This window comes from Actinocorallia sp. A-T 12471 (genome assembly GCF_033875155.1).
GTDB lineage: Bacteria > Actinomycetota > Actinomycetes > Streptosporangiales > Streptosporangiaceae > Actinocorallia.
Genome location: NZ_JAWZTE010000013.1, coordinates 57672 through 114264, shown reverse-complemented (window position 1 = coordinate 114264; position 56593 = coordinate 57672). Strand labels below are relative to the sequence as shown.

Below are 56593 nucleotides of genomic sequence, written 5' to 3'. Positions count from 1 at the left end.
GCTGCGGCTGCTGGCCGAACACGGCTTCGAGGGCACCACCATCGACCAGATCGCGCACGCCGCCGGCTGCTCGCGCCGCACGTTCTTCCGGTACTACAAGTCCAAGGAGGACGTGATCCTCGAGGTCCTCAACGACCTCGGCGACTTCGTCCTCGACGTCCTGCGCTCCCGCCCGGCCGACGAGCCGCCGCTCGACGCCCTGCGCGCCGCCCTCCAGGCGGCGGTACCGGTCATGACGGGCAACGCACGCAAGTCCGCGGCCCTGATCCGGCTGATCTTCGCCAGCCCCGCCCTGCGCGCCCGCTACCTGCACCGCCAGCTCGACCTCGAGGCGGCCCTGGCCGCCGAACTCGCCGCACGCCAGGGCGCGCCCGCCGACGACCTGGCCCTGCGGCTCACCGCGGCCGCCGCGCTCAAGGTCCAGGACCTCGTCCTGCCCCGCTGGGCCGAGGACGACGGCCGCGCCGACCTGTCGGCACTCCTCGACGACGCCTTCGCCCTCCTCAAGAACCAGCGCGCATAACCACTCTCCGTGATCAGACAGATACGATGCGTCTGTCGCCGGGGTTCTGCGGCGGCACACCTTCGTGAGGAGCACGGCCATGACCATCACCTCTGCGCATCCGATCACCGTCAAGTTGGACGCGCTGTTCAATATCACCGACGCCGACCAGAACGGCTACCTGGAGTGGTCGGACTACGAGCGCATCGTCGACCGTTACCTGAGCGCCTACAAGGTCCCGCGCGGCGACCGGCGGGCGCTGGCGCTGACCGCCTCCTACCAGATGTACTGGATGGAGCTGCTGCGTCACGCCGGCGGCGACACCCGGCTCGACCGTGCGACGTTCCACCACGCCACCCGCGCCGCCATCTACGACACGAGCCGCTTCCAGATGATCGAGGCGGTCCCGCACGCCGTCTTCGACATCATCGACGCCGACGGCGACGGCGTCATCACCCGCGAGGAGTTCGTCAGGCACTTCACCGTGTGGGACGGGCAGACCCCCGACGCCCACGAGGTGTTCGTCCGCCTCGACACCGACGGCGACGGCGTCATCAGCCGCCACGAGTTCATCCGCGCGGTCCGCGAGTTCTACTACTCCCCGGACCTCGACGCGCCCGGCAGCGTCGTCTTCGGCGTCCTGCCCCTGCCCTGACCCGGCCCGGCCCGCAGGCCCGGACGCCCGCACGGCGCGTCCGGGCCCGCCCGGCTAGTGGTGTTTGCCGACGATCTGCCAGGTGTCGATGGTGCCGCCGACCGCGTCCCACAGCTTGGCCTTGTCGGTGTCGTTGAGGCCCTCGTCCGGGCCCTTGTAGGCCGCGCAGATCCGCTGCTTGACCAGCGCCTTGTGCAGGGCGTGCGCGGCGCGGAGGCCGGACTTGACCCGCCAGGCGAAGTCGGCCCAGTCGGCGCCGAAGTGGTCGTCGCGCAGGCTCCCGACGCCGAGGTCGCGCTGCCACTGGGCGCACAGCGCGGTGAAGGCTTCCCCGACGGAGAACGGGTCGTACTTCAGGGTCGTGGAGGCGGTCCCGACGCCGTTGGCGGCCTTGAAGATCGCCTCGAACACGCCCTGCGCGGTGCCCCTGCCGAGCGCTTGGGCGGCGTAGGCGGCGGCGTCCTTCAGCTCGTAGTCGTTGTCGGTGACGTTCTTGGCGAGCGTCGCCGCGAGCGCCTTGCGTCCTTCGGCCGACGGGACGTGCCCGAGTTCGATCCTGCGGTAGCCGGGCACGACCCCCTGCCACTGGTCCATGCGCCCTTCCTGGAGGTTGTAGATCTCCTCCAGGTAGACGGTCCGGACGCCGAGCAGCGCCGGGCCCTCCAGCGCGCCGCTGCGCATCCCGATGTTCATCAGGTTGTACCCGGCCTTCACCAGGTAGGCGAACAGCGCCAGCTGCATGCGCCGGTCGCCGCTGATGAACGGGCTGCGCTTGTCGTTCCAGTACTCGGTGAGGTCGATGTCGACGCCGTCGGTGATGCCGTGGCCCGCGTCGCCGACCAGCACGATCGCCGCGTTCTCGATGAGGCCGTTCCGCTTGATCGTCTTGATGAGGTCGCGGGTCGCGGTGACGCACGTGTCGAGCTCGGGGTGCGCGCCGCCGAGCGCGCCGCTGCGCCGGAACCACAGGAACGCGTACGCCTTGGACTTGTCGAACCGCTTGCGCGCGACCCACTGCGCGATCGTCTCGCCGTGCGGGACGAGCGAGGCCGCACCGGTCTCCCAGCCCTGGGGCAGCCACGCCGCCTGCAACGCCGCGGTCGCCTTGGCCGGGGACATCGTCTTGTACGCCGCCGCCACCAGCCGCGTCGCGTTCCCGATCGCCAGGCACACCCGCGTCCGCGCGACGATCTTCGGCACACCCCAGGGGAACACGCTCTTGGGGAAGTACCCCTCCTGGCTGTACCGGTACGCTTTGCGGGCGTCGGTGACGGGGATCAGCGCGATCCGCCGCTTCCCGGCCAGGGGGCAGCTGTTGTAGAACCGCAGCAGCGTGTTCGCACGCCGCATGTGGTCCTCTGAGCCGTGCTCGTAGAAGAACGCGAGCCCCGTCGTGTCGTTGAGGGTGAGGGCGGCGTGGACGCCGAAGGTGTCGCCGCTCATGTAGTCGGCCTGGGCGATGACGGCGTCGAGCTCGTCGTTGACGAAGTCGTAGCCGTACGGTTCCTGCCGCACGAACACGTCACCGGTCCTTTGGACGGCGGCGTGGATGGCCTCCGACGACCCGTACACCGGGCCGTCCAGGATCGTGGCGGCCCTGGCGTCGGCGCGGATCGCGTGCAGCGCGTCGATGAGCTCGCCGAGCAGTTTCAGCCACGCGCCGCGCGCCTCGACGCCTTCGCCGGTCGGCGGGAGCGTCACCATGTCCAGGACCTGGGCGTTGATGTCCTTGGCGATCCGGTCGGCCTCGACGGCGACGGCGTCGGCCAGCGGCAGGGTGAGGCGGGGGATGAGGGCGTCGACGGTGAGCCTGGCGAGCGTGAAGCCGGGCAGGCGCTCGGTGTAGGGGGTGGTCATGGGTGTCCCTCGCGGATCGGGGGCCGGTGCGGTGGACGCTCAGTAGAGCGACGGCTCCGCTGCGCGTCAACGTGCCGGGTGACCGGTTTGCCACGGAACGTAGGGAAACAATGCTGGGTGGTGCCCGTATCCGGTGGTCGCGTCATGTGACGGCCAGGTGAGTGACCTGTCTCCTTGCCGCCATAGCCCGGTGCGTCCGGCGGCTGCTCCCCGTCCTCGGCGACGCCCTCGACCGCCGCTTCTTACCGCTGGTCAGGACGCTGTCCCTGTCCCTCGGGTGCGGTCGGGCGCGCGCCTGCCCGTCCCCGGTGACCGTGCGGAGCCTGTTCCGGACGCGGCGCGCAGGTCAGCCGGGGAACTGGCCGAGCCAGGTGAGGGGGGCGAGGGCGGGCGGCTCGGGGATGGTCTCCCGCTCGTTGAGGTCCGCGTCGAGCAGGTGGAAGGTTTTCGGTCGGGAGTCGTCGTCGGGGGTGCCGACGCGGGCGATGGCGGTTCCGTCGGATTGGTAGAGGATTCCGGCGCGGGTGAGGGTGTCGGGCAGGTCCACCGGTTTTCCGGTGCGGGTGTCGAAGACGACGCTTCGGTAGCGGAGGAACCGGTCGTCGCCGGTGCGGGGTTTGAACAGGACGCCGAGGCGGCGGCCGTCGGGGGAGAACGACCCAAGGACCACCGGCTGCCACCCTTGCGGTGTGGGCAGTGCGCGGACAGGCCGCCCGTGGTGTTCCAGCTCGCGAACGTCTTCCCGTCCAGGGACAGGGCGACGGGGTTGTCGCGGAACTCGGCGGGGACCGGGAGCTGCGCGGGTTCCGTCTCGCCGGGGGCCCACCGGTAGAAGCGCCCCGCGGGGAATTGCGGCGGAGACCCGTAGGAGCGGTAGAGCATCCCCGGTGCGACGGGCGCGGCGGCCTCCGTCGAAGGGGTGGGGGACGGCGGCGTGGCGTCCGTGCTGCAGGCGCCGATCGCGAGGAGGACGGCGGGAAGGAGCAGCTTCGTTCGCAAAGGTGACCCTTCAGCAGGGGCGGTTACCGGTGGGCGTTCAGGTGGGGGATGAGGAGGGCGGCGACGTCGTCGGCGGACTGTTGCGGGATCCAGTGGCCGACGCCGCGCAGCGTGTGGGCGGTGTAGGGGCCGCTCACGTGCCGGGCGGTGAGGGCGGCGGCCTCGGGGCCGAGCGCGGGGTCGGCGTCACTGTTGACGAACAGGGTGGGGACGGTGACGGGCGCGAGACGGCCCGGCGGGTTGAACGGCATCGCCCGGTACCAGTGCAGCGCGGGCGTGAGCCCGCCCGCCTCGAGGACGGCGACGTCGCGCGCGGCGTCATCCTCAAGGCCCGCGACGGAAAGGCCCGCCAGGAGGCGGGGCCGGGAGCGCCGTGCGATGCGCCGCAGCACCGCTTCGGGCAGCCAGGGCGGCTGGAACGCGAACATGTACCACGACCTGAGGAACTGCCGGCTGGTGAACATGGCGCGCAGGAACGCCGCCGGGTGCGCGACCGACAGTGCGGTCACCGTCGCGAGCGCGTCGGGGCGGGTGGCGGCGAGGGTCCAGGCGACGGCCGCGCCCCAGTCGTGCCCGACGACGTGCACCCGACCGGCGTTCGCGGTGTCGATGAGGGCGACGACGTCGCCGACCAGGGCCGACAGCCGGTAGGCGAGTCTGCCGCGCGGGCGGGCGCGGGGTGAGTAGCCGCGCTGGTCGGGGGCCAGGGTGCGGTATCCGGCGGCGTGCAGCAGCGGCGCGAGCCGCGCCCAGCAGCGGGACGTCTGCGGGAATCCGTGCAGCAGGATGACGACGTCGCCGTCGAGCGGTCCCTGGTCGGTGACGTCGAAGGTGAGGCCGTCGCGGCTGTAGGAGGTGATCCGCTGTCTCTCGCCGCTCATCCGCCCCATCTCCCCCGCCCGCCGCGCCACGATTACACGCGCCCGCGCGTCGGCCTGTCAAGGCGAACCGGGGGCGGGGCGCAGGCGTCACACCGGGTGAGCAACGAAAGGTGTGGCACGGTGGGGCATCGAGGGCAGCTGGCGGCGGCCGGGGTGATGGTGGCGGGGCTGATCGGTTTCGGATTCGTGGTGGAAAGCGGCGGATTCCAGCGGGACGGAGCCCCGTTCGGCACGAACCCCGAACCGGTGGACGTCCGGCTCAGCGGCGCGGTCCGCGCGGAGTTCGGCAAGGCGAAGGTGACGTGCCGGTCGTTCGGCCGCACGAAGCGGTTCACCGTCGACACCTACCGCGACGGCGAGGTCCACTTGAGCCTGCACGTGTCGGTCGACGAGGGCGCGCCGCCCAGCGCGCTGCTGTGGGCGCCCGCGGTGTTCCAGAACCGGCAGGGCGCGGGCGTCACCGTCGACGTCGACGCGCGGACCGTCACCCTCGCCGACGCCCCGTTCGCCGCCCCCTCCGGCGAGCAGGTCACGGTGACGGGCCAGTGGCGGTGCCACCGCTGGGCCCGCCGCTGACCCTCACGCCTTGAGGTTGTCCAGCGCGTGCCGCGCCGCCTGCAACGTCGTGTCACGCAGCGACGCGGCCTCCGACGGCTCACCGCTGCGCGCGACCTGCACGATGACGTGCCCGACCCGCGCGTACACGGTGCTGCCCGCGCTTTCGAACACGCCGGTGGTGGTGGAGTGCTGGCTGAACGCCTCGTCCCCGTACCCCGGCAGGTCCTGCGGGAGGGTGGTGACGGCGGTCGCCGCCGGGTCGGAGGAGGTGCCCGCCGATCCGGTCGCCTGCCGCTTGAGCAGGGCGAACGCGTCCTTGGCGACGTCGTCGGCGGACTTGCCGTCCTTCGCGGGCAAAATCCGCAGCGTCACCTTCAGATCGCCCCACGCGCAGGTCGCCGCGTCGTTCTTCGTGCCCTTGGCCTGCCCGGTGAGCGCGCCGGCCTGCGCGGCCGTCAGCAGGTCGCACGGCTCGCTCGGCGCGGCGGCCGGGTCGGCGGTGACGGGCCCGCCGCCCGACGGCGTCGGCTCACGCGGAGCTTCCCCGCCGCCGAGCGCGACCGCCACCCCGACCGCTATCGCGACGACGACGGCCGAGCCCGCCAGGAGGAACGCCGCCCCTTGACGGCCCGAGCGCGGCACCGCGCTCGGCACGGTCGCCGGGAACCCGGGCGGCGTCGCCGGGGCGGCCGGGTGGTGGGCGGCGGGCCGGGGCGCGAGCCCGGCGACGCCCTCCAGGACGCGGCGGATCTCGGCGGGCGCGGGCCTGCGCTGCGGGTCGCGGTGCAGCATCGCGATCAGCAGCGGCCCGAGCGGCCCGGCGAGGTGCGGCGGCGCGGCGTCGTCGGTGAGGACCGCGCCGATCATCGCCAGCGCGTTCGCCCGCTCGAACGGCCGCCGCCCCTCCACCGCCGCATACAGCGTCGCGCCCAGCGACCACAGGTCGGCCGCGAGGGGGTCGTGGGGGACGCCGTTCAGCCGCTCGGGCGGGATGTAGCCGGGTGAGCCGACGATGCCCTGTTCGGCGGCGGCGCGCGCGTCGCCTGCGACGGTCGCGATGCCGAAGTCGGTGAGGATCGCCCGGTCGCCGCTCAGCAGCACGTTCGCGGGTTTCACATCCCGGTGGGCGATCCCGCGCGCGTGCGCCAGGCACAGCGCGTCGAGCAGTTGCAGGCCGAGTTCGGCGACGCGGCGCGGCGGCAGCGGCCCCTGCCGGGTGCGGACGGCCTCCAGGGAGGGGCCGTCGATGTAGTCCATGACGATCCACGGCCGGTCGTCCTGCCGCAGCACGTCGTGCACGGTGATGATCGACGGGTGCGGCAGCGCCGCGGCGGCGCGCGCCTCGGTGAGGAGCCGTTCGCAGAACTCCGCACGCCGCGCCGCGTCAAGCCCCGACGGCGGGCGGACCTCCTTGACGGCGACGACACGGCCGAGGAAAGCGTCATGGGCCTTCCACACGTCGCCCATGCCGCCGCTGCCGAGTTTGCTGTCGAGCCGGTACCTGCCGGCAAGCGGTGGGCGGTCAGCCATGGCGGAGCTCCTCGGCGGTCCAGTGGGCGCCGCGCACGGCGGCGTCGGTGAACGCGGACACGGCCCCGCCGCTCCGGGTGAGCTCGAGGGTGACGACGGCGTTGGCCTGCCGGAAGCCGACCTCGACGCTGGTGCGCGCACCGGAGCCGGCGGAGTCGCGGGTGGTCTCCTGCACGAAGGCGTCGTCGCCGAGCCCGTCGAGGTCGCGGACGCGGCCGCCGCCGAAGCCCGCGCTCTGCCGGGCGCGGGCGAGCGCGCCGCGCGGGTCGTCGCTCAGCTCGACCTTCACCTCCAGGCTGAACGTGAGCGTGCCCGGCATGTCGCCCGCCCGGAAGCTCGTCCGCCACGTGCACGCGCCGTCCTGGTAGCCGACGGGCTCGTCCGCGCCGGGCACCAGCTGCTCGAGCCGCTCCCCGCTCAGCAGCGCGCACACGTCCGGCATCTGGGCCAGGACGGGCGCGGCGGACTGGCCGGGGTTCGGGGTCGCGTCGGGGGCGGTGAGCGCGTGGGCGGCCGGGACGGTCACCGCGACCAGCGCGACCGCCCCGATCGCCAGCAGCGCGGGATGGACGCGGCGTGGGCCGCTGCGCGGGGCCAGACGGCGCAGCGCGGCGGCCAGGGTGGGGGCGTCGGGGCGGGCCGAGGGGTCGGGGTGCAGGGCGGGGAGCAGCACGGCCGCCAAGCGGGGCGCGCGCACGGCCGCAAGGGGGTGGCCGTGCCGGAGCGCCTCGGGGGACGCGAACGGGGGACGGCCCTCGACGGCGGCGTACAGCGCGGCGGCCCACGCCCACAGGTCGGTGGCGGGGGTGCGGTCGGGGTCGGGCGGGGTGTGCGCGGGCGAGGTGTGCGGCGCGCCGAACCCGGTGAGCGCGAACCTGCCGTCGGCGCATCCGACGATCCTGGCGGGCTCGACCGCGCCGTGGACGATCCCGAGGGCGTGCGCGTGGGCGAGCGCGTCGAGCAGGTCGAGGCCGAGCGCGACGGCGTCGGCCTGGGTGAGCAGGCCCGCGGTCAGCAGGGTGCGGCCGTCGGCGGGCTCGGTGACCGCCCACGCCTGCCCGTCGTCGGTGAGCACGTCGTGGACGGTGACGACGCCCCGGTGCCGCAGCGCCGTCGCCGCGCGGACCGCGTCCAGCGCCTCGGCGGGGACCTTCCGGACGGTGACCGGCCGGTGCAGCAGCTCGTCGGCCGCCTGCCAGGCCGCGCCGGTGGGGTCGAGCGCCTGGTGGAGGCGGTAGCGCCCGGCCAGGGGCGGTGCGGGCTGCGTCATCCGGTCTTCTCCAGGGCTTCGGCGACCCACCCGGCCGCTTTCTCCGCACATCCCGACAACTCACCCGCAAGGCCCGCGATGCCGGTCTTGTCCTTCTGCTCGCACGACACCACAGCCGCGACATTCGACACGATCAGGACGGCACGGGTCGCCCGCGTCGACAGCGTCGGACGGAACAGGTCATAGGCCAGCGCCCCGTCACCCAGCCCCGGCAGGTCACGGACCGGCGAGACAGTGCCGTCGCTGGACACCGCGCGGGGCGCGTCGGCGCGCGCCCCGGCGAGGAACTCACGCGCCGTCGCCGGACCGTCGCCGACCGGACCCGGCTTGAGCACATACAGCTCCGTCACCACCGAGCGGCCGTCGATCGACCCGGAGCCGTACACCCGGCAGTACGTGTCGGGCTCGCGGCGGCTGCCGCCCCCGCTGTCACTGCGCACGAAATCCGCGACGAGCTCCTCAGCCCGCTCATCACTCAACAGGTCACACGCGCGCGGCGCGGCAGCGAACTTCCCCGGATCGGCCGCCCCCTGCACCGGCGGACCGGCGACGGCGGGCGGCGGCGAGCTGAGCAGCGTCGTCGCGATCGCCGTCACCGACGCCGCCGCGACCGCCGCACACCCCGCCAGCACCGCCAGCACCGACGCCCGCACCGGCACACCACGCTCGCGCGCCGCGAGCCCGGCGAACTCCGCGCCCGGATCGGCCGGACGCCGCGCCGCCTCCCTGGCCAGCAACCCGCCCAGCACCGGGGCGAGGTCGCCGGCCCGCGCGCACGGGCGCGGCTCGGCCGTCAACACCGCGCTCAGCACCGCCATCGCGTCATCCCCGCCGAACGCGGGGACCCCCTCGACCGCGAAATACACCGTCGCGCCCAGCGACCACACATCGGCCGCCGGGGCGGGCGAGGCGGGCAGCTCCGGCGCGGTGTAGCCCGGCGTCCCCACCGACGACGCCTCACGCAGCGCCGCGCCCGCGCCGAACCCCGTCAGCACCGCACGCCCCTCGGCCGTCACCCACACCCGGCCCGGCCGCACGTCACCGTGGGTCAGGCCGATCAGATGGGCGCGGGCGAGCGCGCCCGCGACGTCCGCGCCGATCCGCGCGGCGGCCTGCGGCGTCAGCGGCCCGGCCTCGGCGACGACGTCGTGCAGGGGACGGCCCGCGATCGGCGGGCCGATGATCCACGGCTCCCCCTCGTGCACCACCGCGTCAAGGACCGGGTGGGCGGCCGGGTGACGGACCCGCGCCGCCGCCGCGGCCTCCCGCACGACGTCTTGCGCGAGGGCTTCACGGGCGCGGTCGCCCAGCTCACGCGGCAGCGCCACCCGCCGCGCGAACACCTGCGCGCCGCGCGCGCCGTCCCACGCCAGATGCACATCGTGGCCGAGCGGCTGAGTGAGCGCGTATCTTCCGGCGATCTGCATCCCTCAGCTCCCGTCGAGCGCCGCGACGACCCACCGGGCCATCGTCTGCGCCTTCGCCCGGATCTTCGCCTTACCGGTCCTATCGGTCACATCGGCGTGCGTCACCTCGAACACGATGTTGCTGACCCGGAACACCACATCGGTCATCTGCGCGCCGAGCCGCCCATAGGTGTCCTTCGTGTACGCCTCGTCCCCGATCCCGTCGAGCTTCTCGGCCTTCGTCGCCGGACCCGACGTGATCGACTCGCCGCCGATCCCGTCGTAATGCCAGATCACCTTGTCCGAACCGTCCGCCGCGCGCAGGAACGTCAAATACGCGTCATGCGCGCGGGCCGGGGTCGTCGCCGACCACGGATCGGGCCCGCCGAACGGACGGCGGACCTCAAGGGAGATGCCCGCGCCCGGCGCGTCCCACGAACACGCCGGCGCATCGGCGTCACCCGAGGCGACGCCCTCCTTGCGCGTGTAATTCGGGATCAGCTCACGGACCTTCGCGACCGGCACCAGCGCGCACATGTCCAGCGGCACGGTGAACCGCGCGACCTCCTGCGACGGCGTCACCGCCGACGGCGTCGGCGCGGCCACCGTCGCGGTCTGCGTCGGCACGCCGGCCGGGGCGCGCCGGTCGGCGGCGACCACCACCGTCGCCGTCGCCGCAAGGACCGCGGTCGCCGCCACACATCCCGCCAGCAGCAGCGGCCCCGAGCGGGTTCTGTTGCGGCGGGCGAACGCGGCCGGAACCGTCGGCTCGGGGGGCGGCGCTGAGGGGAGCGGCGGCAGGAGGACGTCACCCGACGGCTGGCCCGCCGCGACCCGCTCCAGCACCGCGCGCGCCACCGCAGGAGCCGGACGCGCGTTCGGGTCGCGCGCCAGCAGATGCAGCAGCAGCGGACCCAGCTCCCCCGCCCGCGACGGCGGCAGCGGCGCGGCCGTCAACACCGCCGCCAGCACCGCCATCGGCCCGCCGGCACCGAACGGATGCCTGCCCTCCACCGCCCGATACAACGTCGCCGCCAACGACCACAGATCCGACGCAGGACCCGGCCGCTCACCCCGCAACCGCTCCGGCGCGATATGACCAGGCGAGCCCACCAGCATGCCCGACTGGGTGATCGTCGCCTGCCCCTCGACCGTCGCGATCCCGAAATCCGTCAGGACCGCACGGCCCTCACCGGTCAAGAACACGTTCCCCGGCTTGATGTCACGGTGCAGAATCCCGACCGCGTGCGCCGCCTCCACCGCCGCCAACACGTCCAACCCGATCCGCGCGACCTCCTCAGGCGGCAGCACACCGCGCTCGGCCAACACCCCGTCCAACGACGACCCGTCCAACAGCTGCATGATGATCCACGGCGCGCCCTCCACCAGGAACGCGTCATGCACCACCACCACACCCGGATGACGCAGCCGCGCCGCCGCCTGCGCCTCCCGCACCGCACGCTCCGCCGCCTGCTCCCGCGCCTCCCGCTCAAGATCGGGCGCGAGCCGCAGCTCCTTCACCGCCACCTCACGGCCCAGGGTCTCGTCCCTGGCCCGCCACACCGTCCCCATACCGCCACTGCCCAGGACCTCCAGCAGAAGATAGCGGTCCGCCAGCCTTCTCCCGATCTCCCCAGACATGCGACGCATCCTAGGACAAGATCACCAACCCGGGGGTGTGATCACACCCTGCGGGCCCCACCACACCCAACATGGGGGACGGACCCGATACCGGCACCGCCCCACCCGCGCGACCGTGGAAGAACCACCCGAAGGAGGCGTCCGTGGGCGAACCCGACTACCTGCTCGGCTCCCTCATCGGCGCGGCCCTGCTCGTCCTGCTCCTGGCGATCGGCTCGGTCCGCCGCGTCAGCCGCGACCGCCGCCTGCGCGTCACCCGACGCGGCCGCGTCCACGCCGTCAAACCCCCAGGAACCCACCTGATCATCCCCCTCCTCGACGACGCCCTCAGCGTCTCCGTCGCCCCCCGCCAAGTCGACCTGTGGGCCCGCGCCCACGGCCCCGACGGCGAACCCGTCCTCGTCCAGGCCCGCGCCACCCTCCACGTCACCGACCCCGACGCCTTCGCCGCCGACCCCGACGCCTCCCTCGACGCCGCCCGCACCGCCGTCGAGAACGCCCTCGAAGCCTGCCTCACCACCCACCCCCTCACCGACCTCCCCGACGAAACCACCCTCGCCCACTGCACCCCCCGCACCCCCGACATCGAAGCCACCGACCTCAAAATCACCGCCGTGGACCTCCACCACACCCCCTGAACACCCCACACCTTGCGACGATCACCCGCATGACCACCACCCGCCCCTACCGCACCCGCCCCTACCGCGACCACCGTGACCTGCGGGCCATGCAGACCCTCACCACGCGCCTCTGGTCACCCACCGCCCCCTACCACGTCGGCGACCTCGCCTGGGGACGCCTCCTCGACCCCACCGCCGACTGGCCCATCACCCTGTGGGAACACCACGGCCACGTCGTCGCCTGGGCCTGGGCCCACCTCCCCGACGACCTCCGCCTCCAAATCGACCCCGCCCACCCCGCACTCCTGCCCACCATCCTCGACTGGTTCGCCGCCCTCACCCACGGCGAACCCCACGAGATCAGCGTCCTGGACAGCGAACACCACATCGCCGACGCCCTCATCCGACGCGGCTACCGGCCCCTGCCCGACGACGCCCCCTTCTTCGCCCTCCACGAACGCGACCTCCACCACCTCCCCACCCCCACCCTGCCCGACGGATACACCGCCCGCGCCGTCCACGGACCCGCCGACCACCCACGCCGCGTCGCCGTCCACCAGGCCGCCTGGAACTCACGCCGCCTCACCACCGACGCCTACCGCACCCTCACCCGCACCTGGCCCTACCGGCCCGACCTCGACTGGATCATCGAAGCACCCGACGGCGACTTCGCCGCCTCATGCCTGCTGTGGCACGACCCCGCCCACCACGTCGGACTCATCGAACCCGTCGGCACCCACCCCGCCCACCGCAGACACGGCCTCGCCCGCGCCGTCTGCCTCGCCGCCCTGCACGCCCTCGCCGACGCCGGAGCCACCCGCGCCATCGTCAGCCCACGCGGCGACGCCGCCTACCCCGTCCCGCAAGCCCTCTACCGGCAGATCGGGTTCCGGCCTTACGACCGCACCCGCTCCTGGCGACACGACGGATAGCTCAACGCGGCGACGCATCATCACGGAAGACCGGAAGATCCACCCGCGTCTCCTGCGACCAGCGCGGATCAGCGGCCTGCGCGCGGCGCGCGTGCCTGCCGGGCCGCGGCGCGAAGAACGACAGCGGCGTCAACACGAACGTGAACACATGCCCGAGCGGGCCCGCGAACACCAGCAGCGTCGCCGCCACCCCCGCCGCGCCCCACACCGCGCCCGCCAGCACGTCATGCGGATAGTGCACGCCCACCAGCACCCGCAACACCACGCCGAGCACCCCAAGCGGCAGCCACAACCACGCAAGCCGCGGCCGCAGCATCGCAAGGCCCGTCGCGATCGCCATCGCGATCACCGAATGGTTGCTCGGGAAAGACCAGTCGCCGACCTCCGGACAGTGCGCCGCGACCTCCGCCACCACCGCACGGCACGGCCGCTCCTCGGCCACCGCGACCTTCAACACCTCACTCAACCCGTACGCGACGGTCGAACCCACCACCACCAGCGACAAACCCGCCAAACCCACCACATCACGCCGCACCAACGTCACGAACGACACCACCGTGTACGCCACCACCAACGTGATCAACGCCGCGTCCGTCGCGACCTCCATCACCGGTGCGGCCCACGACGGCCACCCCGCCACCATCTCCACCGCCGACCGGAACAACGAAGCCGACCAACCGTCCTCCACCCGCAACGGCGAACCCGAACCCCGCGGCGTCAACACCGCCACAAGGCCCGCGCCCGCGACCAGCGCGGCGACGGCGCCCCACATCCGGCGAGTGACGTCACGTCCATACCAGGTCCCCATGAACAGCGATTGTACGAAGGATCATGATCGCCCCAACACAAACCAAAAACTCACCCGCCCGAACGCACCCCGCACCACCCGCCAAACCCCACCAAAACACCCCATCGGTAGGCTGAAAGACGTGGTCAAAGCCATCCTCTGGGACATCGACGACACCCTCTTCGACTACGCCCAAGCAGACACCGACGCCGCCACCCGCCACCTCGCCGCCGAAGGACTCCCCCACGACACCGCCGCCCTCACCCACTGGCGCACCCTCACCCACACCCACTACACCCGCTTCACCAACGGCGAACTCACCTTCACCGAACAACGCCGCGAACGCGTCCGCGCCTACCTCGGCCCCACCACCCCCGACGCCCAAGCCGACGCCTGGTTCGACCGCTACCTCACCCACTTCGAACAAGCCTGGACCGCCTTCCCCGACGCCGACCCCACCCTCACCCTCCTCACCCACCCCCTACGCCACGCCATCCTGTCCAACTCCACAACCCCACTCCAAGAACGCAAACTCACCACCATCGGCCTCCGCCACCACTTCGAATTCCTCGCCTGCTCCCACGAAATAGGCCACGCCAAACCCGCCCCCGAAGCCTTCCACCACGCCTGCGCCACCCTCGACCTCCCACCCCACGACGTCGCCTACATCGGCGACCTCCTCCACACCGACGCCCACGCCGCCCACAACGCCGGCCTCCACGCCATCTGGATCGACCGCACCCCCACCCCACCACCCCCACTCCCACCCCACATCCACCGCATCACCACCCTCACCGCACTCCCCACCCTCCTGCCCACCCTCCACGCTTGACCTTCAAGCCGCTCCAACGCCCACAATCGCCTCCATGCAGCACACCGAACTCATGAGCATCGGCGCCTTCGCCCGCGCCGTCGGCCTCACCCCCAGCGCCCTGCGCTTCTACGACGACTGCGCCGTCCTCACCCCCGCCCACGTCGACCCCGACACCGGCTACCGCTACTACAGCACCCACCAGACCCAACGCGCCAACACCCTGCGCCGCCTCCGCGAAGCCGACATCCCCCTCACCGACGCCACAACCATCCTCGACGGCCCCCAAGACCACGCCCACACCCTCCTCCAAACCCACGCACGCCGCACCGAAGCCGCCGCACAAGCCACCCGCGACGCCCTCGACGACCTCCTGCGCACCTACAGCCCAGGCCACCGCGTCCGCCTCGACGGCGCAGCCCTCACCAGCGCCCTCCGCCAAGTCGCCCCCGCCGCCGACTCCGACCACCCCGTCCTGTCCGGCATCCTCCTCGACATCGACCGCGCCGAAATCCGCCTCGTCGCCACCGACCGCTACCGCATGTCCGTCCGCGCCCTCCCCGCCCAACCCCACGGCACCCCCCACCGCCTCCTCGCCGACCCCGACGCCCTCACCAACGCCGCCGCCTGGGCCCTGCACCACCCCCACGTCGACCTCGAAACCGACACCGAAGGCACCCGCCTCCGCCACGGCGACCACACCCACCCCCTGCCCACCCTCCCCGGCGACTACCCCGACTACCAGACCATCCTCGACCTCCCCGAACCCCGCCACCGCATCCTCACCGACCGCGCCACCCTCCGCGACGCCCTCACCCACACCCCCGGCCCCGTCACCCTCCACACCACACCCCACCAACTCACCGTCACCTACCCCGACGCCCCCGCCCACACCCAACCCGCCACCTGCACCGGCCCACCCATCACCGTCGCCTTCAACCCCCACGTCCTCCTCCCCGCCCTCGACACCGGCCTCGGCCCCGACACCCTCCTCGAACTCACCGCCCCCGACCAACCCGTCACCATCCGCTCCGCCGACCAAGGCACCTTCACCACCCTCGCCATGCCCACCCTCGAAACCCCCTGACCCGCCATGAACACCGACAACCCCGTCACCATCCTGTGCGCCCAAGGCATGCGCGCCGAAGCCGAAGGCCGCCCCGCCGCCGCCGCAGCCCTCTTCCGCCAAGCCTGGAACACCGCCACCGACGACTACGACGCCTGCGTCGCCGCCCACTACCTCGCCCGCCACCAGACCACCCCGCAAGACACCCTCCACTGGAACCAAACAGCACTCACCCACGCCGAACGCGCCACCGACCCCCGCATCCACCCCCTCTACCCCTCACTCCACCTGTGCATCGCCCAAGCACACACCGACCTCAACGCCCCCGACCACGCCCGCACCCACTACACCCACGCCGCACAACACGCCCACCACCTGCCCCCCGGCCCCTACACCGACATGATCCGCGCCGCCATCGCCCACGGCCTGCGCACCACCGGCGCCCTCCCACCCCGCCCCAGCGACCCCCACATCACCACACTCCTCAACCGCCTCACCGACCGCCGCGACCACCGCTCCCTCGCCCTCCTCCTCCCCGCCCACATCACCGACCTCCAAACCCCCGAAGACGACCTCCGCCTCACCACAACACTCCACCTCCTCCACGCATCCCGCACCCTCCCCGACGAAGACACCCACACCCTCACCCAAGCCCTCGCCACCCTCACCTAACCCACCACCTCGACCTCCACCTTCCGCCCATCCGGATCGACCACCACATGCCGCCCCACCGGCAACCCACACCCCGCCGCCCCCACCACGAACCCCAACCGCAACCCCGCCCCCGTCGCCACACCCCCCGCCGCCACCGGATACCACTCACACACCACCCCACCCCCCAACTCCACAGCAAAATGCTCAGGCCCCCTCCCATGCCTCTCCACCACCAACCCCAACCCCAACCCCCGATAAAACTCCACACACTCCCCCAACCGCTCCGTATACACCACAACCAACCCCAACCTCACCCCCCCCACCCTCCCACACCCCACCCCAACCCACCGAGTCCCCGAGGCGCCGAGGCACAATCAGCTTCTGCCGGCGCCGCCGCCCCCGGTCGCGGACCCGGGTCCGAGACCGCGGGCGGCGATGTTCTGCAAGCGGATCGCGGCGATCCGCCGTAAAGGCCGCGACCAGGTGCACACAAACTCTGAGCTGTACACGCTGGTCGAGGCGCCCTGAACGCTGCGGATCACCTGAAGGTCCGTGTCATCGATCATCAAGATCGACACGGCCGTCGTAAGCGTTCAGGAGATTGACAGCGTCCTCGGAAGTACGGCAACTCATCACTCCGCGATCGGCGATTCGGTCCCTGCCGCGCTGCTGCACCCACCGCAGCCGCCACTCCAGGACCGCCGTCGAGAACGCCGTCAGCACGGTGAGCAGCGTCAGCCAGGCAGGCGCGTCGGTAATCAGCGCCAGCAGAGCACCAACTCCGCTCACGACACTGTCGGCCAGCGGCCATGAGCCAGAACGCGACGTTCGGCACATGAGGACTTGTCTTGCTGATGCGATACGGCCCATGAGTGGCCTCCCTCTACCCGAGATGGAGCCACTGTGCGCTTCCGCCCGACTTACACCAATGTGTGTGAGACGTACATGTTCGCCCGCAGAAACCGTGTCTTCCAATTGTGTGCGCCGCGTACATCCCTCATGCGTTCTGGCGACCAGGGCAAGGAACTGCTTATCGTCGACTCGACAGCGTTGGCTGAGAGGGAAAGCCCATGGGGCGGTCGAACATCCGGCAAACAGCTCGCATGATCCGGGAAGCAGCACAGGTCACAGGAGACCCCCTGGATGTAACGATCGAGAAGATCTCCCGCCAGTGCGGAGTCAGCCTGCTGCGCGCTCATCGCCTGGCCAGAGGCTGGACCTTGCAGGAGGTCGCCGAGCGGATGCGCGCAACGACCCCTTCAGACGAAACACGAACCACACGCGTCAGCCACCCCAACGTCTCTCGATGGGAGACCGGCAGCGAGAAACCCTCATCACGGAACCTCAATGCCCTCTGTCAGATCTATCAGACCCGCCCGGACAAGCTGGGCTTCGGAGCGGATTACACAGGGCCACAGCAGACCCCTGCCAGCGGGCGCAACACGGCCGACGGCCCTGCATCAGACGATATTGAGGACCCCATGAAACGAAGAGACGTACTGCACGGCCTTATGGTCACCACCGGCTTGGGATTGAACTCCAGGCAAGCCTTCTCCGTCGAGGACACCCGCCGTTCGATCATGGATCTCCTCGAAAATCGTCCGGCGATCTCGAGTTCGGTGATGTGGTGGGAAGAGCAGGCTCACAACCATGCCATGGCCTACCGGACCAAGCCGGCGCTGCACCTGCTGTCGGAGGTCGTCGCAGACCTCGACGACGTGAGGCAAGCCCTGGAAAAGCGTCAATCGCTGGACACACAGTATCGCCTCACCGTCGTCGCGGCCCAACTCTCGGGACTTCTCGGCATCCTCCACGTCGACCTCGGATTTCTGCGCGATGCGCGGCGTTGGTTCCGGACCGCTCAGAGAGCGGCAGAGGAAACGAGCAACCAGCCCCTGCGCGCCTGGCTCCAGGTCAGGGAAGCTCTGGCAGTGCTCTATCACGGGTCCGCCGGGGAAGCCGTGCTCCTTGCGCGCGGCGCCCGCCGACTAGCAGGTCCGAACGGCTCGACCATGGCCGCGATGGCGCCTGCGGTGGAGGCGCGAGCCCTGGTTCTCACCGGTCAGCGCAAGGAAGCCGTATTGACGATCAACCGGGCCGAGCGGGTATTCGAAGCACTTCCCAACCCGGCGGACGTACCCGCCGTCTTCGGTTTCAGCGAAGCCAAGTTCCGCTTCTACCAGGGCAATGTTCTTGCTCGAGCAGGCAATATCAGCAGCACCAATGAAGTGCACCAGCGCGCCTTGCGGCTATATCCGGCCCACGACCGCGTCGACCGAGCCCACATCCGCTTGGACCAGGCACTCACCCTTCTCCGACAGGGGGAGGTCGTAGGTGCATGCGGGCTCATGACGCAGGTCATCGACGAGATGTCAGGAACGCCAGAGGTCGCCGTCATCGTGGCCCAGTCCCGGGAGATACGGAGTTTGATCACTGGCTCCGCAGCAAAACAGGCGGCAGTACGCGATTTCGACGAGTTGCTCAGCACCCTGACCACTCGCACCTGATTCCGATAACACCCCCAGGCCGTCACAGCGATCCCCCGTTCAGCGAACAACCGAATCACCTCACCTGTACCCGTGCCGATCTCCAACCCTCAATCCACCAGAGGGCCGCCGCCAAAGTCTCGCTCTGTGAGAACCTGCGGCATGGTGTCCGTAATCTGCCCGGATCGGCATTGCGGCACGGGGCAGGACGTCCTGTGCGTTAGGCGAGCAAGGTGAAGGAGGTGGTTGGCGTGGAGCACGGTGGGGTTGGCGGGGAAGGCGGGAGTCGGCCGTTGGTGTTCAGGGTGCTTCCGGGGCGGGGCAGCGACGGTGCGGGGGAGTTCCGGGGTTGTCTGGCGGACGTTGTCGACGTGCTCGGCATCGAGGTGCCGGGCGACGCGAACGGACGGATGGGGTGGGGTCAGCGCGCCCGGGGTGCTTTGCGCGCGGCTTTTCGGCAGGAGATGGTGCTTCCCGAATCCGCCTTTGACGCGCTCGTCCGGGCCGCCGTTCATGACCCGGATCCCAGCCGCAACCGCCAGTTCGTCGAACCCGCCCTGAACGCCTTCGGACGGCGGCGCGTCCGCGCGGCCCTGCTGGACTACCTTCGGACGGGCTCGGACGCTGAGCGGGCCGGGGCCGTGCGGGCCTGGTACTGGACGGCCCTGCCCCTCAAGCTTCCCCAGGTCAGAGCGGAACAGGCCGACCCCGAGCCCGACGACCGGTCGGTGCTCAACCGCGAATACGCGCGAGCAGCGCTCGAAGAGTTCGTGCACAACGAACACCTCGACGTTCGGCGCTGCATCCTGCCCGGGCTTGCCCTCTCGCGGTCCGCGTATCCGGAGGAGCTGCATCACCTGGTCGACGCCGCCACGGCGATCGCGCGGGCGCATCCCGACGACTACATCCGGCACCGCATCGAGATCCAGATCCGGCAATGAGTGCTCGCCGTGGTGCGGTGTGGGCGGGGGGAAGATGCGGATTGGCGGGTGTGGAAGAGGGGTGGGGGCGTTTAAGATCAACAGCGCCGCGGGCACGTGGCGGACCGCTCAATCGACCCCCCGGAGCGAGCATGAACGGCGTTGAGAACGGCAGTGGCCTTCCGCTTAGTGGACTTGAGTTGTTGACGACGACGCGGGCCGTGCGGAAGAGGCTTGATGTCACGCGGCCGGTTTCGCGGGAGACGCTGCGGGAGTGCGTGGGCATCGCGCTTCAGGCGCCCGCGGCCTCCAACAATGTGTCGGTGCGGTTCGTCATCGTCACCGACCGCGAACTCGTCGCTCAGCTTGGGGAGATCTACCAGGCCGGGTTCGAGGTCTACCGGAGCCTTGACGGGGTCTATATCGGGAGCATCCAGAAGGACGATCCCGAAGAAGCGGCTCAGCAGAGGCGGACGACCGCCTCCGCCGAGGAACTCGCGGCCAAGATGCCGCAGATGCCCGCCATCGTCATCGGATGCGTCCAAGGGGGGACCCGGGCCGAGAACATGCCGGGCTGGGTCACCGCGTCCATGCACGCCAGCGCCATGCCCGCACTGTGGTCGTTCATGCTCGCGGCCCGGCTGCACGGACTCGGCACCTGCTGGACATCCGTCCACCTCCAGCAGGAGAAAGCCGCCGCCGAACTGCTCGGAATCCCGTACGACACGGTCTCACAGCTCATGCTCACGCCCGTCGCGCACTACACAGGTGACACCTTCCAGCCCGTCAGCCGACCCGACCCCGAGACGGTCATCCACTGGGACCGCTGGGGCCAGTAGAAGACGCCTCAGACGCGGACGCGGACCGGGTGGGCCGAAGACGACGACGTCACGTACGTGGAGTCACCCAGAAAGGACACGGACTCCGGCGAAACGGCAGAGGTGACGAGCTCGGGACCCGGAAGCCCGTCCGGGAGCGAGACACGCCGGAACGTGAAGTGCTCGCCGGAGTCCGTCTCACCGAGGAAGGCGACGACGGCCGTCTCGGCGGTGAGGAAACCACCGACGAACTCGGCGAAGAACTCCTCAGGGTCCAACCCGAAGTCCGCAACCGTGAGACGGAACAGCACGTCCCCGCTCGGATAAGCGTGGACGGCCACATCGTCCTGACCCGCATGGTCCACCGAGAGGAAACAACCCCCGTCGGGAGACAGGGCGACCACGACCCGGTCGGACCAGGGGAAAGGCGACAGGTCGAGACGGTCGCCGCTCAGCGAACCCAGGAACGTCGGGCAGCCGTCCTGCCCCTCGCCGACGCTCAACAGCACCCGCCCGTCCACCGGACTGACGAACTGGTCGGCGCCATGCCCGGACGTACCAAGCTCGGCGACCGCCCGGACCGAGCCGGTCAAGGCGTCAAGGACGAGCCAGTGGTCGGCCGTGCCACGGCCCGCCATCGCGTCAGGACGGAACACCCACACCTCCCGCCCGTCCGACGACAGCACACAGCCGGGCCGATGGTGGAAAACGTGGTCCGCACCGGGCTCGAACGCGACACGCCACGCCTCCGCGCCCTCCACAACGCTGACGACGGCGTCACCCGTCGTGTAAACGAGCCGCCCAAGGTCAGAGGTGACGGCATGGTCAAGGACCTCATCGCCCTTCACCGCCTCGAACACCACGGAAGGCTCAAGGACCCCATGGACCTCAGGGGGCAGGACATAGGCGCACACACGGCCGTCCACGACCCTTGTAACGACAGCCACACCGCGAGGCTAGCGGACCCCCACGGCACCCGATCTGGTTAATGAGTCTTTAGTCCTTAGGATGGTTGTCGGCTTTCGCCGGGCCTGACCGGCCCAGCGCCTTTACGCAGTAAGGTTGAGAAGGGGACACCGAGGTGGAAACGTTGCGGGTCGGACTCGCCCAGATCACCGCGCTCCCCGGCGACGTCACAGGCAACGCGCACGCCGCCGCCCAGACCGTCAAAGAGGCCGCCGACGCCGGGGCCGCGCTCGCCGTCTTCCCCGAACTGTCCCTCATCGGCTACGACCTCGCACTCCTCGCCGACCCCACGCTCGTCATCACCGCCGACGACGCACGCCTCGACCCCGTCAGGGAGGCCGCGAGGGAAACCGGCGTCACCGCGGTCGTCAGCGGCGCGTACCGGCACCCCGGAGGCGGCCTGTGGATCGCCGCCCTCGCCGCGAAGCCCGACGGGACCCTCCTCCCCCAAGGCAAACGCCACCTCCACGGCCCCGAACGCGACGTGTTCGACCCCGCCCCACAAGGCCCACTCCTCGACGTCCACGGCTGGCGCGTCGCCCTCGCCGTCTGCTACGACGCGGGCGTCCCCGCACACGCCGCCGACGCCGCACGCCAAGGCGCGGAGGTCTACGCCGCCTCCGTCCTGTACGACCGCGCCGAAGAACGCCGCTTCGACGTCCACCTCGCCTCCCGCGCCATGGACCACCGCATGTACGCCGTCGCCGCCAACTACGCGGGCGGACCCGGCGCTGGCCTCGGACCCGGCTGGGAGTCCTGCGGAGGCAGCGGCGCTTGGGCCCCCGACGGACGCCGCCTCACCGCCGCCGGAGCCGCGCCCGCCCTGGTCATCGCCGACCTCGACCGCGCCCCCCTCGACGCCCTGCGCGCCAAGGACGCCGACGCCGGCTACCCGCGCGGCACCGCCTGACCCCGCCCACCAGACGCGCCCGACGCCACCGATAACGTCGAAGCCGTCGCCCGCCCACTCCAACCCCGGGGGTCAGCAAGCAATGCCCGTCATCCACCTGGTCCGGCACGCCCAGGCGTCGTTCGGCGCGGCCGACTACGACGCGCTGTCCCCCATCGGACCCGAACAGGCGGCCGTCGTCGGCAGGGCACTTGCCGCGCGCAAACCCCGCGACCCCGTCATCGTCGCGGGCACGCTCGTGAGGCAGCGCGACACCGCACGCGCGGTCGCCGAGGCCGTCGGGGCGGCCGAACCCGTCGGACGTGACGCGCGCCTCAACGAGTACGACTTCATCGACCTCGTCTCCGGCGGCGCGGCCGAGGGCCTGTCGGGCGGGGCCGACCCGCAGAAGGCGCTCGATCGGATGCTGCTGTCCTGGATCGAACAGGACTCCCCCGACGGATGGCGCGCCTTCTCCGACGGCGCCCTCGCCGCCGTGACCGAACTCGGCGAACGGCTCGGCAAAGGACGCGACGGCGTCGCCGTGACGTCCGGCGGGGTCATCGCCGCGATCTGCGGGGCACTGCTCGGACTGCCGCCGCAAGGGGTCGTCGCGGTGAACCGGGTGATGGTCAACGCCTCGGTCACCACGCTGCTCGTCGGCTCCACCGGCGTCAACCTGCTCACCATGAACGACCACGCGCACTTCACCGGCGACGCCCGCGACCTGCTCACCTACCGGTAGCCGCCCCCGCGATCACTGCTGGTAGCCCTCGACCTCACCCGTGGGACGCGCGTGCGCCTGGCCGGGGTTCGCGCCGAACTCACGGGCGGCGCGACGCTGCCGCAGCAGGTCCCAGCAGACGTCGAGCTCCTGCTCGAGCGCCTTGACGCGGGCGGCATGCCCCGGCTCGCCGGAGTCCCGCAACTCGTGCTCTTCGGCGATCATCCGTTTGATCCGCTCGAGGATCTGCTCGTCACCCATGTGCGCAGCATTCCCCCAGGCCCTCGATCCAGACACCCCCACCCCGGGAAACCCCACAATTCCCCCACTCGCCAGCCCTCACACGGATGCACCACCCCAGCACCCCCGCCGCACCACGGCGGCCCCCGTTGCGGCGTCTCCTCGCCTACCGGATGATCAGCGCCAGGCTTCCTCACGAACACTGGCCCTGGGTCCTGCCGGCGGCGGGTCAGAAGCCCGGGGCCACCTCGAGGTCGGCGAGGACCACGGCGACCGGGCCGAGGCTGAGCAGGCCGCTCGCGGCTCCCGCGAGCTCCCCGGCGGCAGGGCGCAGGGCGGCGTGCGCGCGGTGGAGCGCGGCGACGTCGTCGAGCTCCAGGGCCGCCCTGGCCAGGAGGGTCCACAGTGCTTCGGCGAGGAGGTCGTGCGGCGGGTCGGGGGCCTCGCGCAGCGCCAGAGCCGCCTCGTCGCGCCGTCCCGCGGCCAGCAGCAGCACCGGAAGCGCCCACGGACGGTAGGGGCCGAAATCCTCCGGATCGGCCGGTTCGGGGGCGTGGCCGTGACGCAGGGCGAGGACGGCGAGCGCGGGCAGCCCCTCGCTCAACCCCGGCATCCCCGCCGAATCCAGCAGCCCGGACGCGGCATACACGGCGGCCTCCTTCTCCTCGAAGGGGACCCCGGGAGACTCCGCGAGGCGAAGCGCGCGGTACCAGGTGGTGAAAACCGTCACCAGGGGACGGTCATGGCGTTCGGCGAGGCCGTCGAGCAGGGCCGCATGGCGATCCGCCCGCGCGAAGTCACCGACCGCCGCCGCCGACTGCAGTCCGATCAGCCTGCCGAGGACCTCATACGTCGGCATGCCGTGCCGGACGGCCAGGGCCGCGATCTCCGCACCGATCCCGTCCCGACGCCCGGACAGGCCGGTCGTCTCGAACGACTGCATGAACCGCGCGTTCAGGGCGAACGCCAACAGCGCGGGATCATCAAGACCACGGGCGATCCGCTCGGCCTCCAACGCCGCAGCCCGAGCACGCGGCGAGCCCGTGCCGCGCGACTCAAGCCCGACCGTCGCCAACAACCGCGCCCTGACCCCGGGAGCCGTGTCGTCAGGCAACCCCGCCAGCGCCCGCTCAGCCGCCGCGACCACCCCCGCCACCTGGACGGGATCGTCGGCCCGCGTCCAGATCGCCGGAACGTCATACGCCCCGATCACCCGCGCCGTCAGCTCCGCGTCACCCAGCTCCTCAGCCGCCTCGACGGCGGCGGCCCGATGCTCCCGCGCCGCCACAAGCCCATCCGCGCCCGTGACGGCCAGGCCGCGCATGAGCCCCACCGTCGCCTCAAGCCGCGGACCAGCCCCCGGAGCCGCCCGGTCGTGCGCGGCGGCCGCGCTCGCCCACACCCGCGACGCCGCGTCCCCCGGCGCGTCAAGCCGCGCTGCCTGCCGCAGAATGTCCGTCTCCAGATCGCGCAGCCCGGGCCCCGGGTCGAGGCCGAACTCCTCGGCGAGCGCGCGGCGCGCCCTGCGCAGGACCGCGAGCGCGTCAGCCTGGCGTCCCGCCCGGTAGAACGCCAGCGCGAGAAGCCGCCAGGACTCCTCCCGCCAGGGATGCGCGCGGGTGTGCGCGTCGAGGTCGGGCACCGCCTCGGCGGCGCGGCCGAGCTCGAGCAGCGCCTGCGCGCGCCGTTCCACCGCGCGCGAGCGCAACTCCGCGAGCCTGGCCCGCTCAGGCTCCGCCCAGGACGCCCGCGCGAAGTCGGAGTAGGCGGGCCCGCGCCAGAGCGCGAGCGCCGCGTCAAGCCCGGCCAGCAGCGCCGACGGCCTCCCCCGCGCCTCCACCGCCCGCTCGAAGCGCCAGGCGTCGACGGCCTCGGCCTCGGCGCGCAGGGCATACCCGGTGCCGACGGTGACGATCAGGCTCGGCGGCGTCCTTGGCGGCCGATCGGGCTCGAGGGCGCGCCGCAGCGCCCCGACGAACGTCCGGATCGAGCCGATCGCGCCCTCCGGCGGGTCCTCCCACAGGTCGGCGGCCAGCAGCTCGACGGGCACGACACGCCCCCGCGCCGCCACGAGCCGCGCCAGGACCTCCCGGTGCCGCGGCCCCTTGAGCGCGATCGCCGAGCCCGCCGCGTCCCAGGCCGCCACCGGCCCGAGGACCCCGATGAACACCCCCATCCCCGTCTCCCCCTTCGGCACCACGGTAGCGCTGATCGGACGCTCATCCGGCGCGGGCAGCCTTGAGCCATCCGACCAGAGGAGACAGATCCCATGACGACCGTTATTCCGGGCTTCGCCCACCACCGCGTCACCGTCGCCGACGGCGTCGCGCTGCACGCTGCCGTCGGCGGATCGGGGCCGGCGATCGTGCTCCTGCACGGCTTCCCGCAGACCCACCTGATGTGGCGGCACGTCGCCGCCGACCTCGCCGCCGACCACACCGTCATCTGCCCCGACCTGCGCGGCTACGGCGCGAGCGACAAACCCGCCGAGAACGGACCCGACACCTATTCCAAGCGCACTATGGCCGCCGACGTCGTCGCGCTCGCCCGCGCGCTGGGCCACGGGCGGTTCGCCCTCGCCGGACACGACCGCGGCGCGCTCGTCGCCTTCCGCGCGGGCCTTGACCACCCCAACGCCGTCACCCACCTCGCCATCCTCGACGTGCTCCCCACGCTCGACATGTGGGACGTCATGCACGGCGTCTCGGCGGCCGTGGGATGGCACCTCTACCTCATGGCCCAGCCGCCCGGCCTGCCCGAGAAGATGATCGCCGCCGACCCCGACGCGTTCTTCGGCTCCTTCCTCGACCAGTGGATCAAGGACCCCGCCGCGATCCCCGCCGACATCCGCGACGCCTACCTCACCGCCTCACGCGAGGCGATCCCCTCAATCGTCGCGGACTACCGCGCCTCAGCGGGCGTCGACGTCTCCCACGACACCGCCGACCGCGCCCTCGGCAACCGCCTCCCCATGCCCGTCACCGTCGTCCAACAAGACTGGGGCGCGGCCCTCGGCTACGACGCCCCCGCCCTCTGGCAGCCTTGGACCGACGACCTCCACCACCACACCACAACCGCAGGCCACTTCATCGCCGAAGAATCCCCCACCGAACTCACCACCCACCTCCGCACCCTCCTCACCCGCTGACCACCCCCCGCCATGCCGTACTGTTCCCTTCGCAGCCGCCGTGCCCCCGCCCACCCCCGCCGAAGGACCAATGCACCACCCCAGCACCCCCGCCTCGTCCTGCCTGCGGCGGTGCGGGTGGCGCTTCCTGGCGGCCGCCGTAGAGTTCGAGGCGAGATGCTGGGCAAGCACGAGCTCCACGCTGACGGAACACCTGTCATTCGTCCGCGCCTGCCCGTGTCCGCTGCTCCGGGCTGGCGCTAACGCGACGGCAGTAGCCCTGGGTGACGGCCCGGTGCCAGTAAGCGCCTGGCATTTCGGGAAATCACCCTGATAGGTGAGTCTTTAGTCCGTTGGTGTGTTTGGGGCGGTTCTTGGCCGCGACGGGCCGGGGGCCTTTACGTAGTAAGGTTTTGGTGGGGGTGGGGCGGATAGGTGGGGGTGGTGAACTGGACGCTGGAAGTTGTTGTGGTGCCTGTGTCTGATGTGGCTCGGGCGAAGGAGTTTTATGGGGACAGGCTTGGGTGGGGGGTTGATCATGAGAGTGTGCTGCCGGATGGGCGGGTGATGGTGCAGCTGACGCCGCCTGGGTCGGGGTGTTCCATTGTGATCGCTGAGGGGTTGACTGAGATGGCGGCCGGGTCGCTGCGGGGGGTGCAGCTTGTCGTCAATGATGTTCGTGAGGCGCATGCGGAGTTGCTGCGCAGCGGTGTGGAGACCAGTGGGGTGATGGTCCTTGGGCCGCACGGGCAGCGGCCGTCGGACCTCGGGGACGATCTCGACAATGTCGGGTTTGTGTTCTTCAGCGATCCCGACGGGAACGGCTGGGCCGTTCAGCAGATCAGTGCGCGCCCGTAAGAGACTGCGGTCCTCACGGATCGGGCCCCTGGGCGTCTCCCTCACGATTGAGACGACCCGGGGCCCGAGTCTGAGCCCAGGGGGCCGGGGGGCGTCTCCCTCACGATTGAGACGACCCCAGGCTTCCGAAGCTGATCCCGGGGCCCTCAGGGGGTGAGGTCGCGGCGGTGCCAGGTGGTGAGGCCGGCCGCTGACAGGGCTGCCGTGAGGAGTATGAGTGCGGTGAGCGGGAGTGGGTCGATCGGGCCGCCCGGCAGTGTGGGGGCATGTGTGAATGGGGAGGCGTCGAGGGCCCAGGTGGGGAGGTCGAGGATCGGGCCGATCAGCGAGAGGAGCAGGCACAGGCCGAAGACGCCCCAGGCCGCGTGGGCGAGCCGGGGTAGCGCGCCGAACAGCAGGAGCGCCGCGCCGCCCACCACCCACGCGGGCGGGGCCTGGACGGCTCCGGCCAAGGTCAGCCTGCCGACCTGGCCCGGGTCCCCCGACGCGATCGCGTACACGACGCCGCAGGCGAGTCCGCTCACCGCGAGCAGCACGAACGTCCCCGCGAACGCGATCACCGCGTGTCCGGCCGCCCAGCGGACCCGGGGCAGGTCCGTCGCCAGCAGCGCCTCGAGCCGTCCGCCGGTCTCCTCCCCGCGCAGCCGCAGCACGCTCTGCACGGTGAAGACCGACGCGAGCAGCGCCAGCATCCCGAACGACGCGGCGAGGAACGCGTCGGTCAGGCCGCCCTCGCCGCCGAGCGCGGCGATGAGCTCCCGGGTGCCCTCGCTGTCGCCGACGAGGTCGGTGACGCTCGGCACGATCGCGCCGATCGCCGCCCCGTAGACCGCGAACGCCGCGAGCCAGCCGAGGAACGAGCCGCGCTGGAGCCGCCAGGCGAGCGCGCCTGACCCGTCGAGCGTCCCCTCGGCGGGTCCGAGGCGCGGCGGGAGGACGCCCGCGCCGACATCCCTGCGGTCGGCGAGAAGATAGGCGACGGCGAGCAGCGCCGCCGCGAGCGCGACCGACAGCCCCGCGACCCACCACCGCTCCCCCGCGAACGGACGCAGCAGCGTCGCCCACCCCAGCGGCGACAACCAGCTCAACCACGCCGCCTCCGTGGTGTCCCCGGCCGCGCGCAGCAGGTAGAGCCCGCCGAGCAGCGCGAACGCGAGGCCGCGCGCGGTGCGGGCGCTCTCACTGAGCTGCGCCGCGACCGCCGCCGCCCCGGTGAACACCAGCCCCGCCCCGAGCCAGGCCAGCGCGAACCCCGCCGAGCCCGCCGCGGCCATCCCGGTCGCGAGCAGCCCCCCGAACGTCGCGACGGCAAGGGCCGTGTTGGCGACCAGCGCCGCGAGCACCCCCGAGGTCAGCGGCGCACGCCGTCCGACGGCCGTCGCCCCGATCAGCTCAAGGCGTCCTTCCTCCTCCTCGGCGCGGGTGTGCCGGATGACCAGCAGCACGCTCATCACCGCGACGAGCACCGCGCCGACGACCCCGTTACGCCAGGCGACCAGTCCCCCGACGGTCTCGGAACCGACCGGCCCGTACAGCGCGACGGTCGCGGCGTTCCCGGTGATGCCCGCCGCGAACGACCTGACCTGTTCCGGCGTCCCGTACAGCGCGGCGAAGCTGCTCGCGGTCCCGGCCGCGGTGAGGGCGAGCGCGCCGACCCACACGGGGATCATGACGCGGTCGCGGCGCAGCCACATCCGCAGCAGCGCGCCCGTACCCGCGAGGGCGCTCACGCCGCCGCGCTCTCGTAGTGCCGCAGGAACAGCTCCTCAAGGGTCGGCGGCCGGCTCGTCAGCGCGTTCACCCCGAGCGGGACGAGCGCGGCGAGGAGGTCGCCGAGCCGGTCGGCGTCCACCTGGCAGCGCAGCCGCGTCCCCTCCACGACGAGTCCGTGGACGCCGGGGAGCGCGGCGAGGCCGTCCGGGGCGGCGGCGAGGTCGGCTTCGACGGAGGTGCGGGTGAGGTGCCGCAGCGAGGCGAGCGTCCCGGTCTCGACGGTACGGCCCGCCCGGATGATGGTGACGCGGTCGCACAGCCGCTCCACCTCCGACAGGATGTGGCTCGACAGCAGGATCGTCCGCCCGGCCGCGCGCGCCTCGCGGACGCACTCCTGGAAGACCTCCTCCATCAGCGGGTCGAGGCCCGAGGTCGGCTCGTCGAGCATGAGGAGTTCGGCGTCAGAGGAGAACGCGGCGACAAGCGCGACCTTCTGCCGGTTGCCCTTGGAGTAGGCGCGGCCCTTCTTGCGCGGGTCGAGCTCGAACCTGTCGAGCAGTTCCGCGCGCCTTGCCGGGTCGACGCCGCCGCGCAGCCTTGCCAGCAGGTCGATCGTCTCCCCGCCCGACAGGTGCGGCCACAGGGTGACCTCGCCGGGGACGTAGGCGAGCCGCCGGTGCAGCCGCGTCGCGTCCTTCCAGGGGTCGCCGCCCAGCAGCCGCGCGGTGCCGCCGTCGGTGCGCAGGAGGCCGAGCAGGGCGCGCAGTGCCGTCGACTTGCCCGACCCGTTCGGGCCGAGGAATCCGTGGACCTCGCCCCGGCTGACGGCGAGGTCGAGGCCGTCCAGGGCCCGGGTGGGGCCGAAGTCCTTGACGAGGCCGCTGACCTCGATGACGTCGCTCATGCCGCCAAACTACCCAACTTTCACAAACTTGTGAATGTTGTGAAGCAGATAAAATGCGGTGCATGACCGAACGTGATGAGCCGGCAGTCCGCGACTTCGTGGAGCGGATGGCCCTGGCCTGGGCCGAGATGGGCTTCCCGAAGATGGCGGCCCGCGTCCTCATGACGTTCATGGCCGCCGACGCCCCGGTGCTGACCGCCGCCCAGCTGCGCGACGCCCTCGACACGAGCCCCGCCGCGATCTCCGGCGCGGTCCGCTACCTCATGCACATCGGCATGCTGCGCCGCCACCCCCTGCCCGGCTCCCGCGAGCACGCCTACAGCCTGTACGAGGACACCTGGTACCAGGTGACGGTGAACAGCGGCTTCTACACCACGATGTCCGGCCTCACCGACGACGGCGTCGCCGCGGCGGGCCCGGACACCGAGGCGGGCCGCCGCCTGGCGGAGATGCGCGACTTCTTCGTCTTCCTCGAGGCCGAGATGGGCGGCCTCGTCGACAAGTGGCGGCGGCAGCGCGCGGCCGCCGAGAACCCCTAGGACGCCGGAACCCGGCCGCGCGTCGGCCGGGTTCCGCACACGGGTCAGGAGAAGGTGAGCGCGCCCGTCGTCGGGTTGCGGACGCACTTGACGGTCCTGGCGGCCGAGGCGACCGCGCCGGTCAGGCACTGCCCGAGGACGGTGTGGCCCGCCGCGTTCGGGTGCCAGGACTCCTGGCAGGTCTGGTAGTAGGTCACGCAGGCGCTGGCGATCCGCTGGATGTCGAGCTTGTCGAAGCCCGACAGGGTGGTGAGGAACGTGCCGGTCGGCCCGTCCTGGAGGCGGATCGGCGAGGCGAGCGCGTTGGCCGGGCTGCCGTTCTTCTCGCACAGCCGCGCCCCGTCGAACGCCTGCTGGACGTTCAGGTACCGCAGGTCGGCTGACGGAAATTCCGCGCTGAGCGTGGTGAACGCGCTCTGGACGAGCCCGCCGAGCCGGGTGGAGAACACGTGGCCCGGCGCGAGGCTCGCGCGGTGGATCGGACAGCCCGCCTGGTAGCGCTCGGAGCCGAGCGCGCGGAACTTGTCGCGGGTGTCGTCGCGCTTGTCGCCGATCGCGTCGGCCTCGGTGAGGTAGTCACTGGCGACGTCGAACGGCAGCGGGTTGGTGTAGTCCTGGAAGACGACGCGGTGCTGGCCGTCGGCGTCGACCTCGGCGAGGGTGGTGAGGAGCTGGCGCAGGGCGGCGGTGGTCTCGGTGGTGGCCGCGGCGATCTGCGCGGGGGTGGCGAGGTCGTCGTTGGTGCAGGGTTCCTGCGGGACCGGGCCGTTGATGTAGGCCCAGAACTCCCACCAGCCGGTCCAGGCGTCGGCGACGAACCGGTTCGCGCAAAGGATCGCCACGTCGCCGAAGGTGAAGGAGCTGTTGTTGGAGCCGAGGCCGACGAGCACCACGTCGATGTCGTCGGTCTGGGCGACAGTGCGGATCTGGTCGAGCTGCGCGGCGACGTTGCGGCCCTTGGGACGCGCGATCGACGGGTTGGCGAGGTCGGCGGGCCGTCCGCCGGAACACGCGAGGTTGTAGCGGTTCTGGATGCCGGGCAGCGTCGCCTTGTGGATCGAGGCGTTGGCCGACCTGTGGCAGAAGTAGGCGTTGGAGTTGGCCGCCGACCACCCGGGGAAGCCCTGCGAGACGCCGCCCGCGTCGGTGACGTTCTGGTAGTTCCCCGCGCCCTCGCCGCTGATGAAGCTGTCCCCGACGGCTATCGCGGCAGTCGGCAGGACGGCTCCCGCGCCCGTCCCCGGCACGATGCTGACCAAACCCGCCGCGAGGGCGAGCGCCGCCCCCGCGACGAGCCTTCGGAACCCGGACACCACCACCGTAAGTCACCCACAATCCCAGTAGGAAATCTCTGTAAATCGGATCTCAACATGAAGGAAGTTCACCGTCAAGATCCCTGGGACGGGGAGATCGCGGACGGGCACCGCAGCCCGCCGCCTTTACGCAGTAAGGTTGAGTCCGGGCCAGCCGGTCAGCGGCCGAAACCCGCCTGACGGGCCCGCACGATCGCCTGGGCGCGATCGGCGACCTGGAGCTTGGCGAAGATCGCCGACACGTTGTTGCGCACCGTCTTGGGCGACAGGTACAGCCGCTCGGCGATCTGCGGATTGGCAAGGCCCGCCGCGATCAGCTCGAGCACCTCGCGCTCGCGCGCGGTGAGCTGCGGGAACGGCTCCTCCTCCGGCGGCCGCGCGCCCGTCAGCAGCGCGAAGTACCGGGTGACCCGCGCGGCGAGCGCCGGGCCGAAGATCACCTCGCCGTGCGCGACCGCGGTGATCGCGCGCAGGATCTCGTCCTGGTCCGCGCCCTTCACCAGATAGCCGCGCGCGCCCGCGAGCATCGCGGAGAACACGCTTTCGTCGTCGTCGTGCATCGTCAGCGCCAGCACCGACGGCGCGCCCGCGACGGACACGACGCGGCGGGTCGCCTCGATCCCGTCGAGCACCGGCATCTGCAGGTCCATCACCACGACGTCCGGCGCGAGCTCGGCGGCCAGCGCGACGGCCTCGGCCCCGTCCCGCGCGGTCCCGACGACCTCGACCTCACCGGTCGAGGTGAGCATCAGGCGCAGGCCGTCGCGGTAGACCGGGTGGTCGTCGGCGATCAGCACCCGGGGCATCACGCCGCTCCCCCCACCGGGATGACCGCGCTCACCAGGGTCCCGCCGCCCGGACGCGGCGCGATCGCGCACCTGCCGCCCAGCTCCTCGGCGCGCTCGCGCATCGCCACGAGACCGACCCCGACCACCGCGCGTTCCGGCACCCCGCGTCCGTCGTCGCTGACCTCGACCCGCACCGCGCCCTCCTCGGACTCAAGTCTCACCGTGCACCTCTCCGCGCCCGAATGCCGCGCCACATTGCTGAGCGCCTCCCCCGTGATCCGGAACACCGCGACCTCCACGGCCGCGGGCAGCTCCGTCAGCTCTCCGCCGGTCACCACGCCGATCGCCAGCGCGCCCCCGGTGAACCGCGCGGCCTGCTGCTCGATCGCGCCGACGAGCCCGAACTGGTCGAGCGCGGGCGGGCGCAGGTCGTGCACGAGCCGCCGCACGTCGGTGAGGACCATCGCGAGGTCGCCGCCGACCTCGCCGAGCGTGCGGTCGGCGGCCTCGGCGTCGCGCCGCGCGAGGTTGCGCGCCGCCTGGATCTTCAGGCTCGCTGCCGCCAGCGCCGGGCCGAGCCCGTCGTGCAGGTCGCGGCGCAGCCTGCGCCGCTCCTCGGCGATGCCCTTCACCAGCTCCTCGCGGCTGCGCTGCAGCTCCTCGGTGAGCGCCGTCGCGCGCGCCGCGGCGGCGGCCTGGCGCACCACGTCGGCGAGCAGCCGCTGGTCGGCGTCCGACAGCGGCGAGCCGGCACGCGGCACGAGCGTCAGCCGGCCGATGGGGACGTCGCGGTAGGCGAACGGCAGCACCACCGCACCCGGCCTCGGCCTGCCCTCCTCCACCACGACGGTCGTGCCGTCCGGCCGGTCCAGCTCGACCCGCACATACGGCGAGCGGAACGCCGCGCCGACGCCCCGGGCCGTCTCCTCAAGCAGCTCGTCGGGACCCGGCGACTCCTCAAGCCGTCGGGCCAGCGCCGACACCACGTCATACGGTTCGGCGGGCCCGGCCAGCAGCCGCCGCACCAGGCGCTGGAGCCTGGTCCGCAGCGGCGCGTAGAGCACCGCGACGACGGCCGCCGCGAGCACGCCCGCGACCCTGTCCTCCACCAGCGCGCCGACGCCGACGAACACCGCGAGGTCGATCCCGATCACCGCCGCCGCCAGCGCCCCGTACAGCAGCGTCCAGCTGATCAGCAGGTCGACGTCGTACAGGCGGTAGCGGGTCACCGCGATCAGCACCGCCGACGCCAGCAGCGCGTTCTCCACGATGAACGACGCCTCGATGCCGAGCCCGACCCCGCCCTCGTCGGCGTAGGGCAGCGCGACGCGCAGCAGCATCGTGCCGACCATCGCCGCGACGGTCGCGGTCCCGGCCAGCAGCATCCACCGCAGCTGCGCGCGCAGCTCGGCGTCCGCGCCGCGGAACCGTCCGGCGAAGACCGCGACCCCGCCGACCAGGGACAGCGACGCGATCGCCAGGAACGCCGGCGAGCCGTAGGAGTCCCAGACGACCTGCGGGACGAACGGGGGCGTCAGCAGGTCGAGGTCGAACCTGTCCAGGTCAGTCCCGGGCGGGTCGTACTTGGAGTAGTCCGCCCAGGGCAGCATCAGGATCGTGGCGACCGTGCCGACCATTCCGGCGAGGGACGCCACCCCCAGCAGCCGCTGCCTTCCCTCGGGAAGCCGTCCGGTGGGGTAGAGCACGAGCAGCGCGGGGACCGTGATGTGGATGATCGGGCCGAACCTGCCGCCGACGAACACCGCGAGCCCCGTCAGCGGCAGCTCACCGCCCTCGGCGACCAGCGAGTACGAGGCGTACTCCGAGCCGAGCGCCGCCAGGACCGAGCTGCCGCCCGCGAGCACCAGCAGCCAGCCGAGCCACAGCCGGGGCACCCGCAGCGCCAGGAGCGTCCCGGGCAGGGCCAGGACGAGCCCGGACACGACCGAGCTCCAGTAGGGCCAGTCGAGCGCCCACGGGACGGGACCCGGCGGCACCGTCTCGGCGAGCCAGACCGTCGCCGCGCCGCCCGCCAGCGAAGCGCCGGCGGCGAGCACCGCGACACCGCGCAGCGCCCGGTCCGCCGCGCTCGGCGCGGACAGCCTCTCAGGGGACACGCCCCCAGCGTGCCAGCTCAACCGGCCCGCGCTCGCGGGAGCGGTGTCCCTTCCCGCCTGGGACAGCCGCCGCCCCGATGTCCCTTGCGGGAAGGGACCCGACGGGATCCCGTGCTCCCTGGCCGACCAGGACTCCCCTGGCCGATCATCGAGGGCGAGGAGTGGCGGCGGGACGCCCCCCGACCCGCGGAAGGAGCCGGGGATGACCGTCCGGGTGGAACGCAGCGAGGTCTATCCCGCCCCGCACGCGCGGGCCGGGGCGGTGTGCCGTCCGCCCGCGCCGCGCGGCGTCGGGAACGCGGTGCGGCTGTCGGAGCTGCTCGCCGGGCTGCCCTGCCTCGCCGTGCTGCTCGCGCTGCTGGCCTGAGCCGCGCGCCCGGGCGTGACGCGCGGCCCCTCGCTCAGGTCACTGACGCGGGTGCGACATGTGCCAGTGGCGCGGCTTCTTGTGCGGCTTGTGGTTCTTGTGCCAGTGCCCGCCGTGCTTCGGGCCGTTCCAGGGGCAGGGCCTGCCCTGGTCGTGCGGCTTGCCGTGCGGGTGGTGCCAGTGCGGCCGGTCCGGCTGCGGCCGCGAGTGGTCGCGGTTCCACACCCACACCTCGAGGCAGTCGCTGCCGCCCGGCCAGGTGACGGTGTTGCGGATCTCGCCCGCGCTCGTCGTGCGGACCCGGTAGGTGATCGTGACGGACTCGCCGGGTCCGAGCACGCCCGTCCAGGTCAGCGTCGGTGCCGCATAGTCGATCGTGCCCGTGGAGGCGGTCGGCGTCCCGATGAGCTCGGCGTGCTCGAGCACGTCGGTGAGGTCGTCGGTGAGCGTCGTCTCTACGTCGGCGCCGGTGGCGTTGGTCGCGGTGATGGTGAAGGTGATGCGGCCGCCGACGTCGGTGTGCCTGCGGTCGGCCTGCTTGTCGACGGTCAGGCCGCCGCGCGGGGGCGGGGTCGGCGAGACCGTCGGGGTCGGCGTCGGGGTGGTCGGCGTGGGCGTGGGCGTCGGGGTCGCCGCGCAGTCGAGGGTCGCCGCGAACGGGAAGTGGTGGAACTCGCCGCCGTTGGCGGTCTCCGACCCGTGCGTCAGCTCCCCGACGACGATGTCGCCCTCGATGTTGGAGGAGTTGAGGTCGACCAGGTGCGCGTTCGGCGCGTACAGGGTGCCTTCGAGGGAGTCGCCGCCGCCCTCGGGCATCGTGATGAGCGTCGCCGTCGGCAGGTTCCACAGGATGTAGGGGGCCTGGAGGCCGGACAGGTCGTCGGTCGCGACAGGCCAGGTGAACTCGTCGCCGACGCCGCCGGTGTCCACGTTGACCAGCAGCGGGGTGTCGGCCGACGGGAGCGGGTCGTAGGTGAGGTCGGCGATGTTCGCCAGGTTCTCCGCGGTGATGTTGAGGACGTTGGTGACGCCGGGGGTCAGCTCGATCCTGATGTCGCTGCCCGCGGGGACGGAGTCCTGGTCCGGGAGCGGGGTCCCGTTCCCGTCGCGCAAGATGACGTTGTTCTCGCACTCGGCGAGCTCGTCCGACGTGCTGCGGAACTGGTCGAACAGCGCGGCGAAGTCGAGGCCGGTCGGCGCGCCGACCGACGCGACCGGCTGCTGCACCGTCAGCTCGACGCGCGGCGTGCTGTTGTACTCCTCGCCGGACGCGACGACCTGGGTGTCGACCGACGCGTTGTTCTCGTCGGTGATGAGGACCGTCGCGTTCGACAGGTCGCCGACCTTGACGTACCTGTTCGACAGGACCTGCACGACCCCGCCCGGGTCGCTTCCGGCGAAGTCGACCTGGCCGCCGACGACGAGGGCGGTCGGCTGGGCGTCGCCGGGGAAGGTGAACCCGCCGGCCCCGGTGTTGCCGACGCGATAGCTGCCACCGATCGTGAGGTTCCCGCCGACGGCGAGGGTCCCCTCGTTCTCGTTGCTGGTGACCCGGGCGTCACCGGCCACGACGACGTTGAAGCCCTGGGCGCCGGCCAGCGGATCGACCGGCGCGTACGGCGCCGCCCCCGGGGCCGCGCCGGCGCCCGCGGCGATCCCGCCGACCGCCGCGGCGAGCGCGCCCGCGGCCGCGATGCCGATCGCGCCGCGGACGGAGAGTGTGATCTTCATCGTCCGATGATCACCCAGTGCGACGATCCGGGCAACCACCGTGATCACGGCACGCCGGAACGGGTCAGGATCTGGGCCGCTCGGCGGTGAGCCGCGCGGTCTCCGCCGACGGCGACGCCGTCAGCAGCGCCGCGACGAGGTCGACGGTGTGGCTGGTGAACAGCCGCTCGTCGGCGCGCGGCCCGTTCTGCGCGCGCCGTGCCAGCTCGGTGATGGTGAACCGGTAGGCGACGAACCTGCGGTGCAGCTGGAGCGAGGTCTCGTCGAGCAGCGGCGTGAGCAGGGCGCGCCAGCGGAAGAGGCTGTTCGCCGGGTCCTCCATCGCGGCCGGGTCGATCCAGGGGCGCGGCCGGTTGGCGAGGTCGGCGAGCAGCCGCAGGTAGGACGGGCCGCCGTCGGCGTCGGCGAGCTTCGCCGCGAGCGGCCGTACCAGCGCCCCGGCAAGCGCGCGCACGTCCGGCGTCCCGGCCGCCTCGTAAGCGTCGAGCAGGATGTTCCGCCGCGCCTCGACGCCGGGGCTGTGCTTGGCGAGGACCGCGCGGACCAGGCCGTCGCGGTCGCCGAAGTGGTAGTGCAGCGCCGTCGCGTTGCGCGCGCCGGAGCTGCGGACGATCTCGCGCAGGCTGACCGCGTCGACGCCCTGCTGCGCGAACAGCTCCTCGGCCGCGGTGATGAGCCGCTCCCTCGTGCCCTCCACCGGCCCTCCCCTGCGTCGGACTTCCGTACGTCGGGTTTCCATGCGTCCGACTTCCATGCGTTCGCATTGACCCTTAATGCAGACGTATTATACGTTCGCGGCGCCCAGCGAACCCCCTAGGAGGCGCCCATGTGGGACTTCTCGACCGACCCGGAGTTCCAGAAGAAGCTCGACTGGATGGACGCGTTCATCCGCGACGAGGTCGAACCGCTCGAACTCGTCTGGGGCGGCAAGGTCCACCAGGGCCTCAAGGGCGATCTGCGCCCGATCATCGAGCCGCTCAAGGACCGGGTGAAGGAACAGGGCCTGTGGGCCTGCCACCTCGGGCCGGAACTCGGCGGCCAGGGCTACGGCCAGCTCAAGCTCGCGCTGATGAACGAGCTGATCGGCCGCTCCCACCTCGCCTCCTTCGTCTTCGGCTGCCAGGCCCCCGACACCGGCAACGCCGAGATCATCGCGATGTTCGGCACCGACGAGCAGAAAGAGCGCTACCTCACCCCACTGCTTGACGGCCGCTGCTTCAGCGCGTTCAGCATGACGGAACAGACCGGCGGGGCCGACCCGCGCACGTTCCGGTGCGCGGCGTTCCCCGACGGCGACGGCTGGGTCATCCGCGGCGAGAAGTACTTCACGTCCAACGCCGACATCGCCGACTTCCTCATCGTCATGGCCGTCACCGACCCCGACGCCGACCCGCGCCGCCGCATGTCGATGTTCCTCGTGCCGACCGACACCCCCGGCATCGAGATCCTGCGCAACGTCGCGACCATGGGCGAGCGGTCCGGGCAGGGCCACCACGCGCACATCCGGTACGACGACGTCAGGGTCGGCGCGGACGCGCTGCTCGGCGAGCGCGGCGGCGCGTTCGCCGTCTCCCAGGCCAGGCTCGGCGGCGGCCGCATCCACCACGCGATGCGCACCGTCGCCGCCGTCAAGCTGGCGTTCGACATGATGTGCGAGCGCGCCCTCTCCCGCGAGGTCTACGGGGGCCGTCCGCTCGCCTCCAAGCAGCTCGTGCAGTCCTCGATCGCCGACTCCTACATCCAGATCCAGCAGTTCAGGCTGATGATCCTGCACACCGCGTGGCTCATCGACCAGTCCTCCACCAAGGAGGCGCGCACCCAGATCGCCGCGTGCAAGGTCGCGGCCGCGCGCGTCTTCCACGACGTCGTCTACAAGGCGATGCACCTGCACGGCGCGCTCGGTGTGTCGACCGACACCCCGCTGGCCAGGCTCTGGCAGCAGGCCCCGTTGATGGGCATCATGGACGGGCCCACCGAGGTGCACCAGAGCTCGATGGCCCGGCGGATCCTCGCCGACTACGAGCCTTCCCCGACCGACTGGCCGACCCAGTACCTGCCCGACCGGCGCGAAGCCGCGCGGGCCAAGTACGCCGGTCCGGCCCCGACCTGAGGCAGCCCACATGACCGTCCCGCCCGACCAGCAGCCGGACACCCCTCCGGACGCCGTCGACCTCGCCGTGCTCGCCTCCTGGATGGACGACCGGGGCCTGCCCCCCGGGTCCATCGAGGGGATCAAGAACCTGGGCGGCGGCACCCAGAACATCCTCATGCGGTTCCGGCGGGGCGGCGTCGACTACGTGCTGCGGCGCGGCCCCCGGCACCTGCGGCCGCGCACCAACGACGTGCTGCGCCGCGAGGCACGGGTGCTCACCGCCCTGGACGGCACAGGCGTACCCGCGCCGAGGGTGATCGCCGCCTGCGAGGACGAGAACGTCATGGGCGGCGCGGTCTTCTACCTGATGACCCCCGTCGACGGGTTCAACGCCACCACCTACCTGCCGGAACTCCACGCAGGGGACGCCGCGATCCGGCACCGGATGGGCATCGAGGCCGTCATCGCCCTGGCCAAGCTCGGCGCGGTCGACCACGAGGCGGTCGGGCTCGCCGGGTACGGCTCGCCCGAGGGGTTCCTGGAACGGCAGGTGCCGCGCTGGATGAGCGAGCTCGAGGGCTACGGCAAGCTCGACGGCTACCCGGGCCCGGAGATCCCCGGCCTCGAGCGGGTGGCGGCGTGGCTTGAGGACAACCGGCCCGCCGAGTGGAAGCCGGGCGTCATGCACGGCGACTACCACCTGGCGAACCTGATGTTCTCCCCCACCGGGCCCGAGGTCGCCGCGATCGTCGACTGGGAGATGTCAACGATCGGCGACCCGCTGCTCGACCTCGGCTGGCTGCTCGCCACCTGGCCGGTCGGCGACGCCGTCTCCATCGCCGGGCCGCTCGGCGCGGCGGGCGGCCTGGCCACCCGCGACGAGCTCATCGCCGCCTACGCCGAGCGCAGCACCCGCGCGCTCGACGCCGTCGACTGGTACGAGGTCCTCGCCTGCTTCAAGCTCGGCATCGTCCTGGAGGGCACCCACGCCCGCGCCTGCGCCGGCAAGGCCCCCAAGGACACCGGCGACCTCCTGCACGCCATGACCCTCGGCCTCTTCGACCGCGCCCACACCATCACCGGCTGACACCCGCACCGCCCCTCCGACCCCCGAGGGCCCGCGCGTTCCGGGCAGTTCCCGTAGGCCGGGACCACGGGCCTTGCGGCACGGCCCTCCGGCACGGGGGCGTAGCGCCGGGAACGCGGGCCCCGCCCGGGGCGGGGTCCGCGTTCGTGCCCCGTGCCCGTCAGTCGTCGGTGAGGAGGGCGAGGATGTCGGTGCGGTCGGCGTCGAGGTGGGGGGCGCGGGTGTGGGCGCGGGGGGTGAAGGAGGCGTAGCGGGCCGGGGTGCGCAGGGTGCGGACCGTGGCGTCGGCGTGGTCGAACTCCAGGGCGAGTTCGGCGGCGGCGAACTGGTCGGACTCGGCGGCCTGGCCGGTGTCGCGTACCTCGCCGGTGGTGAGGCGTGCCGCGTCGAAGCGGGCGATCCACTCGGCGGTCGTGCGCGACTTCAGGATCGACTGGAGGATCGGCACGAGCGTCGCCCGGTGCGCGACCCTGTCGCGCAGCGTCGCGAAAGCCGGGTCCTCGAGGCGGGAGTCGTCGAGTACGGCGAGAGCCGCCTTCCAGTGGTGCGGCATGTACGCGGCCAGCACCAGGGAGCCGTCGGCGGTCTCGTAGACCCCTGCGGGGGCGGTGATGGCGGGGAAGTTGCCGGTGCGGCGGGCCGTCCAGCCCGTCATCAGGTAGTCGGTGAAGTCGTGGGCGTGCAGATGGCAGCCGACGTCGAACAGCGACACCCGCACGATCTCGCCCCTGCCGTGCCGTTCCCTGCCGAGCAGCGCGGCGAGGACGGCCTGTGCCGCGACATGGCCGGTGGACACGTCGATCGGGACCGCGCCGAGCTTGGTCGGCGGCCCGTCCGGCTCGCCGGTGATCGACATCCAGCCCGTCTCGCCCTGCAACGACATGTCGACGCCGCCGCGCGTCGCGTTCGGGCCTCGTTCGCCGTACCCGGTGATCGAGGCGTACACCAGACGCGGGTTCCGCTCGGTCATCGCCTCCGCGCCGAGCCCGAGCCGGTCCATGACGCCGACGCGCGAGGACTCGATGAGCACGTCGGCGCGGTCCACGAGGTCGAGCGCGCGGGCGCGGTCGGCGGCGGCGGCGAGGTTGAGGACGATGGACTCCTTGTCGCGGTTGTAGGTCTCGAACATGCCGCCGAGATAGCCGCGCTTGGGGTTGGGGCCGAGCTGGCGCGCCGCGTCGCCCTGCGGCGGCTCGATCTTGACGACGCGCGCGCCGAGGTCGGCGAGGATCATCGCCGCGAGCGGGCCCGCGACGACCTGGGTGAAGTCGAGGACAAGAAATCCCTCTAGGGGCCTGCCGCCTGCGGTCATCGGCCGTCCTCCTGGGTGCGGGGTGGGGTGTGGGACGAGTCCAGCGCGCCGGGGCCGTCGGCGTCCAATACGGGTTCACGGCTGACCTATAGCGATCTCGTATACGCTCTGGTCATGGCGTCCGAGGCAGGTCTGCGGCTCAGTCTTTCGCGGGTCACGTGCTTCCTCGCGGTAGCCGAGCACGGCTCGTTCATCGAGGCGGCCGAGCGGCTGCGGCTCGCCCAGCCGTGGGTGTCCACCCAGGTGCGGCGGCTGGAACACGACCTCGGCGTCGTCCTGTTCGACAGGTCGCGCCGCCGCATCAGGCTCACCGACGACGGCGTCAGGCTGCTGCCCGCCGCGCGGCGGGTGGTCGAGGCGGCCCGCGACCTCGCCGCCGAGGCGCGGGCGCTGCGCGGCGCACACGACGGCCTGCGCGTCGGCGCACCCTTCTACACCACGCGCTATCCGGGCCGCCGCGACGTCGTCGCGCGGTTCGTCGCCGCGCACCCCGACGTCCCCCTGCACCTCGACTACCACTGGACGCCGCGCCTGCTCGACCTGCTGCGCGACGGCGAACTCGACCTGGCCTTCGCCTCCGATCCCTTCGACGCGGCGGGCCTGCGCACCCATGTGGTCGACCGGCTCGTCCGCGCGGTCTCCGCCCCCGAAGGCCACCCCCTGGCCGCCGAGACGGGCCCGCTCACGGCCGCCGACCTTGCGGGCCACCGCGTCGCCACGTTCGACCGCGCGCTGAACCCCGACCTGTACGACGCCCGCTACGCCGCGCTCAGCGACGCCGGAGCCGTCCTGGTCACCGCGCCCGAACCCATGCCCGACGCGCTCAGCGCCTTCGCCGCCGAACGCGGCATGCTCACCTACGGCGAGTTCCCCGGCCCGATGCCCGCGCGCTACCGGGGCACTGTCCTGCGCGCCCTCACCCCCGGCCCCGCCGCCGCGTGCCTGCGCCTGGTCATGCTGCCGCACCCGCCCAACCCTGCCGCCGACCTGTTCTGGACCGAGGCCACCGCGCCGCAGCCCTGAGGCACGGCTTTCGTCCGGGGTCTTCCCCAAAGGAGGGCGCAGGGCCGATGCTGCCCTGATGGGACGAGGACGTGATCTGTGGCGGCTGCTGCTCGGCGCACTGCGCATGCGCCGCGACATCGGGCTGCTCGACGAGATCGACGCGGTACTGCACGAGGCGAGGACCGAGCTCGACGCGCTCGCCGACGACCTCCCCGGACTCGCGGACGAGCGTGCCGCGCTCGTCAACGAGCTGGAGCAGTACCGGGCGCTCGATCTCAACCTCGGCGGCGAGTTCGAGGAGCTGCGCGACCGTGCCCTCCTCCTGCTGGCCAAAGTGCGGATGGCCAACGGACGGCCCGCCGGAGACGCGTGACGGCCCGGGCCGGGGCCCGGGCCTTGCGGAGCCGTTCAGCGGAGGAACGGCCGTTGGCGGACCAGGGGGAGGCGGGCCCAGGCGCGGCCGAGGCCGAGGGTGTCCCCCGCGTTGGTGAGGGCGAGTCCGACGAGGACGAGGGCGTAGACGATGTGGTCGTCCATGAACGGGTTGTTCGCCGGGGGCAGCACCGCGGTCCACATCATGACGAGCATGACGGCCCCGGCCGCCGCGGCGGGGCGCAGCGCGACCCCGAGCAGAAGCGCCGCCCCGACGCCGAGGAGTCCCAGCATGAACAGCCAGTCGATGACGGCGTGCCCGGCCAGGCCCTGGTAGAAGCCCTGGAAGGGGCCTTCGGCGGCGTGCGCGAGGAACCCTTCGGTCGGGCTGCCCCCGTTCACCCATGCGGCGTCGCGCGCGGTCTCGTGGCCGAGGCCGAAGGTCTTGTCGAGGAAGGCCCACAGGAAGATCCAGCCGAGGGCGAGCCGGACGGCGGCCCAGACGAGCCGGACCCGCCCGTCGGCCGTGGGGGTCGGGGGGACGGTGTGCCGGACTCGGTCGGTCGGGGGGTTCATCACGCCTCCTAGGGCGCCGCTGACTGCTGTCACCCACGAACCTGCCCGGCGCGCGCGGCCCTCCCACGGACCGAGGGTCACCTCGACGCGGGACCGAGGTCCCTAAGGTCCGGAATCCACCGGGACACCGGTCCCTGGAAGACGTGCGGGGCGACGCTTAGCGTGCGGGGGATTTGGTCATCCATGGAGGTCGGTGCGGTGTTCTTCGAGATCATTCTTGTGCTGCTGAGCGTCGTGGTGCTCGGCGCGCTGCTGGTGAGCGCGGGATACGCCGCGATCGAGGCGGTGACGCGCGCGGGCCGCGCCGGCGCGGTCGGCCAGACGTCGGCCGAGGTCATCGAGTGCGCGCCCACTCCCCCGGACGTCGCACTCGACGCGCCCTACCGGGCCCGCATCCGGTTCCAGACGGTCCACGGGGCCGAGGTCGAGACCGTCGCGGGGCAGGAGGCCCCCGTGGCCCCCGCCACGTCGGTCCTGGTGCGCTACCGCCGCGCCGACCCGCGCGAGATCGTCCCCGACCACGCCTTCACCGGCGCGCGCTCCTACGCGTGGACCGCGCTGTTCCTGCTGGTGCTCGCCCTGCTGGGCTTCCAGCAGCTGCACGTTGAGGTGCTGGAGACCGTCACCGGATGGTTCGGCACGACGCCGCCGGACTGGCGGTGGCTGAACTGGCTCGACTTCGCCTGGCTCGGCGGCGAGCACTGAGACCCGGTAACGGGCCCGCGCCCGGCCCCCCATAGGCCGGGCGCGGGAGTACCGCAAGGCGTCAGCGCAGGAACGCCGCCGCGACCCCGGCGTCCACGGGGATGTGGAGGCCGGTGGTGTGGGTGAGGTCGCCGCCGGTGAGGGCGAAGACCGCGTTCGCGACGTGCTCGGGCAGCACCTCGCGCTTGAGCAGGGTCCGCTGGGCGTAGAACTCGCCGAGCTTCTCCTCGTCCACGCCGTAGACCGCCGCGCGCTTCGCGCCCCAGCCGCCGGCGAAGATGCCCGAGCCGCGCACGACGCCGTCGGGGTTGATCCCGTTGACGCGCACGCCGTGCTCGCCCAGCTCGGCCGCCAGCAGCCTGACCTGGTGCGCCTGGTCGGCCTTGGTCGCGGAGTAGGCGATGTTGTTCGGCCCCGCGAAGATCGAGTTCTTCGAGGAGATGTAGACGATGTCGCCGCCCATCGCCTGGTCGATCATGATCCGGGCGGCCTCGCGGGACACGAGGAACGAGCCGCGCGCCATCACGTTGTGCTGCAGGTCCCAGTCCGCGACGGTCGTGTCGAGCAGCGGCTTGGACAGTGACAGGCCCGCGTTGTTGACGATCAGGTCGACGCCGCCGAAGGCGAGGACCGCCTTGGCAAGGCCCGCCTTGATGTCGTCCTCGCTGGTGACGTCGGCGGCGACCGCGATGGCCACGTCCGACGCCTGGAGCGCACCCGCGCCGAGTTCGGCGGCGACCTTCTCGGCCGCGGCCAGGTCGCGGTCGGCGACGACGACGCACGCGCCCTCGTCGGCAAGGCGGCGCGCGGTGGCCGCGCCGATGCCGGAGCCGCCGCCGGTCACGAACGCCACGCGGGTGGCGAGCGGCTTGGGCTTGGGCATCCGCTGGAGCTTGGCCTCCTCAAGGGACCAGTACTCGATGCGGAACTTCTCCGACTCGTCGATCGGCGCGTACGTCGAGACCGACTCCGCGCCGCGCATGACGTTGATGGCGTTGACGTAGAACTCGCCCGCGACGCGCGCGGTCTGCTTGTTCGCGCCGAAGGAGAACATGCCGACGCCCGGCACGAGGACGATCGCGGGGTCCGCGCCGCGCATCGCCGGGGAGTCGGCGACCTTGTTGCGCTCGTAGTAGGCGGCGTAGGCGTCGCGGTAGTCGGCGTGCAGCTCCGTCAGGCGCGCCTTGACCTCGTCCAGCGGCGCGTTCGGCGGCAGGTCGAGGACCATCGGCGACACCTTGGTGCGCAGGAAGTGGTCAGGGCACGAGGTGCCGAGCGCGGCGAGGCGCGGGTGCTCGGCGCGCGCGACGAAGTCGAGGACGACGTCTGCGTCGGTGAAGTGCCCGACCTGCGGACGGTCGGTGGAGGCGAGGCCCCGGATGAGCGGGAACAGCTCGGCCGCGCGGGCCCGCCGCTCCTCCTCGGGCAGCGGCTCGTACCCGGCGATGACCGGGCCGAACGGCTCTGGCCTGCCGTGCTCGGCGAGGAAGGACTCCGCGGTGCGGATGATCTCCAGGGAGTTCGCCTGGCACTCCGCGGAGGTCTCGCCCCACGCGGTGATGCCGTGGCCGCCCAGGATCACGCCGATCGCCTGCGGGTTCGCCGCCTTGATCGCCGCGATGTCCAGCCCCAACTGGAATCCCGGGCGCCGCCACGGCACCCACGCCACCCGATCCCCGAAGATCCTCCGGGTCAGTTCCTCCCCCTCGGCGGCGGTCGCGATGGCGATGCCGCTGTCCGGGTGGAGGTGGTCGACATGCGCCGCCTCGACAAGGCCGTGCATGGCCGTGTCGATCGACGGGGCAGCGCCGCCCTTGCCGTGCGCGCAGAAGTCGAACGCGGCGACCATCTCGTCCTCGCGCTCGACGCCCGGGTAGACGTCAACGAGGGCGCGCAGCCGGTCGAGCCGCAGCACGGCGAGGCCGGACGCCTTCAGCGTGCCGAGGTCGCCGCCGGAGCCCTTGACCCACATCAGGTCGACGGGCTCGCCGGTGACCGGGTCGGTCTCGACGCCCTTGGCCGAGGCGTTGCCGCCCGCGTAGTTGGTGTTGCGCGGGTCTGCGCCCAGCTCGTGGCAGCGGTTCAGCAGGTCTTCGACGACGGTGTTCACAACATCGCTCATGTGATTCAGGCCCCCCAGCCGGCCTGGTTGCCGCCGACACGCTCGGCGGAGATCTTCTCGAGGTAACCGGACGCCTTGTAGGCGGCGATCGGGTCACCCGCCAGGCCCTTGGCCGCACGCCACTCGGCGAGCAGCGGACGGACGTCGGTGTTGTAGGCGTCCATGAGGACGCCGTTCGCGGCGAGCACGTCGCCGGAGTCCTGGGCCGCCTTCAGCGCGGCGGTGTCGACCAGGAGCGCCTTGGCGGTCGCCTCCTGCGCGTTCATGACCGAGCGGATCTGGCCCTGGACCTTCGGCTCGATGTTGTGGCACTGGTCGAGCATGAACGCGACCTCGGAGTCGGCCGCCAGGCCGCCGCCGCGCAGCACCTCGTGCATGATGCGGAAGAGCTGGAACGGGTCGGCCGCGCCGACCATCAGGTCGTCGTCGGCGTAGAAGCGCGAGTTGAAGTCGAACGCGCCGAGCCGGCCGATGCGCAGCAGCTGGGCGACGATGAACTCGATGTTCGTGCCCGGCGCGTGGTGGCCGGTGTCGACGCACACCACGGCCTTCGGGCCGAGCGCGAGGCAGTGCAGCAGCGAGGTGCCCCAGTCGGGCACGTCGGTGGCGTAGAACGCGGGCTCGAAGAACTTGTACTCGAGCTGGAGGCGCTGGTCGTCGCCGAGGCGCGCGTAGACCTCCTGGAGCGCCTCGCCAAGGCGCTCCTGACGGGTCCGCAGGTCGTCCTGGCCCGGGTAGTTGGTGCCGTCGGAGAACCACAGCTTCAGGTCTCGCGAGCCGGTGGCGTCCATGACGTCCACGCACTCAAGCAGGTGGTCGATGGCCTTGCGGCGGACGCGCGGGTCGGGGTTGGTGACCGAGCCGAGCATGTAGTCGTCGTCCTGGAAGACGTTGGCGTTGATCGTCCCCAGCTTCACGCCGAGGCTTTCGGCGTGCTCGCGCAGCTTGCCGTAGTCCTCGACCTTGTCCCACGGGATGTGCAGGGCGACGGTCGGGGCCGCGCCGGTGAACGCGTGGACCTGGGCTGCGTCGGCGACCTTCTCGAACGGGTCGCGCGGGACCCCCGCCTGCGCGAACACCTTGAAGCGGGTGCCTGAATTGCCGTACGCCCACGACGGCGTCTCGATGGCCAGGCGGTCGAGCCCGGCGCTGAAATCAGTCATCTTTCCCATCCCCGAATCACTGCTGGTTCTCAAGTCAAAGCTCGTTCGTCGCAAAAGGGGGTCACGCGAGGTGGAAGACCTCGGTCAGCGGCCTGATCCCCGCGTCGGGGGCCGCGCCGTCGAGGTCCTCGAAGAACTCGGCCATCTCGGCCTGCCAACGGGCGTTCACGGCCGTGGCGTCCATGCCGGCGAGGGCGGCGTCGAAGTCGTCGGTCTCCAGGTAGCCGACGAGCAGGCCGTCGTCCTCGCGCAGGAAGAGCGAGTAGTTGCGCCAGCCTGTGTCGCGCAGCGCGGCCTGCATCTCGGGCCACACCGCCGCGTGGCGTTCCTTGTACTCGGCCATGCGGTCCTTGCGCACCTTGAGCAGGAAGCACACACGTCGCATCTTCGTCGGGCCTTTCTCGTCTCGGAGGGGCGGGCGGCCCTCCGGGGAGGGCCGCCCGGACGGGCTCAGAAGTCGAACTCGTCGATGTTGCTCTTGTCGAAGGTGAACGGCTCGCCGAGGATGATCTCCCCGTTCGCGCCGATGGTCCGCTCGCCGAGCTTGCCGGCCTTGAGGACCTCGCCCTCCGCGCCGGTGATCTGGCCGGAGGCCAGGGCGGCGGCGGCGTAGGACGCCAGGTAGCCCAGGTCGTTCGGGTTCCACAGGGCGAACTTGGCGACGGTGCCTTCCTTGACGTACTTGCGCATCTGGTTCGGGGTGCCGAGACCGGTCAGCACGACCTTGCCCTTGTACTGCGAGGACGAGATGTAGCGGGCGGCCGCCGCGATGCCGACGGTGGTCGGCGAGATGATGCCCTTGAGGTTCGGGTACGCCTGGAGCAGGCCCTGGGTCTGCTGGAAGGACTTCTGGTCGTCGTCGTCGCCGTAGGCGGTCTTGACCAGCTTGATCTTGCTGTACTCGGGCTTCTTGAGTTCGTCCTTCATGAACTCGATCCAGGTGTTCTGGTTCGTGGCGTTCGCGGTCGCCGACAGGATCGCGATCTCGCCCTCGCCGCCGATCTGCTCCGACAGCAGCTTCACCTGGGAGCGGCCGATCTCCTCGGAGCTGGCCTGGTTGATGAAGATGTCGCGGCAGTCCGGGTTGGTGTCGGAGTCGTACGCGATGACCTTGACGCCCTTGTCACGCGCGGACTTGAGCGGGCCGCAGACGGCGTTGGCGTCGTTGGCCGCGATCAGGATCGCGTCGTGGCCCTGCTGGACGAGGGTGTTGATGTAGGAGACCTGGGAGGACGCGGAGGCGTCGGACGGGCCGACCTCCTTGGCCTGGCCCTTGAACTCCTTGGCCGCCTCGATGCCCGCGTGGTCGACGATCGTCTCGTACGGGTTGTTGATCTGCTTGGGCAGGAAGGCGATCTTCAGGCCCTCCTTGATCTTGGCGTTGGGGTCGGCGGTGGCCGCCGCGCCGCTGCCGGAGCCCGAGTCGTTCTTCGCCGAGTCCTTCGTCGTGCCGCCGCCACAGGCGACGAGGCTGACCGCGAGGACTCCGGCGGTCGCGATCGACAGCGCGCTGCGCACGCCGCGGAGGGGTGTGATCACTTTGAGTGCCTTTCCAAGGGGTGGAGGGGGTGGTGCGAAGCCGGACGGCTCGCAGGGGATGGGTGGTCCAGGGGTCAGGTCGAGGCCGGGGCGGCGGCCTGTGCGGCCGCCCGCCTTCGCGCTCGTCCTTCGCGGTACAGGACCGCGAGGCGCGGCGCGAGGACGGAGATCACCAGCAGCAGGCCGGTGACGATGGCCTGGACCTCGGTGGAGACGTCGTCGAGCATGAGGAGGTTGCGCAGGACCCCGATGAGGAGGACGCCCGCGATGACGCCGCCGAGGGTGCCCTTGCCGCCGTCGAAGTCGACGCCGCCGAGCAGGACCGCGGCGATGACGCTCATCTCGAGGCCCGCGCCGTTGTCGGCGCGGGCGCTGCCGTAGCGCAGGGTGAACAGGATGCCCGCGAAGGCCGCGACGACGCCGGTGACGACGAAGAGGATCAGCTTGATCCGCTTCACCCGGACGCCGGCGAAGAACGCGGCGTCCTCGGAGTTGCCGATGGCGAACAGGCTGCGGCCGAGGCCGGTGGCGTGCAGGAGCAGTCCGGTGATGATCGCCAGGACGACGAACAGCGCGACCGAGTAGGGGATCGCGGTGCCCGGCACGGTGTCGGTGGCCCACTGGGAGTAGACCTGCGGGAACTCCGAGACCGCCTCGGTGCCGAGGACGACGTAGGCGAGGCCCCGGTAGAGGGTCATCGTGCCGATGGTGACGGCGAGGGACGGCAGGCCGAGCCGGGTGACGAGCAGCCCGTTGACGAGTCCGCAGACCGCCCCGATGACCAGGACGAACGGGACGATCGTCTCGAACGTCCAGCCCGCGTTCCACAGATAACCGGTGAGCGCGCTCGACAGGCCGAGGACCGAGGCGACCGACAGGTCGACCTCGCCGCAGACGACGAGCAGGGTCATCGGCAGCGCGATCAGGGCGATCTCGGCGAGGTCGCTGAGCGCGAACGCGATGTTGTCGGAGTTGCCGAAGTTCTCGTTCGTGCCCATGCCCACGAGGAAGACCGCGAGCAGCATGACGCCGACGAGGACGTCCCAGCGGAGGATCTTGCCCAGCGCGGGGGCGCGGCGGGCGGTGAGGTCAGGAGCCATGGTGTGCGGCACTCCTCTTGCGCAGGGTACGGGCGACGCGCAGCGAGACCAGCCGGTCGGCGCTGATCGCCAGCAGCAGCAGGAGGCCGGTCAGGGCGTCCTGCCAGAACGAGTTGACCTTCAGCACCACAAGGACGCTGCCGATCGTGGTGAGCAGCAGCGCGCCGAGCGCCGCGCCCCAGACCGTGCCGACGCCGCCGACGATCGCGACGCCGCCGACCACGACGGCGCTGACGACGGTCAGCTCCCAGCCCGCGGCGTTGTCGGCCACGACCGTGCCGAACCGGGCGAGCCACAGCACGCCGGCGACTCCGGCGAGCAGGCCGTTCACCACGTAGGCGGTGAGGACGCGCTTGCTGATCGGGACGCCGGCCAGGCGCGCGGCCTCGGGGTTGGAGCCGATCGCGTAGAACTCGCGGCCTGACGGGTAGGCCCGCAGGTAGTACCCGACGACGAACATGATCGCGACGGCGATGACCGGCAGGTAGGGCACGCCGAGGAACCCGCCGCTGCCGAGGTCCAGCAGGCCCTGCGGGACGTTCGCCGCGTTGATCTGCTGGCCTTCGGCGATGTAGTAGTCGATGCCCTTGATCACGTACAGCATGCCGAGGGTGACCACGAGGGCCGGGACCCGGCAGAAGCTGACGAGCAGGCCGTTGATCAGCCCGCAGACCGTGCCGATGACGAGGCCGACGACGATCGCGAGCGTCAGGGAGTGCCCGTCGGTGACGAGCTTTCCGGTGACGAACGCGACGAGCCCGACGACCGAGCCGACCGAAAGGTCGATGTTGCGGGTGATCACCACGAGGGTCTGGCCGACCGCGAGGAGCGTCAGGATCGAGGCGTTGAGGAAGATGTCCTCGACGCCCTGGGCCGACAGGAACCTCGGGTTCGCGATCGTGGTGGCCACGACGAGGAGGATGAGCCCGGCGGCGATGGTCAGCTCGCGGGCGCGCAGCACCTTGTCGAAGAGGCCGTCCTTGTCCCTGACGGGCGCGGGCGGCGCGGGGGCCGTGCTCACGGCGGTCATGCGGCCTCCTTGCCGGGGCGGCCTGTCGCGGCCGACATGATGGACTCCTCGGTCGCCGCGGCGCGCGGGATCTCTGCGGTGATCCGGCCCTCGTGCATGACGAGGACGCGGTCGGCCATGCCGATGACCTCGGGCAGGTCCGAGGAGATCATGAGGACGGCGAGGCCCTGGGCGGCCAGCTCCGACAGGAGCCGGTGCACCTCGGCCTTGGTGCCGACGTCGATGCCCCGGGTGGGCTCGTCCACGATGAGGACCGACGGGTCGGTCGCCAGCCACTTGGCGAGGACGACCTTCTGCTGGTTGCCCCCGGACAGGACCCCGACGTGGTCGGTGGCCTTGCCGTACTTGAGCTGGAGGCGGACCGCCCAGTCGGCGGCGTTGGCGTGCTCGGCGGCCCGGGAGATGAAGGGGCCCTTGCTGAGCGCCTTCAGCCGGGTGAGGCCGAGGTTCCGCTCGATCGACATCTCCATGACCAGGCCCTGCTGGCGGCGGTCCTCGGGGACCAGCGCCACGCCCGCGGCCATCGCGGCGGTCGGGCTCGAGTTCTTGAGCGGGCTGCCGGCGACCTCGACGCTCCCGGCGTCCCAGCGGTCGATCCCGAAGATCGCGCGGGCGACCTCGGTGCGACCGGCTCCGACGAGACCGGCGAGGGCGACGATCTCGCCGCGCCTGACCTCGAAGGACACGTCGGTGAAGGTGCCCTCGCGGGTGAGCCGGGAGACCTTCAGGGCGACCTCGCCCGGGGTGACGTCCTGCTTGGGGTAGAGCTCGTCGAGGTCGCGGCCGACCATCCGGTTGACCAGCTTGTCCTCGTCGAGCTCCTCGATCCGCTCGCTGGCGATCCACGCGCCGTCCCGCAGGGTGGTGACCCGCTGGCAGATCAGGAAGATCTCCTCGAGGCGGTGCGAGATGAACAGCAGGGCGCAGCCCTGTGCCTTCAGCGCTTCCACGACGTTGAACAGCCGTGCCGTCTCCTGGCCGGTGAGGGCCGCGGTGGGCTCGTCCATGATCAGGACCTTGGCGTCCCGCGAGATGGCCTTGGCGATCTCCACGACCTGCTGGTCGGCGATCGACAGGCCCTTGGCGGGGCGGCGCGGGTCGAGCGCGACGCCGAGGCGGCGGAACAGCTCCGCGGCCTTGGCGTGCATGGTCTTGCGGTCGATCCTGCCGAGCGCCGAGCGGGGCTGGCGGCCCATGAAGATGTTCTCCGCGACCGACAGGTCGGGGAACAGGGTGGGCTCCTGGTAGATCACCGCGACGCCGGCGCGCTGGGCGTCGGCGGGGCTGTTGAAGACCACCGGCTCGCCGCCCAGGAGGATGCGGCCGGAGTCCGGGCGGTGCACGCCCGCGAACGTCTTCACCAGGGTCGACTTGCCCGCGCCGTTCTCACCGGCGAGCGCGTGGACCTCGCCCGCGTACAGCTCGAGGCGGACGCCCCTGAGCGCGCGCACGGCGCCGAACGACTTGCTCACGTCGACCAGCGCCAGCACGGGTGCCTGTTCGCTCACCTGCCGCCTCCTGATCTCATAGCGGGTTCCTTCGTACGAAAATCGTTTTAATGCTGTGGTGCGGGTTGACGGTAGATCTGGCATGCCAGAGTCGTCAAGTCCCAAGTCACGGCAAATTTACGTACTTGACACGTTTTAATGATGGGGTCAGAGTATGTGATGCTTTCTGCCCACGAACCCCCCTGAACTGCGAGGAGCCCCATGGCGACGACCGCCCCCGGCCCGCGTGAGGGGACCGTCGGCATCAAGCAGGTCGCCAAGGCCGCCGGCGTCTCCCCCGGAACCGTCTCCAACGTGCTCAACCGGCCCGAGCGGGTCGCCCCCGCGACGCGCGAGCGGGTGGAGGAGGCGATCAGGGCGCTCGGCTTCGTCCGCAACGGCTCGGCCTCCAGCCTGCGCGCGGGCGTGGGCCGCCTCGTCGGCCTGATGGTCCACGACCTCGCGAACCCGTTCTTCAGCAGCCTGGCGCGCGGCGTCGAGGATCTGATGAGCGAACGCGGCTACGCCGTCATCCTGTGCAGCTCGGCCACCTCCACCGACCGCGAGCACCGCAACCTGCGCATGCTCGCCGAACAGGGCGTGCGCGGCGTGCTGGTGACCCCCGTCGACAGCGGCGGGCCCGACGCGCTCGCCCTGCTGTACGAGCGCGGCATCGCCGCCGTCATGCTCGACCACGCCGCCACCCGGCCGCAGCAGTGCTCGGTCACCGTGGACGACGTCGCGGGCGGGCAGATGGCCGTCACCCACCTCCTCGAGGCGGGCGCGCGCGACATCGCCTACGTGTCGGGGCCGCTGACCCTGCGGCAGTGCGCCGACCGGCGCGCGGGCGCGCGCAAGGCCGTCGAGCTGGCCGGGCACGGCGCGATCCGCGACGTGACAGTCGGCGACATGACCCCCGCGTCCGGGCAGGAGGCCGCCGACCGCCTGCTGGCCGAGCTGCCCGACGCCATCTTCTGCGCCAACGACCTGCTGGCCATGGGCGTCATGCGGACTTTGCTCCGGCAGGGCGTGCGCGTGCCCGAGCGCGTGCTCGTGATCGGGTACGACGACATCGAGTACGCGACCGCGTCGGCCGTCCAGCTCAGCTCGGTGCGCCAGCCGACCTACCGGCTCGGCAGGATCGCCGCCGAACTGCTGCTCGACGAGTGCGACGACCCCGAGGGCCACGCCCACCAGCAGATCCTGTTCCAGCCCGAGCTCGTCGTCCGGGAGTCGACAAGACAGTGAAGATCGCCCTATTCGCCACCTGCGTGAACGACACGCTCTACCCCGGCACCGGCAAGGCCGTCGTCCGGATCCTCGAGCGGCTCGGCCACCAGGTGGTCTTCCCCGAGGCGCAGACCTGCTGCGGGCAGATGCACCTCAACACCGGCTATCCCGACCAGGCGATGCCGCTCATCAGGTCGTTCACCGACACGTTCGAGGACTACGACGCGGTCGTCGCGCCGTCAGGCTCGTGCGCGGCGATGGTCCGCGACTGGCACGGCAAGACCGCCGCCCGCCAGGGCGACCACCGCCTCGCCGAGCGGGCGTTCGCGCTGACGCCCCGGGTGTACGAGCTCGCCGAACTGCTCGTGGACGTGCTGGGCGTCACCGACGTCGGCGCGGTCTTCCCGCACCGGGTCACCTACCACCCGACCTGCCACGGTCTGCGGATGCTGAAGCTCGGCGACAAGCCGCTGCGGCTGCTGCGCGAGGTCGAGGGCATCGACCTCGTCGACCTGCCCGACGCGACCGAGTGCTGCGGGTTCGGCGGCACGTTCGCGCTGAAGAACGCCGACGTCTCCGCCGCGATGTGCGCCGACAAGACCGCCGCGGTCAAGCAGACCCGCGCCGAGGTGCTGTGCGCCGTCGACAACTCGTGTCTGATGCACATCGGCGGCACCCTGTCCCGCCAGCGCAGCGGGGTGCGGGTCATGCACCTCGCCGAGATCCTCGCGAGCACCCGATGAGCGCCACGACCGACCCGCACGCCGACGCCACAGCCACGCGCATGCCGACCTACGTCGGGATGCCCTCGTTCCCCAAGGCCGCGCACGAGGCCGTCGCCGACACCCGGCTGCGCCGCAACCTCGCGCACGCCACCGGCACGATCCGCGAGCGGCGCGCCGCGGCGGTGACCGAGCTCGACGACTGGGCCGAGCTGCGCGACGCGGGCAAGCGCATCAAGGACCACACCCTCGAATACCTGGGCCACTACCTCCGGATGCTCGAGGAGAAGGTGACGGCCGCAGGCGGCGTCGTGCACTGGGCGCGGGACGCCGCGGAGGCCAACGCGATCGTCGCGCGCCTGGTCAAGGAGACCGGCGAGACCGAGGTCGTCAAGGTCAAGTCGATGGCCACGCAGGAGATCGGGCTCAACGAGGCGCTCGCCGAGCACGGCATCACCGCGCTGGAGACCGACCTCGCCGAGCTGATCGTGCAGCTCGCCGACGACAGGCCCTCGCACATCCTCGTCCCGGCGATCCACAAGAACCGGGCCGAGATCCGCGACCTGTTCAGCCACCGGATGCCGTCCGCGCCCGCCGACCTCACCGACGAGCCCGCCGACCTTGCCGAGGCCGCGCGCCGCCACCTGCGCGCCAAGTTCCTGACGGCCAAGGTCGCGGTGTCCGGCGCGAACTTCGCGATCGCCGACACCGGGACCGTCCTGGTGGTGGAGTCCGAGGGCAACGGCCGCATGTGCCTGACCCTGCCCGAGACGCTGATCACCGTCATGGGCGTCGAGAAGCTCCTCCCGACCGCCCGCGACCTCGAGGTGTTCCTCCAGCTGCTGCCGCGCTCCTCGACGGCCGAGCGGATGAACCCGTACACGTCGGCGTGGACGGGGGTCACGCCGGGCGACGGGCCGCAGAACTTCCATCTCGTCCTGCTCGACAACGGGCGCACCGACGTCCGCGACGACGAGGTCGGGCGGCAGGCGCTGCGCTGCATCCGCTGCTCGGCCTGCCTGAACGTCTGCCCGGTGTACGCGCGCGCGGGCGGCCACGCGTACGGCTCGCCCTACCCGGGCCCGATCGGCGCGATCCTGTCGCCGCAGATCCGGGGCATCGGCTCGAAGGTGGACGCGTCGCTGCCGTTCGCGTCATCGCTGTGCGGCGCGTGCTACGAGGTGTGCCCCGTCGCGATCGACATCCCCGAGGTGCTGGTGCACCTGCGGGCGAAGGCGGCCAAGAAGCTGCCGGAGAAGGCCGTCATGAAGACCGCGGCGTGGGGGCTGCGCTCCCCCGCGAGGCTCGCGCTCGGCCAGTTCGTCGCGGGCAAGGCGCGGTTCGTCGCGCCGCACCTGCAGTTCCCGCGCGCCTGGGCCGACACCCGCGACCTGCCCGCCCTGCCCAAGGAGTCGTTCCGCGCCTGGTGGAAGCGCACCCGCGGCGACGCCACCGACCCGAAGGACGGCTCATGAGCGCCCGCGACGACATCCTCGCCAGGCTCGGCAGGCCCGAGGGCGACCCGGACGCCGAATACCGGCTGCTGCACCGGGGCTACCTGGAGAGGCACCACGCCGACGGGATCGTCGAGTTGTTCGCCGAGCGCGTCGCGCACTACCGCGCGATCGTGCACCGGGTGGACGAGGCGGCGCTTCCCGGGGCGATCGCCGCCGCGCTGCGGCCCGGCGCTTATGTCGTGCCCGAGGGCGTCCCCGACTCCTGGGTCAGCTCGATCGAGCCGTCCCGGCTCGTCGGCCCCGACGCCGACCTGACGCGGGTCGCGGGTACCCTCACCGGCTGCGCGGTCGGGATCGCCGAGACCGGCACGATCGTGCTCGACCACACGGCCGGGCAGGGGCGGCGGGCGCTCACCCTCGTGCCCGACCACCACCTCGTCGTCGTGCGCGCCGACCAGGTCGCCGCCGACGTGCCCGAGGCGGTCGCCCGGCTCGTCATCACCCGTCCCCTCACCTTCATCTCGGGCCCCTCCGCGACGAGCGACATCGAACTGTCCCGCGTCGAGGGCGTCCACGGACCCCGCACCCTGGAGGTGTTCGTCGTATGACCGCGCGTATCGCCGCCGTCGACCTTGGCGCGTCCAGCGGCCGCGTCATCACCGCGCGGGTGGGCGACGGCCTGCTCGACCTGACCGAGGCGCACAGGTTCCCCAACCGGCCCGTCGAGGTCGCCGGGACCCTGCACTGGGACATCCTCGCGCTGTACCGCGACGTCCTCGACGGGCTCGCGCTCGCCGGTGAAGACGTGGCGTCGGTCGGGATCGACACGTGGGCGGTGGACTACGGGCTGCTCGACTCCTCAGGGGCGCTGCTGGGCAACCCCGTGCACTACCGGGACGACCGGACCGAGGCCGTCATCGACGAC

At 71.9% G+C, this 56593-nt stretch carries 55 protein-coding genes (2 of these 55 only partly in view); 27 read left to right on the top strand and 28 right to left on the bottom strand.

The window, feature by feature from the left end; all coding sequences use genetic code 11:
• Positions 1–523: the 3' portion of a TetR family transcriptional regulator gene (locus tag R9X44_RS29380; RefSeq protein WP_319817575.1), read on the top strand. The gene continues 77 nt to the left of window position 1, outside the view; 523 of the gene's 600 nt are visible here — the last part of the coding sequence; the start codon falls outside the window, past its left edge; its stop codon occupies positions 521–523.
• 79 nt (positions 524–602) lie between these two features.
• Positions 603–1157, top strand: a complete 555-nt coding sequence (locus R9X44_RS29375) for an EF-hand domain-containing protein (RefSeq protein WP_319817574.1) — start codon at positions 603–605, stop codon at positions 1155–1157.
• 54 nt (positions 1158–1211) lie between these two features.
• Here the strand turns inward: R9X44_RS29375 and R9X44_RS29370 are convergent, their stop codons facing one another.
• The 3 genes from R9X44_RS29370 to R9X44_RS29360 form a co-directional block, all read right to left on the bottom strand.
• Positions 1212–3014 (bottom strand): hypothetical protein, encoded by a 1803-nt coding sequence (locus R9X44_RS29370; protein ID WP_319817573.1) that lies wholly within the window; start codon positions 3012–3014, stop codon positions 1212–1214.
• Between the two features lie 346 nt (positions 3015–3360).
• Positions 3361–3684: a hypothetical protein gene (locus R9X44_RS29365; RefSeq protein ID WP_319817572.1), complete on the bottom strand. Its 324-nt coding sequence runs from the start codon at positions 3682–3684 to the stop codon at positions 3361–3363.
• A 352-nt stretch (positions 3685–4036) separates the two neighbouring features.
• Positions 4037–4894: an alpha/beta fold hydrolase gene (locus tag R9X44_RS29360; protein ID WP_319817571.1), complete on the bottom strand. Its 858-nt coding sequence runs from the start codon at positions 4892–4894 to the stop codon at positions 4037–4039.
• A gap of 120 nt (positions 4895–5014) precedes the next feature.
• Here R9X44_RS29360 and R9X44_RS29355 point away from each other — a divergent pair, with 120 nt between their 5' ends.
• Complete coding sequence (locus R9X44_RS29355) at positions 5015–5470, top strand: hypothetical protein (protein WP_319817570.1); 456 nt, start codon at positions 5015–5017, stop codon at positions 5468–5470.
• A 3-nt stretch (positions 5471–5473) separates the two neighbouring features.
• Here R9X44_RS29355 and R9X44_RS29350 read toward each other — a convergent pair whose 3' ends face one another.
• From R9X44_RS29350 to R9X44_RS29335, 4 genes are read right to left on the bottom strand one after another with little or no spacing between them, the layout of a single operon-like run.
• Positions 5474–6982 carry a serine/threonine-protein kinase gene (locus R9X44_RS29350; RefSeq protein WP_319817569.1) on the bottom strand — a complete coding sequence of 503 codons (1509 nt, stop codon included), beginning with the start codon at positions 6980–6982 and terminating at the stop codon, positions 5474–5476.
• Positions 6975–8252, bottom strand: coding sequence for a hypothetical protein (locus tag R9X44_RS29345; RefSeq protein ID WP_319817568.1), 1278 nt, complete (start codon positions 8250–8252; stop codon positions 6975–6977). The genes R9X44_RS29350 and R9X44_RS29345 overlap by 8 nt, the downstream gene beginning before the upstream one ends.
• Positions 8249–9679 (bottom strand): protein kinase domain-containing protein, encoded by a 1431-nt coding sequence (locus R9X44_RS29340; protein ID WP_319817567.1) that lies wholly within the window; start codon positions 9677–9679, stop codon positions 8249–8251. Before R9X44_RS29340 ends, R9X44_RS29345 begins: the two co-directional genes overlap by 4 nt.
• Before the next feature lie 3 nt (positions 9680–9682).
• A complete protein-coding gene (locus R9X44_RS29335) occupies positions 9683–11299 on the bottom strand; it encodes a serine/threonine-protein kinase (RefSeq protein WP_319817566.1) in 1617 nt (538 codons plus the stop codon).
• Between the two features lie 143 nt (positions 11300–11442).
• On the opposite strand from R9X44_RS29335, the gene R9X44_RS29330 reads away from it, so the two are divergent.
• Together R9X44_RS29330 and R9X44_RS29325 are read left to right on the top strand one after the other, a co-directional pair.
• Positions 11443–11937 carry an SPFH domain-containing protein gene (locus R9X44_RS29330; RefSeq protein WP_319817565.1) on the top strand — a complete coding sequence of 165 codons (495 nt, stop codon included), beginning with the start codon at positions 11443–11445 and terminating at the stop codon, positions 11935–11937.
• A gap of 29 nt (positions 11938–11966) precedes the next feature.
• On the top strand, positions 11967–12851 hold the full coding sequence (locus R9X44_RS29325; protein WP_319817564.1) for a GNAT family N-acetyltransferase: 885 nt from the start codon (positions 11967–11969) through the stop codon (positions 12849–12851).
• Position 12852: 1 nt separating this feature from the next.
• On the opposite strand, the gene R9X44_RS29320 is transcribed toward R9X44_RS29325, so the two are convergent.
• On the bottom strand, positions 12853–13659 hold the full coding sequence (locus R9X44_RS29320) for a phosphatase PAP2 family protein (protein ID WP_319817563.1): 807 nt from the start codon (positions 13657–13659) through the stop codon (positions 12853–12855).
• A gap of 121 nt (positions 13660–13780) precedes the next feature.
• Between R9X44_RS29320 and R9X44_RS29315 the strand changes: the two genes are divergently transcribed.
• The 3 genes from R9X44_RS29315 to R9X44_RS29305 are packed head-to-tail and all read left to right on the top strand — an operon-like array spanning position 13781 to position 16187.
• Entirely contained in the window at positions 13781–14470 is a 690-nt protein-coding gene (locus R9X44_RS29315; RefSeq protein WP_319817562.1) for an HAD family hydrolase, read from the top strand.
• Between the two features lie 34 nt (positions 14471–14504).
• The gene (locus R9X44_RS29310; RefSeq protein ID WP_319817561.1) at positions 14505–15536 is read left to right on the top strand and encodes a MerR family transcriptional regulator; all 1032 of its coding nucleotides are present in this window, start codon (positions 14505–14507) and stop codon (positions 15534–15536) included.
• Positions 15537–15542: 6 nt separating this feature from the next.
• Complete coding sequence (locus R9X44_RS29305; RefSeq protein WP_319817560.1) at positions 15543–16187, top strand: hypothetical protein; 645 nt, start codon at positions 15543–15545, stop codon at positions 16185–16187.
• A 537-nt stretch (positions 16188–16724) separates the two neighbouring features.
• Here the strand turns inward: R9X44_RS29305 and R9X44_RS29300 are convergent.
• Positions 16725–16958: a hypothetical protein gene (locus R9X44_RS29300; protein WP_319817559.1), complete on the bottom strand. Its 234-nt coding sequence runs from the start codon at positions 16956–16958 to the stop codon at positions 16725–16727.
• Positions 16959–17272: 314 nt separating this feature from the next.
• On the opposite strand from R9X44_RS29300, the gene R9X44_RS29295 reads away from it, so the two are divergent.
• From R9X44_RS29295 to R9X44_RS29285, 3 genes are all read left to right on the top strand, one after another.
• Positions 17273–18676: a helix-turn-helix transcriptional regulator gene (locus R9X44_RS29295; RefSeq protein WP_319817558.1), complete on the top strand. Its 1404-nt coding sequence runs from the start codon at positions 17273–17275 to the stop codon at positions 18674–18676.
• Positions 18677–19026: 350 nt separating this feature from the next.
• Positions 19027–19596, top strand: coding sequence for a hypothetical protein (locus R9X44_RS29290; RefSeq protein ID WP_319817557.1), 570 nt, complete (start codon positions 19027–19029; stop codon positions 19594–19596).
• Positions 19593–20414: a nitroreductase family protein gene (locus R9X44_RS29285; RefSeq protein WP_319817556.1), complete on the top strand. Its 822-nt coding sequence runs from the start codon at positions 19593–19595 to the stop codon at positions 20412–20414. The genes R9X44_RS29290 and R9X44_RS29285 overlap by 4 nt, the downstream gene beginning before the upstream one ends.
• An 8-nt stretch (positions 20415–20422) precedes the next feature.
• On the opposite strand, the gene R9X44_RS29280 is transcribed toward R9X44_RS29285, so the two are convergent.
• The gene (locus tag R9X44_RS29280; protein WP_319817555.1) at positions 20423–21340 is read right to left on the bottom strand and encodes a hypothetical protein; all 918 of its coding nucleotides are present in this window, start codon (positions 21338–21340) and stop codon (positions 20423–20425) included.
• Positions 21341–21474: 134 nt separating this feature from the next.
• Between R9X44_RS29280 and R9X44_RS29275 the strand changes: the two genes are divergently transcribed.
• Together R9X44_RS29275 and R9X44_RS29270 are read left to right on the top strand one after the other, a co-directional pair.
• Positions 21475–22269 carry a carbon-nitrogen hydrolase family protein gene (locus R9X44_RS29275; protein WP_319817554.1) on the top strand — a complete coding sequence of 265 codons (795 nt, stop codon included), beginning with the start codon at positions 21475–21477 and terminating at the stop codon, positions 22267–22269.
• Positions 22270–22351: 82 nt separating this feature from the next.
• Positions 22352–22993, top strand: coding sequence for a histidine phosphatase family protein (locus R9X44_RS29270; protein WP_319817553.1), 642 nt, complete (start codon positions 22352–22354; stop codon positions 22991–22993).
• 12 nt (positions 22994–23005) lie between these two features.
• Here R9X44_RS29270 and R9X44_RS29265 read toward each other — a convergent pair whose 3' ends face one another.
• Positions 23006–23233, bottom strand: a complete 228-nt coding sequence (locus tag R9X44_RS29265; RefSeq protein ID WP_319817552.1) for a DUF2630 family protein — start codon at positions 23231–23233, stop codon at positions 23006–23008.
• A gap of 208 nt (positions 23234–23441) precedes the next feature.
• Complete coding sequence (locus R9X44_RS29260) at positions 23442–25388, bottom strand: BTAD domain-containing putative transcriptional regulator (protein WP_319817551.1); 1947 nt, start codon at positions 25386–25388, stop codon at positions 23442–23444.
• 93 nt (positions 25389–25481) lie between these two features.
• On the opposite strand from R9X44_RS29260, the gene R9X44_RS29255 reads away from it, so the two are divergent.
• Together R9X44_RS29255 and R9X44_RS29250 are read left to right on the top strand one after the other, a co-directional pair.
• Positions 25482–26360 carry an alpha/beta hydrolase gene (locus tag R9X44_RS29255; protein ID WP_319817550.1) on the top strand — a complete coding sequence of 293 codons (879 nt, stop codon included), beginning with the start codon at positions 25482–25484 and terminating at the stop codon, positions 26358–26360.
• A gap of 423 nt (positions 26361–26783) precedes the next feature.
• Entirely contained in the window at positions 26784–27197 is a 414-nt protein-coding gene (locus tag R9X44_RS29250) for a VOC family protein (RefSeq protein ID WP_319817549.1), read from the top strand.
• Between the two features lie 146 nt (positions 27198–27343).
• Here the strand turns inward: R9X44_RS29250 and R9X44_RS29245 are convergent, their stop codons facing one another.
• Entirely contained in the window at positions 27344–28927 is a 1584-nt protein-coding gene (locus R9X44_RS29245) for an ABC transporter permease (RefSeq protein WP_319817548.1), read from the bottom strand.
• Positions 28924–29814 (bottom strand): ABC transporter ATP-binding protein, encoded by an 891-nt coding sequence (locus tag R9X44_RS29240; protein ID WP_319817547.1) that lies wholly within the window; start codon positions 29812–29814, stop codon positions 28924–28926. The genes R9X44_RS29245 and R9X44_RS29240 overlap by 4 nt, the downstream gene beginning before the upstream one ends.
• 62 nt (positions 29815–29876) lie before the next feature.
• Here R9X44_RS29240 and R9X44_RS29235 point away from each other — a divergent pair, with 62 nt between their 5' ends.
• Positions 29877–30353, top strand: a complete 477-nt coding sequence (locus R9X44_RS29235) for a MarR family transcriptional regulator (RefSeq protein ID WP_319817546.1) — start codon at positions 29877–29879, stop codon at positions 30351–30353.
• Positions 30354–30397: 44 nt separating this feature from the next.
• Here the strand turns inward: R9X44_RS29235 and R9X44_RS29230 are convergent, their stop codons facing one another.
• The 3 genes from R9X44_RS29230 to R9X44_RS29220 form a co-directional block, all read right to left on the bottom strand.
• A complete protein-coding gene (locus R9X44_RS29230; RefSeq protein ID WP_319817545.1) occupies positions 30398–31666 on the bottom strand; it encodes a hypothetical protein in 1269 nt (422 codons plus the stop codon).
• A gap of 158 nt (positions 31667–31824) precedes the next feature.
• The gene (locus R9X44_RS29225) at positions 31825–32472 is read right to left on the bottom strand and encodes a response regulator transcription factor (protein ID WP_319817544.1); all 648 of its coding nucleotides are present in this window, start codon (positions 32470–32472) and stop codon (positions 31825–31827) included.
• Positions 32472–34571, bottom strand: coding sequence for a sensor histidine kinase (locus tag R9X44_RS29220; protein ID WP_319817543.1), 2100 nt, complete (start codon positions 34569–34571; stop codon positions 32472–32474). The genes R9X44_RS29225 and R9X44_RS29220 overlap by 1 nt, the downstream gene beginning before the upstream one ends.
• 202 nt (positions 34572–34773) lie before the next feature.
• Here R9X44_RS29220 and R9X44_RS29215 point away from each other — a divergent pair, with 202 nt between their 5' ends.
• Positions 34774–34938: a hypothetical protein gene (locus R9X44_RS29215; protein ID WP_319817542.1), complete on the top strand. Its 165-nt coding sequence runs from the start codon at positions 34774–34776 to the stop codon at positions 34936–34938.
• A gap of 39 nt (positions 34939–34977) precedes the next feature.
• Here R9X44_RS29215 and R9X44_RS29210 read toward each other — a convergent pair whose 3' ends face one another.
• Both R9X44_RS29210 and R9X44_RS29205 read right to left on the bottom strand, forming a co-directional pair.
• Positions 34978–36669 carry a collagen-binding domain-containing protein gene (locus R9X44_RS29210; protein ID WP_319817541.1) on the bottom strand — a complete coding sequence of 564 codons (1692 nt, stop codon included), beginning with the start codon at positions 36667–36669 and terminating at the stop codon, positions 34978–34980.
• A 64-nt stretch (positions 36670–36733) separates the two neighbouring features.
• Positions 36734–37366 (bottom strand): helix-turn-helix domain-containing protein, encoded by a 633-nt coding sequence (locus tag R9X44_RS29205; protein WP_319817540.1) that lies wholly within the window; start codon positions 37364–37366, stop codon positions 36734–36736.
• Between the two features lie 129 nt (positions 37367–37495).
• Between R9X44_RS29205 and R9X44_RS29200 the strand changes: the two genes are divergently transcribed.
• Together R9X44_RS29200 and R9X44_RS29195 are read left to right on the top strand one after the other, a co-directional pair.
• A complete protein-coding gene (locus R9X44_RS29200) occupies positions 37496–38779 on the top strand; it encodes an acyl-CoA dehydrogenase family protein (RefSeq protein ID WP_319817539.1) in 1284 nt (427 codons plus the stop codon).
• A 10-nt stretch (positions 38780–38789) separates the two neighbouring features.
• Positions 38790–39848 (top strand): phosphotransferase family protein, encoded by a 1059-nt coding sequence (locus R9X44_RS29195; RefSeq protein WP_319817538.1) that lies wholly within the window; start codon positions 38790–38792, stop codon positions 39846–39848.
• Between the two features lie 160 nt (positions 39849–40008).
• Here R9X44_RS29195 and R9X44_RS29190 read toward each other — a convergent pair whose 3' ends face one another.
• Entirely contained in the window at positions 40009–41160 is a 1152-nt protein-coding gene (locus tag R9X44_RS29190; RefSeq protein WP_319817537.1) for a CoA transferase, read from the bottom strand.
• A 114-nt stretch (positions 41161–41274) separates the two neighbouring features.
• Here R9X44_RS29190 and R9X44_RS29185 point away from each other — a divergent pair, with 114 nt between their 5' ends.
• Positions 41275–42183, top strand: a complete 909-nt coding sequence (locus tag R9X44_RS29185) for a LysR family transcriptional regulator (protein ID WP_319817536.1) — start codon at positions 41275–41277, stop codon at positions 42181–42183.
• Between the two features lie 58 nt (positions 42184–42241).
• Entirely contained in the window at positions 42242–42538 is a 297-nt protein-coding gene (locus R9X44_RS29180; protein ID WP_319817535.1) for a hypothetical protein, read from the top strand.
• 35 nt (positions 42539–42573) lie between these two features.
• On the opposite strand, the gene R9X44_RS29175 is transcribed toward R9X44_RS29180, so the two are convergent.
• The gene (locus tag R9X44_RS29175) at positions 42574–43113 is read right to left on the bottom strand and encodes a DoxX family membrane protein (RefSeq protein ID WP_319817534.1); all 540 of its coding nucleotides are present in this window, start codon (positions 43111–43113) and stop codon (positions 42574–42576) included.
• 183 nt (positions 43114–43296) lie between these two features.
• Between R9X44_RS29175 and R9X44_RS29170 the strand changes: the two genes are divergently transcribed.
• Positions 43297–43818, top strand: coding sequence for a DUF3592 domain-containing protein (locus tag R9X44_RS29170; RefSeq protein WP_319817533.1), 522 nt, complete (start codon positions 43297–43299; stop codon positions 43816–43818).
• Positions 43819–43879: 61 nt separating this feature from the next.
• Here R9X44_RS29170 and R9X44_RS29165 read toward each other — a convergent pair whose 3' ends face one another.
• The 7 genes from R9X44_RS29165 to R9X44_RS29135 all read right to left on the bottom strand — a co-directional run bounded on the left by R9X44_RS29165 (position 43880) and on the right by R9X44_RS29135 (position 52280).
• Complete coding sequence (locus tag R9X44_RS29165; protein WP_319817532.1) at positions 43880–45940, bottom strand: bifunctional aldolase/short-chain dehydrogenase; 2061 nt, start codon at positions 45938–45940, stop codon at positions 43880–43882.
• Between the two features lie 5 nt (positions 45941–45945).
• Positions 45946–47103 (bottom strand): L-rhamnose isomerase, encoded by a 1158-nt coding sequence (rhaI, locus tag R9X44_RS29160; protein ID WP_319817531.1) that lies wholly within the window; start codon positions 47101–47103, stop codon positions 45946–45948.
• Between the two features lie 61 nt (positions 47104–47164).
• Entirely contained in the window at positions 47165–47488 is a 324-nt protein-coding gene (locus tag R9X44_RS29155) for an L-rhamnose mutarotase (RefSeq protein ID WP_319817530.1), read from the bottom strand.
• Positions 47489–47553: 65 nt separating this feature from the next.
• Entirely contained in the window at positions 47554–48642 is a 1089-nt protein-coding gene (rhaS, locus tag R9X44_RS29150; RefSeq protein ID WP_319817529.1) for a rhamnose ABC transporter substrate-binding protein, read from the bottom strand.
• A 74-nt stretch (positions 48643–48716) separates the two neighbouring features.
• Positions 48717–49742: an ABC transporter permease gene (locus R9X44_RS29145; RefSeq protein ID WP_319817528.1), complete on the bottom strand. Its 1026-nt coding sequence runs from the start codon at positions 49740–49742 to the stop codon at positions 48717–48719.
• On the bottom strand, positions 49732–50772 hold the full coding sequence (locus R9X44_RS29140; RefSeq protein ID WP_319817527.1) for an ABC transporter permease: 1041 nt from the start codon (positions 50770–50772) through the stop codon (positions 49732–49734). The genes R9X44_RS29145 and R9X44_RS29140 overlap by 11 nt, the downstream gene beginning before the upstream one ends.
• Positions 50769–52280 (bottom strand): sugar ABC transporter ATP-binding protein, encoded by a 1512-nt coding sequence (locus R9X44_RS29135; RefSeq protein WP_319817526.1) that lies wholly within the window; start codon positions 52278–52280, stop codon positions 50769–50771. Before R9X44_RS29135 ends, R9X44_RS29140 begins: the two co-directional genes overlap by 4 nt.
• 201 nt (positions 52281–52481) lie before the next feature.
• Between R9X44_RS29135 and R9X44_RS29130 the strand changes: the two genes are divergently transcribed.
• The 5 genes in view from R9X44_RS29130 to R9X44_RS29110 are tightly spaced (each overlapping or abutting the next) and all read left to right on the top strand, a layout consistent with a single transcriptional unit that may run on beyond the window.
• Positions 52482–53507, top strand: coding sequence for a LacI family DNA-binding transcriptional regulator (locus tag R9X44_RS29130; RefSeq protein WP_319817525.1), 1026 nt, complete (start codon positions 52482–52484; stop codon positions 53505–53507).
• Positions 53504–54232 (top strand): (Fe-S)-binding protein, encoded by a 729-nt coding sequence (locus tag R9X44_RS29125; RefSeq protein WP_319817524.1) that lies wholly within the window; start codon positions 53504–53506, stop codon positions 54230–54232. The genes R9X44_RS29130 and R9X44_RS29125 overlap by 4 nt, the downstream gene beginning before the upstream one ends.
• Complete coding sequence (locus R9X44_RS29120; RefSeq protein ID WP_319817523.1) at positions 54229–55686, top strand: lactate utilization protein B; 1458 nt, start codon at positions 54229–54231, stop codon at positions 55684–55686. The genes R9X44_RS29125 and R9X44_RS29120 overlap by 4 nt, the downstream gene beginning before the upstream one ends.
• Positions 55683–56276, top strand: coding sequence for a LutC/YkgG family protein (locus R9X44_RS29115; protein ID WP_319817522.1), 594 nt, complete (start codon positions 55683–55685; stop codon positions 56274–56276). Before R9X44_RS29120 ends, R9X44_RS29115 begins: the two co-directional genes overlap by 4 nt.
• Positions 56273–56593, top strand: the 5' portion of a protein-coding gene (locus R9X44_RS29110; protein WP_319817521.1) for a rhamnulokinase family protein. 1113 nt of this gene lie beyond the right edge of the window; 321 of the gene's 1434 nt are visible here — the first part of the coding sequence; it begins with the start codon at positions 56273–56275; its stop codon lies off the right edge, out of view. The genes R9X44_RS29115 and R9X44_RS29110 overlap by 4 nt, the downstream gene beginning before the upstream one ends.

Bases quoted from the DNA above. Each gene is read 5' to 3' on its own strand.
- R9X44_RS29375 (WP_319817574.1), top strand. From the start codon at position 603: ATGACCATCACCTCTGCGCATCCGATCACCGTCAAGTTGGACGCGCTG.
- R9X44_RS29370 (WP_319817573.1), bottom strand. From the start codon at position 3,014: ATGACCACCCCCTACACCGAGCGCCTGCCCGGCTTCACGCTCGCCAGG.
- R9X44_RS29360 (WP_319817571.1), bottom strand. From the start codon at position 4,894: ATGAGCGGCGAGAGACAGCGGATCACCTCCTACAGCCGCGACGGCCTC.
- R9X44_RS29350 (WP_319817569.1), bottom strand. From the start codon at position 6,982: ATGGCTGACCGCCCACCGCTTGCCGGCAGGTACCGGCTCGACAGCAAA.
- R9X44_RS29345 (WP_319817568.1), bottom strand. From the start codon at position 8,252: ATGACGCAGCCCGCACCGCCCCTGGCCGGGCGCTACCGCCTCCACCAG.
- R9X44_RS29340 (WP_319817567.1), bottom strand. From the start codon at position 9,679: ATGCAGATCGCCGGAAGATACGCGCTCACTCAGCCGCTCGGCCACGAT.
- R9X44_RS29335 (WP_319817566.1), bottom strand. From the start codon at position 11,299: ATGTCTGGGGAGATCGGGAGAAGGCTGGCGGACCGCTATCTTCTGCTG.
- R9X44_RS29325 (WP_319817564.1), top strand. From the start codon at position 11,967: ATGACCACCACCCGCCCCTACCGCACCCGCCCCTACCGCGACCACCGT.
- R9X44_RS29320 (WP_319817563.1), bottom strand. From the start codon at position 13,659: ATGGGGACCTGGTATGGACGTGACGTCACTCGCCGGATGTGGGGCGCC.
- R9X44_RS29310 (WP_319817561.1), top strand. From the start codon at position 14,505: ATGCAGCACACCGAACTCATGAGCATCGGCGCCTTCGCCCGCGCCGTC.
- R9X44_RS29305 (WP_319817560.1), top strand. From the start codon at position 15,543: ATGAACACCGACAACCCCGTCACCATCCTGTGCGCCCAAGGCATGCGC.
- R9X44_RS29295 (WP_319817558.1), top strand. From the start codon at position 17,273: ATGATCCGGGAAGCAGCACAGGTCACAGGAGACCCCCTGGATGTAACG.
- R9X44_RS29285 (WP_319817556.1), top strand. From the start codon at position 19,593: ATGAGTGCTCGCCGTGGTGCGGTGTGGGCGGGGGGAAGATGCGGATTG.
- R9X44_RS29270 (WP_319817553.1), top strand. From the start codon at position 22,352: ATGCCCGTCATCCACCTGGTCCGGCACGCCCAGGCGTCGTTCGGCGCG.
- R9X44_RS29265 (WP_319817552.1), bottom strand. From the start codon at position 23,233: ATGGGTGACGAGCAGATCCTCGAGCGGATCAAACGGATGATCGCCGAA.
- R9X44_RS29260 (WP_319817551.1), bottom strand. From the start codon at position 25,388: ATGGGGGTGTTCATCGGGGTCCTCGGGCCGGTGGCGGCCTGGGACGCG.
- R9X44_RS29255 (WP_319817550.1), top strand. From the start codon at position 25,482: ATGACGACCGTTATTCCGGGCTTCGCCCACCACCGCGTCACCGTCGCC.
- R9X44_RS29240 (WP_319817547.1), bottom strand. From the start codon at position 29,814: ATGAGCGACGTCATCGAGGTCAGCGGCCTCGTCAAGGACTTCGGCCCC.
- R9X44_RS29235 (WP_319817546.1), top strand. From the start codon at position 29,877: ATGACCGAACGTGATGAGCCGGCAGTCCGCGACTTCGTGGAGCGGATG.
- R9X44_RS29225 (WP_319817544.1), bottom strand. From the start codon at position 32,472: ATGCCCCGGGTGCTGATCGCCGACGACCACCCGGTCTACCGCGACGGC.
- R9X44_RS29215 (WP_319817542.1), top strand. From the start codon at position 34,774: ATGACCGTCCGGGTGGAACGCAGCGAGGTCTATCCCGCCCCGCACGCG.
- R9X44_RS29210 (WP_319817541.1), bottom strand. From the start codon at position 36,669: ATGAAGATCACACTCTCCGTCCGCGGCGCGATCGGCATCGCGGCCGCG.
- R9X44_RS29200 (WP_319817539.1), top strand. From the start codon at position 37,496: ATGTGGGACTTCTCGACCGACCCGGAGTTCCAGAAGAAGCTCGACTGG.
- R9X44_RS29195 (WP_319817538.1), top strand. From the start codon at position 38,790: ATGACCGTCCCGCCCGACCAGCAGCCGGACACCCCTCCGGACGCCGTC.
- R9X44_RS29190 (WP_319817537.1), bottom strand. From the start codon at position 41,160: ATGACCGCAGGCGGCAGGCCCCTAGAGGGATTTCTTGTCCTCGACTTC.
- R9X44_RS29185 (WP_319817536.1), top strand. From the start codon at position 41,275: ATGGCGTCCGAGGCAGGTCTGCGGCTCAGTCTTTCGCGGGTCACGTGC.
- R9X44_RS29180 (WP_319817535.1), top strand. From the start codon at position 42,242: ATGGGACGAGGACGTGATCTGTGGCGGCTGCTGCTCGGCGCACTGCGC.
- R9X44_RS29175 (WP_319817534.1), bottom strand. From the start codon at position 43,113: ATGAACCCCCCGACCGACCGAGTCCGGCACACCGTCCCCCCGACCCCC.
- R9X44_RS29170 (WP_319817533.1), top strand. From the start codon at position 43,297: ATGGAGGTCGGTGCGGTGTTCTTCGAGATCATTCTTGTGCTGCTGAGC.
- R9X44_RS29165 (WP_319817532.1), bottom strand. From the start codon at position 45,940: ATGAGCGATGTTGTGAACACCGTCGTCGAAGACCTGCTGAACCGCTGC.
- rhaI (WP_319817531.1), bottom strand. From the start codon at position 47,103: ATGACTGATTTCAGCGCCGGGCTCGACCGCCTGGCCATCGAGACGCCG.
- R9X44_RS29155 (WP_319817530.1), bottom strand. From the start codon at position 47,488: ATGCGACGTGTGTGCTTCCTGCTCAAGGTGCGCAAGGACCGCATGGCC.
- R9X44_RS29145 (WP_319817528.1), bottom strand. From the start codon at position 49,742: ATGGCTCCTGACCTCACCGCCCGCCGCGCCCCCGCGCTGGGCAAGATC.
- R9X44_RS29140 (WP_319817527.1), bottom strand. From the start codon at position 50,772: ATGACCGCCGTGAGCACGGCCCCCGCGCCGCCCGCGCCCGTCAGGGAC.
- R9X44_RS29130 (WP_319817525.1), top strand. From the start codon at position 52,482: ATGGCGACGACCGCCCCCGGCCCGCGTGAGGGGACCGTCGGCATCAAG.
- R9X44_RS29120 (WP_319817523.1), top strand. From the start codon at position 54,229: ATGAGCGCCACGACCGACCCGCACGCCGACGCCACAGCCACGCGCATG.
- R9X44_RS29115 (WP_319817522.1), top strand. From the start codon at position 55,683: ATGAGCGCCCGCGACGACATCCTCGCCAGGCTCGGCAGGCCCGAGGGC.